The sequence below is a fragment of the Escherichia sp. MOD1-EC6162 genome, from assembly GCF_002965125.1.
GTDB classification, from domain to species: domain Bacteria; phylum Pseudomonadota; class Gammaproteobacteria; order Enterobacterales; family Enterobacteriaceae; genus Escherichia; species Escherichia marmotae.
Map to the genome: position 1 here is coordinate 1 of NZ_PTSB01000006.1, position 57671 is coordinate 57671.

Here is a 57671-nt window from a genome sequence, read left to right on the forward strand (position 1 = left end):
CCCCAGAGAAGTCAGTGGGTTACGCAGAGAATCGTAACGGGATACCAGATCAAGGGCCTGTCCAATGTGCATAAAAAAATCCGGAAACGAGTGAGCGTTTCCGGATTCTTACACAGCCACTGGATCGGTCAACTGATCCTTAACTGATCGGCATTACACCTTTCTGGTGGCGTTTTTTATCGCCCACGCACTACCAGTGCCTGATCCAACTCCCGATATGCCTCAACCAGTTTCTCCAGAGAAACTCGACTTAAACCGCTGGGATTCGGCAATACCCAAATCTGCGTCGAACCAATGGTCAGCGTTTGTTTCCCCCACTGCACGCCTCGCTGACTGAATCCCTGTTCATACGCCTGCTTACCCAGAATCGCCAACGCCTGCGGCTGATAATTCTCAATTTTTTCAATTAGCTTGCGCCCACCTGCGTGCAATTCCTGCTTTGACACTTCATTAGCCTGCACCGTTGGCCTGTCAACCAGTTTGGTGACGCCACAACGATAATCCAGCAGATGCTGCGCTTCCTGCGGCTTCAACTGACGGTCGGTAAACCCGGCCTGATAAATCACCTTCCAGAAGCGATTCGCCGGATGGGCAAACGGAAAACCAGACTCCGCGGAAGAAAGACCCGGATTGATGCCACAAAACACCACACGCAATCCTGGCGCAAGAATATCGTCAACCATATTAACTCCTGAACAACACAACCCGCAGGAAGTATAACGAATTGAAAACACATTGTTTATAAAAACAGCAGCCGCGCGGTAATGGCTGGATTGCGACACGGAGTTACTTTATAATCCGCTACCATGGCCCCTTAGCTCAGTGGTTAGAGCAGGCGACTCATAATCGCTTGGTCGTTGGTTCAAACCCAACAGGGGCCACCATATCTATCAAGGGGTTACGTTAACAGCGTGACCCCTTCGTTTTTTCTAGGATACCTATAGGATACCGTGACAGAGTATAAGCAGGTATAAAAACAACAAGTTACGCAACATCATACCTGTCATGAAACTTTAACTATCCGACATGATAGCTGGTCGATAATCACGGATAATCCGTTATGTGGATCCCCATATCGGCATCAGGCCCACCAGCGTGAAGCGTTTTTCATTTTTCGCGGGTATAAAAAATCGATGGGGCTGGCAGTCCGGAAGACGTCAGGGTACAGAGATTTGACCCGCCCCTCCCTGTGCATGGGCACAATAAGTAACCGAAGGCGGAATTCCGCCCTCGGTACTCACATATGAGAAACGATATTTCTTCCTCTGATAACCAAAATATGGGTATCACAAGTAACCCCCAAAATCTGGGTGTTGCTCTTACTACCCAAACTACGGGTAGTTTCCGTAATTTCATGGTCGAGTTGCAGATCTGCAACTCACCCACCAGCCAACGCAATTTTGCGTTATCGGGAATATCAGCAAGTTACCGCCGCAGCCGTTCCGGCTTCTTCCACTGGTAAGTATTTTTCGCGCTCTCCCTCCGTTGTTGAGAACGGCGACGGTATGCCAGCAACTCAAGAACTCTGGTTCGTATGTTGCGCATATCCACGCCGTTAAGCTCAATACCGTCACGGCGCATCACCTCAGCCACCACACGCGCGTAATTTTCAGCGGTGACTGTATCCGGCTGCGCGGCCTGTTCGTCAGCCAACTGGCTGATTCCACCAGCACAGCGGATTAATCGCAGTATTTCAGATTCGGTCATTATCATGCCTGTTTTGCGACCTCATTCACTACGTCATTTTTTACCATCCGGCTGATAATCTGATTACACAAATCGTCAATAATTGACTGCACTCTGTTTACTGCCATCGGTTTAAGCCCGGCATCACGTGCCAGAATATTGGGGAGTTTTGCCAGTTCCTCGCTTACGATTTCCCCCCATATAGCCATCTCTTTTCGCACATCATCGGCGGGTATGAGTTGCGCCGTTTCCTGTTCGAACCTGAGGCGCTCACGTTCGGACTGATACCAGGCCTTACGGTCATGTGGCTCCATTTCTTCCAGTGATGCCGGAACGGGAAGATCAAGAAAACAGGTCAGAATGTCAGTCACCCGATAGAGTTTCAGCTTGTCATGCCCTCCGGCTGGCTGGATGTTTTTCAACCTTGCCGCCGCAGTCTGACGACATATTCCCGCTATCGCCGCCAGTTGATTAATGTTCAGCATCAGATTTTTCAGTTCTCGATCCATACCCGCTCCAGAATGTTTTAAACATGCATCTTGCGAACAACTTTCAGAAGAGGTCAAAAAATGCGCTATATGTTGAGCATAAAACAAGCAAAATTAACATACTAAAAATAAAAATACTTAAAATTCAATATCATATAAAGATGATGATGACGAATGAAAATGCAAAAACTAGCCTTTTTCCGCGCCGCTCCCGCCCCGTGGCAGGCCACCTCACCGGGAGGACCCACCCAAAAAAGGCGACTGTCACTATTGTTTATGCTCCATGAGCGACAAAACCGCCCGCAGGCGGTTTTACATAAAACGTTTTGTATCAGCGACCAATCACCACAATCTGGCCGCCATCCCCTTCGTCTGCCGTGCTGATCTCCTGAGAGACCACCCGCGACCCCACGCGCATTTCACCGTACAGAACGGGCAGAACATTGCCCTGGGCAACCATGTTATCCAGTGAGGAGAAATAGGTGTTCTGTTTGCCGTTATCTGTACTTGCTGCCGTGGGCGTCCTGGCTTTCGGTGCCAGCATCTGCGCCACACCACCAAGTACCATACTGGCACCGAGAGAAAACAGGATACCGGTCATACCACCGGCCCCAATGGCTGCCCCCCATGCTGTAAGGGTGGCTCCGGCGGTAAAGAATGATCCGGCAATGGCGGCTGCTCCCAGGACAATCTGGAATACACCACCTGACTTGGCCCCGGCGACTCTGGGAACAATATGAATCACAGCGCCATCAGGCAGAGTCTCATGTAACTGCGCCGTTAATCCGGACGTGCTGACATCCTGCCCGGCAATCCGTACCTGATACCAGCCGTCGCTCAGTTTCTGACGAAACGCCGGGAGCTGTGTGGCCAGCGCCCGGATGGCTTCGGCCCCCGTTTTCACACGCAGATCGATGCGGCGGCCAAATCGTTGTAAATCCCCGTAAAGGCAGATGCGTGCCATGCCTGGTGACGCCAGAGGGAGTGTGTGCGTCGCTGCCATTTGTCGGTATACCTCTCTCGTTTGCTCAGTTGTTCAGGAATATGGTGCGGCAGCTCGCCGCCCCACGTGTTCAAAGTACCGCCTTGTTGTCATGCTCCATTCGATTTCAGCAATCCACGATAATCGAGGGCCGCGACACCTGCATCTATGCGCACCTTCCAGGCGACACCATCAACAGTAAAGCCCACCTGCTCCTCAAGATATGGCGTATCCATACCATCAAGATAAGCGACTTCTATTGTGTCCATCCCCTTAGCTGCGGCTACATACCATTCCTTGCTATTGGCCTTATCAAGACGTGGCTCAACAATTACTTCTGCCATATCTTTCACCACGTTAATGATGCCGGGGTTCTGATTGATAGTGCCCTCATCACCAACCGGAAAGACTGATGACGATGACAGAATGGCGCGACGCGCGGCAGATTCCAGCGCGGCAGGGACCAGAACAAAAGCAGGGGTAATATTCAGTGAGTCGCCGTTAGCATCCTCCTGGAGGCGCATCAGCTTACGGGCTTCATCAAGCCCCACCATGTCCATATCCTTCGCAATAAGATTTTTATGATCGGCATGGAATAACGCTTTACCATCCGTAAACTTGCCGTTGCTGGTTAACAGGAGATAAACCAGATTGCCAACTGTTCTGGCGGCTGCGCGTCCCATCGCCATGGGGATTGTAGTTAACTGGGTCAGGTCATCGTTGATAATGGCCTGACGGGTAACGGAAAAAATATTCCCGTACGTGGCCAGCGCAATAGGTACACCTTTATCGCTGGTGGTGATGTATTTATATTCCGCACCTTCCGGTACTTTATCCAGCTTTGAAAAACCATTCAGACCAACGCGCTTTGCTTCATGAAAGTTTGAAAGCGAACCGGTACGCGTCCATTTCTGGAACGTTTCGCCGCTGTCCTGCCAGCCTTTCAGTACAGATTTTTCAGCCCCACCAGCCAGAATATGAGAAAAATCACTGCTGCTGTGTGTAAAAGCCGCATTAACAACCTGCGAGCGATTAATAAAACCACTCACAGTGATACCACGATCAACCAGTGATGCCTGGGCCATTTCAAAAAGGCTCATCATCGCGTAAGGGTTGCCTCGTTCAGGGCGTTCATACCCAAGACGGGAATAAAGCCCCTGACGAATTGCATCACCTGTTATGTTTCCGTTTCCGGCATAGATATGAGGCGGGGTATTTTTATTGGATGGCGTGGACTCGCGCCCCAGCTCGTTCAACAGCTTTTCACGGGCCATTTCCGGTGTACATGATGCATCTTCCAGACACGCCATTTTGATCCCGTCGTAACGACTGCCGAACAGGCTAAACACTTCACTTATTCCATTGATGCGTTTCTGTTCATTACCAGCAATATTTGCCGCTCCCTGTGGCGGTGTAATCATTCCTTTAATGGTTTCCGGCATATGTAAAAAATCTCCTGTACGTTTCGATTCAATTCGCGCCATTGCTCTGACGGATGGCAACAATTCATCAGCAAAACCGTGCTTAAGGCATTCTTTCCCATCCATCCAGGTTTCATCCTCCAGCATGGCGGTAATTTCCTGTGCTGATTTGCCCGTTTTTCTGGCATAAGCAGGGATTAACACGGTTTCCACCTTATCCAGCAAATCAGCATAATCACGCATATCGCCAGCATTTCCGCCAGAGATCCCCCACGGTTTATGGATCATCATCATGGCGTTCTCCGGCATCACTACACGATCGCCAGCCATTGCGACCACCGAAGCCATTGAAGCCGCAACACCATCGATATAAACCGTAATGTCTGCCGGATGATTCCGTAGCAGGTTATAGATGGCGATGCCTTCAAACACATCACCACCTGGTGAATGGATCCTCAGATTGATATGTGAAACATCGCCAAGGGCTTTCAGGTCTTCCGCGAACTGCTTTGCAGTAACACCGAAGCCGCCAATCTCCTCATAGATAGATATATCCGCCGCTCCGCGAACATCCGCCGCCTTAATGGTGTACCAGCGATTCATTATTCCCCCACCGATGCAAAACCATTCTGATTAAGCCAGGTGTTTACGGCATGTCTGACAATCTGCGCCACACCTGGTAATGGTTTGTCAGGATGATGATTTATATGGTCGATCCTGTACTGCTTAAGGCGCATAACGGTCTGCGCATCCAGATGAACGGAACCACCCCTGATATCGCCCGTGTTCAGGTCATTAATACAACTCACAGTAACTTCCTCTTACTGACTAAACTGTGCACATTATTGATCGATAAAAGTGGTAGATAAACATATTTCTATCATAAAAACAGATTAATGAGATTCAGACACAAAAAAGCCGGAGAAAATCCGGCATAAATATCCCGCCATCTGAACACGTTTTGACACAGGCAACTCCACCTGGCAGGTGAAAAACAGATTTATTTATATATTTCAATTAATTGCAAACTGGTCTAATGACAGGGAGAAAAAAATATTGTACAGGTGAAAACAGAAATAACTTTTAATTATCAATAAATTATCACACATGCTGCCGCCGCCATGAAAATGCAAAAACCAGCCTTTTTCCGCGCCGCTCCCGCCCCGTGGCAGGTCACTACACCGGGAGGACCCATAAAAAAGCCGGATTGCTCCGGCTTCTGTCACTCGTTGCTTAAAACGGTATGTTATCCCCGTACGGATCATCATTCCCCGCCTGTTGTTTTGGTGTGCTTCGCTGTCATAGGCTTTATCTCACAGCAGTAAATTAAAATTTTTGCGTTTTAACCCTTCACCTGTTCACCTTTTGATATTTTCTCTTTTAATTCATAATGTTAAGGGGTGAACAGTTTCACAAAAACTATTCACCAACTGTTCACCACTGTTCACCCTTGAAGCTCAATAAACAATCAAAAAGGTGAACAGTGAATAGTTTGGTGAACAGTTCATAAATAACTGTTCACCCTATAATATACTGATATAAAAGATATTTATGACAGGGTGAACAGTGGTGAACAGTTATTCCATAAGTTTAATTTTAGCTATCGTCATTAGTGACCGATACACATGATGGCATCCAGTCTTCTGATTCCTCCGTCAGTGTCACGTTTGAACGCAAACCGTGCTTCGTTTTCCGTTTCATATACTCCCTGCCATATTCCGCCATTGCCCCCGGCATATCTTTACCGAAGCGCGTCAGTGTTACAGGTTTACCAAACCCATGTGCCCTCATATAAGCCAGATAGGCATGATAGAGATACCTGCGTGGGCTGAATGGCACAATTTCAGCATTACCCACTAACAGGCCATCACACATTACCGACGCCATGAGATAGCCGCAGAAGTCCACCAGCGAATCCCCCTCTCGCTTTATCGCCAGTGCTTCTTCAGATTTCTGCTGCTCATATAACAGGCGTCTGGCTTCGTCCTGGTCAGCAAACCGTGTAAGCAGATGGCGAATCACTACCGCCAGCTCACCTTCTATTTTTTCCGCCAGCATTGGATCGCGTTCGTTCTCCGGTACAACTTCCGAAAAATTGAATATCACCCGACGACGTGAGATCCCCCCGCTGCGGTCACTGAATGACATGGCGTTATTGTTAACCGCCAGCACTACTGCCGGAATACGCGTTGAGTAGGGGGCTTTGTGTTTCGGGTCAATTGCCACCTTGTCACCGCCTGTAATAGCCTTAATCCCTGCCCCATCACCAGCGTAGCGGGTCATATCCGGCATGATAATCAGCGAAAAGCCAACCACTAACGCGCGTTCCCTTGCATCTTCCAGCGCCTTCATGCTTGCCGATACTGTGTTGGCCTTACCCGCCAGCATGGTGCAAATCTCCGCCATCACGCTTTTACCACTTCCCCCTGGACCTGTTACCTCAATGAATAACTGCCAGTCGTACCGGTTCGCCAGCACCATGAATAATGCAGCCAGTACGCGATCCGCCTTGCGGTCATTCTCAGCCACCGAACGGCGTAACCACTTCCAGAAATTCGGCGCATGTGTTGCCAGCGTTTCCCCCTCTGCTGGTGGGCTGAAAGGTAATTCACTGGCAATTAACAACCAGTCGTTTTTGTTATGCTCCCGAAAATTACCTGTTCTGGTATCAAATACCCCGTTACTGAATCCAATCAGGTTACGGGCTGTATTCCCCATAACAGGCAAACTTAACTTCATGGTATCGACCGCCGATTTAATGGCGTTCTGCGAATAGCTGATCTCCGCATCAATGAAAATCTGTGCCATAGCTCGCTGTAATTCTTTATCCTGTACTGGCTCCCATACAACGCCGTTGTAATGGTGAACAGTATCAGAGTCGGCATGAATCGCCAGTTCACCGCCATAATGTGCCAGGAGAACTTCGCCGCGTTGACTTGCTCCCATCTGGTTAAGCGCCAGTGATGAAGCGTTATCGTCTTTTACCCGCTCTTTTTTCTTTACAGGCAGTTCAACTACCTTTTTCTTTTCCGCCTGCTCTGCCCGTTCACGTTCCAGATATTCGCGCCAGTTCTCCCGTTTCTGGCTGTGCATTCCTTCAGGATAATAATCAGCATCCCTGACACCGGCCGCTGCCAGTTTCTGCCCGATGGTATTAACAAGCCCCGGACGCAATAACCCCGCCTGATAGAGACGCACACGATAGCGTCCGTCCGGTACGATTTGCAGGTTGTCCAGTTCGGCAAGTTGTTGCTCTCCAAGCCAGACAGGAGGCACGTTATCGCCAGCCAGTCGCCCGTCCTGTTCCTGCCACTGCTTCGCATGTGCCCACGCATCACTACCCGCAAAAATGATGACTTCCGTCATTTTGTCACGTGGCTGGTGTTTTAAATTTGGCGCTTTTTTCATTTCTGCTCTCTCCACGCGGCAATCATGTTTTTCAGTTCCTGTAGTTTTTTATCCACATTCACACGTGACACATGGTTATTTCTGGAAAGCGGGATTTCCCGCCTGAATCTGCTAATAAAGATCTCCACGTTCAGCGAACTATGAAATGAATAGCCATCACGAATAAAATACACACGGTCAAACATTATCGATTTTACTGTTACTCTGTTGCCGTTCTTATCCCGATAAATAGCGCCGGGGATAATTTTGGGATGTGCATAACCGCTGGCAGTCAAGCCAGATAAATACGTTCTCATGATTATTTATCCCCGATTTGAATCAGTATTCGCTTTCTTTATGGCATTTAATGCATCTGTGGCATTTTCAATGGTGCACCGTAACGAAATATCAAAATGTCCAAGCATTGCCAGTAACAAACCGATATTACCCATATCAATGCGCATGGCCTTTTCGTCATAGTCCTCATTTTCTGACGCATGCCACATCAGGCTACCAATTGACGCAACGGCCATTGATATATTGTCAGTCGCCACATCCGCAGCGGAATAAACCTTTTTAGCAATATCATGCTCACAGTTAAAATGCGGATTAATCAGGTACTGGTAATTTGACATATCAGGCATGGCACACCCCCTGACGAATACGGGCGGCGAATACCATCACGCAGCCAGCCGGGGATTGCTGGCGTGCTTCCTGTTCGCTGGTGGCCACGATGGTAATCACACGCGGTTTTGCGGCGCTCAGGGCGATAAAACGCCAGGCGAATTTATTCAGGTTGTGCGAATCCCGCCCTTGCGGGTGTATGGTATGATTTCTCATAGCTACCTCGATACTCTCGTTATCGTTGGTGGTTAGAAGCCCTGCGAGTGGTAACGACACTTGCGGGGCTTTGTTTTTTGTTGCACTTACTGTTAATGTACGTACGTAATATTGATGATAATAGGAGTTACGTACGTACATGTCAACATTAAAGCGGGATAAATCACCACGCGGCGAGGGATGGTCGCCGACATTCCAGATACGAATTAGCAAAGAACTACGCCAGCAAGTAAACGAGGCAGCAACCGCCGATGGCCTAACCCTCGGCAATTGGTTTAAAGAATTAGCTCGTGCCGAACTAAAGCGACGCGGCATTGAACCTAAAGGCTGATGTATGACTGAAAAGCAGACCGATAACAAACTTTCTCTACCAGAGAATAAACCAGCAGGCTTCTTACCAAGAAAAATCCTTGATGAGATCAAACGCCGCCAGCGGCGCAAGGCCAAAGAGCAGGAGTAACCATCACCAGCGCCGTGGTGCGGTGAACTGTGGCGCACAGGGTTACAGGTATCTACGATGACTGACAAATCATTAAAGAAATTATCCTCATCCAAGAAAAAACAACGCAAAAATGCGGTAAACGAACATGAACCGGAGAGATTCGCACCATGTGCGTTTATCCTTGAGAAGTACCTTAAAGAGTATTCTAGGAAAATACGCTCATTGCAGGCATGGCAGCGAATCGAGCCAGACTGATAGCATTGCCCACCAGCCAACAACCTGGTATTCTGGATATGCTCAAGTTTAGTGTTATGCCACTGGCGGCCCTCTGCGGTCGCCTTTGTTTTATGTGCCATCACTCCCCCTTACACCGTCTGCGTTCTGCGAGTGGATGCAAGATAAGCATCGAGATCAGTGCGCATATACAGCACTTTGCGCCCCAGCTTATGGAAAGGGATTTTTACCTTGCCAGTACAGGCCCAGTTCGCCAGCGTTTGATTGTTAACGCCAAGGTAGGCAGCAGCTTCAGCACGTGTAAGGCGGTCAGTTGATAAATCAGATTTCTTTAAATTCATATCTATCACCGTGTACTTCTAAGTAACAACGGTGATAAATATCAATCAATGGGTATTTTGTTTTTAGCCCAATAGCCAGTTGCTGTGGGGAGGTTACCAGTTATTTAGCCTTAATAGCCAGCTATTAAGATACACTAGCCAGCTATTGGGGGTGAACAAGTTCAAACGAAGAATATTTATCAGGTCTTGGTGGTTGTGCTCCTGATTCTTTAATCCATTTATCCAGAGTGTTTTTACTTACTTTCCCATGATAGTAAACAGAAAGCTCGTTCAATAAACCTGTTTTACTGGCTTTAGGGTACTTTTCCCATGTTAGTTTAATTACGTGCATAACTTCATTGTAATAATGATTTCTTGGTTTGCGCGCTTTTTCTTTCTGTGATAAGGATAAAGCATCTTTTATTTTTTTATCTTTTTCATGGTTCGATATAATTTCTTCAAAAAAGTCATTAAGCAATAACTCAACACCAACCCTAGTAAGTTTGTCTGCGTGATTACGCATTCCGACATGGTACAATGCAACTGCTGAATTTAAAGTATCGACAACCTGACAAGATAGTTTACTATCAAATATTAAAAAACCACATGAATCCATTCTTATAGCTAATTCAATAGGATATTGCTCGATTTCTCTTAATTCTAAACCATAACACAAAAGAAATTCTCTTGTTGGATACTTTGATTTATAAAAATAATCTCTTATATCATCAATCAAGCGTTTTATAGCCTCTATGGTGGAGTTTTTCGGGGATAAAGATACAGGAACGTTTAAAACTGAAGAGTCTCGCCCACCAGTAATTAAATCATTCATAACCGAATAAATAATATATTGTTTGACCGATATATTGTTATCACCCATATATGTCATTCTTTTCTTGTACTATAGCAAATAGTAAACGACGTTTTTCATCATCACTCATGCCCTCCAGTGCGGAAAGTAATTGCGCATCGATAGATTTTTTACTCTCCACCAGCCCGGCATGTTCCAGAATTGCCCGTTCTATCCGTGATGCTGGCTCCAGCAGTTCATCAGCACCGAAATGTAAATACCCCTGCGTTACGTCGGCACTTCGCATAGTGCGGTGATTCATCAGGCGCTTGAGGATGTAATTACCCACGCCCACCAGCTCAGCAACCGTTCCGAACGTCCGGCGTGCGTCGTGCCACTTAAACGGGACAGGGAAGAGCATTTCATCGTTCGCCTCAGGAATGGTAGCCGCGCTTATCCGGTCTATGATGTGCCGTGTCTCCTGAATCACTCCCTTCACGCCAGGAAACACCAGCACATCATCAGCAGCTTTGTTTTTTAGCCTGCGAAGAAACATTTTCCGCAACGTATCAGTGATCGGCAGTTCAAGCGGATCCCCGTTTTTCGTGGTGTCTATCCAGAAAAAGCGACCGCCCATATTCACGCGATCCCACGTAAGGCCAAAAACTTCTGATTTCCTCAGTCCGGTAAACAGTGCCATTTCCACGGCATCACATACCGTAACAGCTATATCATCCCTTTCCTGTTCGCCCTGGTCGCGCACAGCAGCTACAGCAGCAAACCAGCGGGGAAAATCATGCAGGCGGATACGTTCCGTTTTTCTTACCGTTCCGTGCCACTGGCGCTTGGTGCTCAGTACCAGAGTCGGCGGATCCGGTAAAAGAGTATTACCCGCATCATCACGGTAATGATCATGCGCAAACCGACACACAGCACGTAGCGCACGCGCCCATAAATCGGCCTGTGCCTTGCTTCCTGTACCAACCCCAGCCCGTAACGTGGTTTTATCAGCACCGAACCATACAGCCCCATCAGTGATGGCCTTATGCCGTTGTTCCACCCGTTCGCGGGAAATACTGGCGAGGGTATGGGCCATCCAGTCACCGGAATAATTCTGTAATATGCTGCGGTACTGTTTTTCTGTGGAGGGTTTCAGGCGGTGGCCACGATTTTTTACGTAGGCGTCAATCGCCTCACTCAGCGTTATCATGGCCTTGTTGTTAGTGCGCTTTGCTATGTTCGGATTTATCCCCGTTGTGGCGACTTCGCCAAGGAGTTCCATAGCTTTAGCCCTGGCATTATCCACGCTCAGATCAGGAAAACGCCCCAGCGTTGCACGAATAAATTTTCCGTTACGCTTACGGGAAATGCAGAAACTTTTCACACCAGACGAACCTACACGGACACGCAGCCCGTTAACCTCCGTATCACCATATTCGACCTGTCCATGTTCCGGCGTTGGCAGTTCTGCAATTTTTACTTTAGAGAATCTGAATAATTTCACTCATACACCCCACCAAGCGATCTGGTATCCTGGAAAATCGCTTGTTCTGCTCCAGGATACCTATAGGATACCGTAAAGAAGTATTTTGGGGTATATACAGGTATTTATACAGTAGTTTTAAAAAATGCTAAGGTATTGAAAAGTATCGCTAAGTATCTGTAAGTAAAGGGTTATCAACCAACTCATAATCGCTTGGTCGCTGGTTCAAGTCCAGCAGGGGCCACCAGACACAGCAAAAGGCTGACGAGAAATCGTCAGCCTTTTGTTTTTTTCTTTCTGTTCAATCACTTCGCGTGCCAATAAGCCGCTGCGCGTACCCGCTGTGGATCATACTGTTCCGCTTCAAAGCGACGGCTTAAATTCTTAACCACTTTTCCTTCACCGGTTATCCAGATGAAGTAATCATCGGCAGGAATTGCCAACTGCGCCAGACGCGCGTCCACCGCCTGCTCATCATGCGTCAGCCATTCGATGTTAAAACCGTCAAGGTGCGCGAGATAATCCTGACAGGCGTTATCCCGCACGCTGACCAGCGCAGTAACTTGCGGTTTAACGGCAAGTTTGCTCAACGTTTCCAGGCGGCGGCGCAGTGCAGGCATTCCGGACTCATCGCAGACATACACCTGATACGCGTAATCCTCCGGCACCACCAGCGAACCTCGCGGTCCGGCCACCGTGAGTTTATCGCCTGGTTGCGCCTGCATCGCCCAGCCGCTGGCGACGCCGCCGTCGTGTATAAAGAAATCGATCGCCAGTTCATGGCGTTGTTCATCGTACAGCGGCGTATAGTCACGCGACGGCGGGCGCGGTCCTTCCGGCCAGACGATACCTTCTTCCGTTACTGTTGGCGGCACAAAATGAGCGTCAGTTTGAGGAAAGAAGAGTTTGCTGTGATCGTCAAAGCCGCGCGACGTAAAACCGTCCAGCGCCTCGCCGCCAAGGACAATACGCTGAAAACCGGCGCTGATACGCTCAACACGTAACACAGTCAGTTCACGGAAGCGCAGATCATTTCGAACGCGCTGTGGGTAGCGGGGAGAGTTAGTCATTGTTATCGCCTTCGTGATGGTAATCAGATATATCTAAATAAAATTCACAAATGATAATGATTGCTAATCATGATAAATGCAAGCAATTTGTAGAATTGATATATCTGAAGTATGTGAAGGCATTCAGCACCATAGCAAGGCTGCCGGATGCGGCGTGAACGCCTTATCCGGCCTACATGTTGAGCACATCTGCGTTTAAAAATCATTTTTGCACTTGCAGTAATGTTCACATTAGATATAAATTAGATATATCTAATTAAGCAACAGGAGGCTGATTATGAGCCATCATCACGAAGGGTGTTGTAAACATGAAGGCCAGCCACGCCATGAAGGCTGCTGCAAAGGTGAGAAGTCAGAACACGAGCACTGCGGGCACGGTCATCAGCATGAGCACGAGCATGGTCAATGCTGCGGTGGTCGTCACGGTCGCGGCGGTGGTCGTCGGCAGCGTTTCTTTGGTCACGGTGAATTGCGTCTGGTGATTCTGGATATTCTTTCACGCGATGACAGCCACGGTTACGAGTTGATTAAAGCGATTGAGAATCTGACCCAGGGAAATTACACCCCAAGTCCGGGCGTCATCTATCCGACGCTGGATTTTCTCCAGGAGCAGTCGCTGATTACCATCCGCGAAGAAGAAGGCGGCAAGAAGCAGATTGCGCTGACCGAACAGGGCGCGCAGTGGCTGGAAGAAAATCGCGAACAAGTGGAAATGATTGAAGAACGGATCAAAGCCCGCTGCGTTGGCGCTGCGCTACGCCAGAACCCGCAAATGAAGCGGGCGCTGGATAATTTTAAAGCGGTGCTGGACTTACGTGTCAACCAGAGTGACATCAGCGACGCGCAGATAAAAAAGATCATTGCGGTAATTGACCGCGCCGCTTTTGATATTACGCAACTGGATTAATCACCGATTGCCGGATGCGGCGTGAACGCCTTATCAGCCTACGCGCCCGTAGGCCTGATAAGATGCGCCAGCATCGCATCAGGCATTGTGTACCAACCATGATATCCGGCATACCGATTAATGCAGCACCGTCACCGCGTCTTCCAGTCGGCTGGCGCGGTGTTTAACCATCGCTGACACCTGCGCGCTCTCTTCCACCAGCTCGGCGTTTTTCTGGGTAATCAGGTTAAGTTCATCTACCGCACGGGTCAGACTGGAAAGCCCATCAGCTTGTTCCAGCGTTGAATGGCTAATCTGGGCGATCAATTGGGTGACGTTTTTCACCTGTGCCACAATATCGTCCATCGTCCGTCCGGCAGCGTGCACTTGTTGTGAACCGGATTGCACCTTATCAGCACTGGCATCGATCAGCTTGCGAATATCGTTGGCAGCATTGGCGCTGCGGCTGGCTAAATGACGTACTTCGCCCGCAACCACCGCAAAACCTTTACCCTGCTCTCCGGCACGCGCCGCTTCCACCGCCGCATTCAGCGCGAGGATATTGGTCTGAAAAGCAATATCGTTAATCAGCGAAGTAATAGTGCCAATGCGCTGAGTACTGTCTGCAATATCATCCATCGTTTTGATCACCATGGTCATCGCTTCCCCGCCCTGCACTGCCGCATTACTGGCGGTAATAGAAAGTTTATCGGCAGCCGAAGCCGTGGCAGAGTTCTGTTTTACCGACGCTGCCATCTGATTCATGGTCGCTACCGTTTGCTGAACATTATCTACCGTCTGCTGAGTATGTTCGTTAAGTTCATCGGTGCCTTTTGCCAGCGTTTCACTGCCGCTTCTGACGCTGGAAACCTGGCTTGATACGTCATTAATCAACCAGCGGCACATCAAACCAAGCTGCCCTACTGCCCGCAACGTCAACCCCAGTTCATCACTGCGATTCAGATGATCAACACTGTTACACTCACCGGTCGCCACCTTCAGCGCCTGGCTGGCGACATTTTCTATCGGACGAATAATCTGCCATTCAAAACAGGCAATTCCTGACAGCATCACTAACGCACAGAGGAAATAATTCACCACTGGTGCGGCGGCAAACCAGAGCATGGTCGCCAGCGCGATAAACATCAGCGCCATCACTCCACGCGCCCGCCAGCGAAGCGGCAATGAAGGGAGTTTTCCCAACCAGCCTTTACGCACCACTAAACCTTTATGGATACGCTTATTTGTGCGCCCGACATTCAACGCCTTGTACAGCGGCTCTACCGCTGCGATCTCTTTATCCGTCGCCCGCGTGCGAATCGACATATAGCCACTGATTTTGCCATCGCGCACCATCGGCACCGCGTTCGCCCGCACCCAATAATGATCGCCATTTTTATGCCGATTTTTCACGATTCCACTCCAGGGTTCCCCCTGTTTCAGGGTGTACCACATATCAGCAAAGGCCGCTTTCGGCATATCCGGATGGCGCACCATGTTATGCGGCTGCCCCTGTAACTCCCGCAATGTATAGCCGCTAATCTGCACAAAAGTGTCATTAGCATGTGTGATATAGCTTTGTAGATTGGTAGTAGACATCAGAGTGGTATCGTCAGCCAGCGGGATATTTTGCTGGGTGACATACGGATGAGAAGACATAATCGCGTCCTGTGCAGGTTATATTGTTGTTAACTTCTTGTCGGAAGTTATGTCGGCCCCGGCGCGGTTATCTTTAGCGGTTTAATTTGATTTAGATCGCAATTTGCGATTAAAGCACAAAATGTAATTCATTGATTTAAAATACTTTCACCATGTTACTATGCGATAACATTAATTACATTGCCCAAAAAACAGGCATTTGCTGCCCTGAAAGAGTGCATTTACATAACAAGCGCAAAATCCATACTCGATAGAAATCGTACCAAATAACAACAAATGTTAACAATCAGTATTAAATGTTGCACAGATGATTGCCGCATTTGTGTTTATCCCGATTTTCGCAATCGCAGCCGGAGTGGCGCAATCCCTGCAATACTTAAATCGGTATCATGTGATACGCGAGCCTCCGGAGCATATTTTGAACAGGTTACCTTCGAGCGCATCGGCTTTAGCGTGCAGCGCCCACGCCCTGAATCTCATTGAAAAGCGAACGCTGGATCATGAGGAGATGAAAGCACTTAACCGGGAGGTGATTGAATACTTCAAAGAACATGTCAATCCGGGATTTTTAGAGTATCGCAAATCTGTTACCGCTGGCGGGGATTACGGAGCCGTAGAGTGGCAAGCGGGAGGTTTAAATACGCTTGTCGACACCCAGGGACAGGAGTTTATTGACTGCCTAGGAGGTTTTGGAATTTTCAACGTGGGGCACCGTAATCCAGTTGTAGTTTCCGCCGTACAGAATCAACTTGCGAAACAGCCACTGCATAGCCAGGAGTTGCTCGACCCGTTACGGGCGATGCTGGCGAAAACCCTTGCCGCGCTGACGCCCGGCAAACTGAAATACAGCTTCTTCTGTAATAGCGGCACCGAGTCCGTTGAAGCGGCGCTAAAACTGGCGAAGGCTTATCAGTCACCGCGCGGCAAATTTACTTTTATTGCTACCAGCGGCGCGTTCCACGGCAAATCGCTTGGCGCACTGTCGGCCACGGCGAAATCGACCTTCCGCAAACCGTTTATGCCGCTGCTGCCGGGTTTCCGTCATGTACCGTTTGGCAATATTGAAGCCATGCGCACAGCCCTTAGCGAGTGCAAAAAAACCGGTGATGATGTTGCCGCAGTGATCCTTGAGCCAATTCAGGGCGAAGGTGGTGTAATTCTGCCGCCGCCGGGTTATCTCACCGCCGTACGTAAGCTGTGCGATGAGTTCGGCGCACTGATGATCCTCGATGAAGTGCAAACGGGCATGGGGCGCACAGGCAAGATGTTCGCCTGCGAACATGAGAACGTTCAGCCGGACATCCTGTGCCTGGCGAAAGCCCTCGGCGGCGGCGTGATGCCGATTGGCGCGACCATCGCCACCGAAGAGGTATTCTCAGTGCTGTTCGACAATCCGTTTCTGCATACCACCACTTTTGGCGGCAACCCGCTGGCCTGTGCGGCAGCGCTGGCAACCATCAACGTGTTGCTGGAACAGAATTTACCGGCCCAGGCTGAGCAAAAAGGCGATATGTTGCTGGACGGTTTCCGTCAACTGGCGCGGGAATATCCCGATCTGGTGCAGGACGCGCGCGGCAAAGGAATGTTGATGGCGATTGAGTTTGTTGATAACGAAATCGGCTACAACTTTGCCAGCGAGATGTTCCGCCAGCGCGTGCTGGTTGCCGGAACGCTCAACAATGCCAAAACGATCCGCATTGAACCGCCACTGACACTGAGCATTGAACAGTGTGAACAGGTGATCAAAGCGGCGCGTAAGGCGCTGGCCGCCATGCGAGTAAGTGTCGAAGAGGCGTAATACCGATGGCGGATAGCGAGGCAAATTCGCCATCCGCCATTTTTTATACGATACGCACACCCGCAGGCATCATCCGCTCCGGCGCTAATAACACGCTTTCACTGCCGTCATCAGTTTCTGCACACAACAGCATGCATTCCGAGGTTTCACCGCGCATTTTTGCTTTTTGCAGATTGCACAGTACCACCACCGTTTTACCCATCAGCTCTTCTTCGCGGTAGTACGGCACCAGGCTGGTCACGGTTTGCAGCGTTCTTTCACCGACATCAACCTGTACGATGTACAGCTTGTCGGCGTTTTCATGGCGTTTAACTTCCACAATCTTCCCGACACGCATTTCCAGACGCGCAAAATCAGCGTAAGCCACGGTTTCCATTGTTTCTCCCCTTCAAGTAAAATTTTACTAAACTATAGCAAAAGTTTTTCTGAATCCTGTAGGCTAAAAATAGAGAATGCAGGCGTGATCACATTCGTAAGCCACTGTGTTACCGTTACAGCGTCAAAGAAACGCGCTTTATTTACTGAAAACAGGTGACCCAATAAGCACTTCCTCTACAATGAAGGCGCACATCAGGGAAAGTAAAAAAGGTAAACATGGCAACACTAAAAGACATCGCAATCGAAGCTGGCGTATCCCTGGCGACAGTATCCAGGGTCTTAAATGACGATCCGACATTGAATGTAAAGGAAGAGACGAAACATCGCATTCTGGAGATCGCAGAAAAGCTGGAGTACAAGACCAGCAGCGCCCGTAAATTACAGACTGGTGCAGTCAACCAGCACCATATTCTGGCCATCTACAGCTACCAGCAGGAGCTGGAGATCAACGACCCTTACTATCTGGCGATCCGTCACGGCATTGAAACCCAGTGCGAAAAGCTGGCGATCGAACTGACCAACTGTTATGAGCACAACGGCTTGCCGGACATTAAAAACGTCACCGGCATTTTAATTGTCGGCAAGCCCACGCCTGCCCTACGCGCCGCCGCCAGTGCGTTAACCGATAATATCTGTTTTATCGACTTTCACGAGCCAGGCAGCAATTACGATGCGGTAGATATCGATCTGGCACGCATCAGTAAAGAAATCATCGATTTCTATATTGCTCAGGGTGTAAATCGCATCGGTTTTATTGGCGGCGAAGACGAGCCAGGCAAAGCAGATATTCGCGAAGCGGCATTTGTCGAGTATGGTCATCTCAAGCACGTTGTGCGCGAAGAGGATATCTGGCGCGGCGGTTTTTCCAGCTCGTCAGGCTATGAACTGGCAAAACAAATGCTGGCGCGGGAAAACTACCCGAAGGCATTGTTTGTCGCTTCCGATTCCATTGCTATCGGCGTACTACGGGCAATTCATGAACGTGGCCTGAACATCCCGCAGGATATTTCGCTTATCAGCGTTAACGACATTCCTACCGCGCGATTTACCTTTCCGCCGCTCTCAACCGTGCGAATCCATTCCGAGATGATGGGAAGCCAGGGCGTTAATCTGGTGTATGAAAAGGCTCGCGATGGTCGCGCGCTGCCGCTGCTAGTCTTCGTTCCCAGCAAATTAAAACTGCGCGGTACAACCCGCTAAATCCCCTCACACACTGTCTGGCAATCGTTTTTGCCGGACAGTGCTGCCGTTTATTTTCGTGATCCAGTTAAAGTAAATGCATTTACCTGCTACTTTTTAGTAAAAATTTTACTAAACTCCCCATCAATTACACAAACTACCATCGCCATAAATGGTTCCGATTTCTCTCTACCGGGAGGCCCTATGAATCGCTGGGAAAACATTCAGCTCACCCACGAAAACCGACTTACGCCGCGTGCGTACTTTTTTTCATATGATTCTGTTGCGCAGGCACGTACCTTTGCCCGCGAAACCAGCAGCCTGTTTCAGCCTTTAAGCGGTCAGTGGAATTTCCATTTTTTTGATCATCCGCTGCAAGTGCCAGAAGCCTTCACCTCTGAGCTAATGGCTGACTGGGGGCACATCACCGTCCCCGCCATGTGGCAAATGGAAGGTCACGGCAAACTGCAATATACCGACGAAGGTTTTCCATTCCCCATCGATGTGCCGTTTGTTCCCAGCGATAACCCAACCGGTGCCTATCAACGTATTTTCACCCTCAGCGACGGCTGGCAGGGTAAACAGACGCTGATTAAATTTGACGGCGTCGAAACCTATTTTGAAGTCTACGTTAACGGTCAGTATGTTGGCTTCAGCAAGGGCAGTCGCCTGACCGCAGAGTTTGACATCAGTACGATGGTTAAAACCGGCGACAACCTGTTGTGTGTGCGCGTGATGCAGTGGGCTGACTCCACCTACGTGGAAGACCAGGATATGTGGTGGTCGGCGGGGATCTTCCGCGATGTTTATCTGATCGGTAAACAACTGACGCACATTAACGATTTCACCGTGCGTACCGACTTTGACGAAGCCTATTGCGACGCCACACTTTCCTGCGAAGTGGTGCTGGAAAATCTCGCTGCCTCCCCTGCCGTAACGACGCTGGAATATACCCTGTTCGACGGCAAACGCGTGGTGCACCGCAGCGCCATTAATCACCTGGCAATTGAAAAACTGACCAGCGCCAGTTTTGCTTTTACTGTCGAACAGCCGCAGCAATGGTCGGCAGAATCCCCTTATCTTTACCATCTGGTCATGACGCTGAAAGATGCCAACGGCAATGTTCTGGAAGTGGTGCCGCAACGCGTTGGCTTCCGTGATATCAAAGTGCGCGACGGTCTGTTCTGGATCAATAACCGTTATGTGATGCTGCACGGCGTCAATCGCCACGACAACGATCATCGCAAAGGCCGCGCCGTTGGGATAGATCGCGTTGAGAAAGATATCCAGTTGATGAAACAACACAACATCAACTCTGTGCGTACTGCTCACTACCCAAACGATCCGCGTTTTTACGAACTGTGTGATATCTACGGCCTGTTTGTAATGGCGGAAACCGACGTCGAATCGCACGGCTTTGCTAACGTTGGTGATATCAGCCGCATTACCGACGATCCGCAGTGGGAAAAAGTCTACGTCGAGCGCATCGTTCGTCATATTCACGCGCAGAAAAACCATCCGTCGATCATCATCTGGTCGCTGGGCAACGAGTCCGGCTATGGCTGTAACATCCGCGCGATGTACCACGCGGCGAAGGCGCTGGATGACACGCGTCTGGTTCACTACGAAGAAGATCGCGATGCTGAAGTGGTCGATATTATTTCCACCATGTACACCCGCGTGCCGCTGATGAATGAGTTTGGTGAATACCCGCATCCAAAACCGCGCATCATCTGTGAATACGCCCATGCGATGGGTAACGGACCTGGCGGGCTGACGGAATACCAGAACGTCTTCTATAAGCACGATTGCATTCAGGGGCATTATGTCTGGGAGTGGTGTGATCACGGGATCCAGGCGCAGGATGACAACGGCAACGTCTGGTATAAATTCGGCGGCGATTACGGCGACTATCCCAACAACTATAACTTCTGTCTTGATGGTTTGATCTATTCCGATCAGACACCGGGGCCGGGTCTGAAAGAGTACAAACAGGTTATCGCGCCGGTAAAAATTCACGCGTTGGATCTGAATCGCGGCGAACTGAAAGTCGAAAATAAACTGTGGTTTACCACGCTTGATGACTACACCCTGCACGTAGACGTGCGCGCCGAAGGTGAAACGCTCGCGACGCAGCAAATTAAGCTGCGCGACGTTGCGCCGAACAGCGAAGCCCCCTTGCACATCACGCTGCCGCAACTGGACACCCGCGAAGCGTTTCTCAACATTACGGTGACCAAAGATTCCCGCACTCGCTACAGCGACGCCGGGCACCCTATCGCCACTTATCAGTTCCCGCTGAAGGAAAACACTGCGCAGCCTGTGCCTTTCGCGCCGAATAACGCCCATCCGCTGAAGCTGGAAGATGAACGTTTGAGCTGCACCGTTCGCGGCTACAACTTCGCAATCACCTTCTCAAAATTGACTGGCAAACCGACGTCATGGCAGGTGAATGGCGAATCACTGCTGACTCGCGAGCCAAAGATCAACTTCTTCAAGCCAATGATCGACAACCACAAGCAGGAGTACGAAGGACTGTGGCAACCGAATCATTTGCAGATCATGCAGGAGCATCTGCGCGACTTTGCCGTTGAGCAAAGTGATGGCGAGGTGTTGATCATCAGCCGCACGGTTATTGCCCCGCCGGTGTTTGACTTCGGGATGCGCTGCACCTACATCTGGCGCATCGCTGCCGATGGTCAGGTTAACGTGGCACTTTCCGGCGAACGTTACGGCGACTATCCGCACATCATTCCGTGCATCGGTTTCACCATGGGAATTAACGGCGAATACGATCAGGTGGCGTATTACGGACGTGGACCGGGCGAAAACTACGCCGACAGCCAGCAGGCTAACATCATCGATATCTGGCGCAGCAACGTCGATGCCATGTTCGAGAACTATCCCTTCCCGCAGAACAACGGCAACCGCCAGCATGTCCGCTGGGCGGCACTGACTAACCGCCACGGCAGCGGTCTGCTGGTGGTTCCGCAGCGCCCGATTAACTTCAGCGCCTGGCACTATACCCAGGAGAACATCCACGCAGCCCAGCACTGCAACGAGCTGCGGCGCAGCGATGACATCACTCTGAACCTCGACCACCAGTTGCTTGGCCTCGGCTCCAACTCCTGGGGTAGCGAGGTGCTGGACTCCTGGCGCGTCTGGTTCCGTGACTTCAGCTACGGCTTTACGTTGCTGCCAGTTTCTGGCGGAGAAGCCACCGCGCAAAGCCTGGCGTCGCATGAGTTCGGCGCAGGGTTCTTTTCCACGAATTTGCACAGCGAGAATAAGCAATGAGGATCATCGATAACTTAGAACAGTTCCGCCAGATTTACGCCTCTGGCAAGAAGTGGCAACGCTGCGTTGAAGCGATTGAAAATATCGACAATATTCAGCCTGGCGTTGCCCACTCCATCGGTGACTCATTGACCTATCGAGTGGAAAACGACTCCGCGACTGATGCGTTATTTACCGGACATCGCCGCTATTTTGAAGTGCATTACTACCTGCAAGGGCAGCAAAAAATTGAATATGCACCGAAAGAGATGTTACAGGTCGTGGAATATTATCGCGATGAAACTGACCGTGAATATTTAAAGGGCTGCGGAGAAACCGTTGAAGTTCATGAAGGGCAAATCATTATTTGCGATAACCATGAAGCGTATCGGTTTATCTGTAATAACGCAGTCAAAAAGGTCGTTCTCAAAGTCACCATCGAAGATGGTTATTTCCATAACAAATAACAACTACGGCGGCAAAAGGAGTTTGCCGCCACCGCTACCCTACTCATTTTCGGAGATGTGTTATGTCTGATACCAAACGTAATACAATCGGCAAATTCGGCTTGCTCTCGCTGACTTTTGCCGCCGTTTATAGCTTTAATAACGTCATCAATAATAATATTGAGCTTGGACTGGCCTCGGCACCGATGTTTTTCCTCGCGACGATTTTTTATTTTATTCCCTTCTGTCTGATCATCGCAGAATTTGTTTCGTTAAATAAAAACTCGGAAGCTGGTGTCTACGCATGGGTAAAAAGTTCGCTGGGCGGACGTTGGGCATTTATTACTGCCTATACCTACTGGTTCGTGAACCTGTTCTTTTTCACCTCATTATTGCCGCGCGTTATTGCTTACGCCTCGTATGCCTTCCTCGGCTACGAATATATTATGACGCCAGTTGCCACCACCATTATCAGCATGGTGCTGTTCGCCTTCTCCACATGGGTTTCCACCAACGGGGCGAAAATGCTGGGACCAATCACCTCCGTTACTTCAACGCTGATGCTGCTGTTAACGCTCTCCTACATTTTACTGGCAGGTACGGCGCTGGTTGGCGGCGTACAACCTGCAGACCCCATCACCGTTGACGCGATGATCCCGAACTTTAACTGGGCGTTCCTCGGCGTTACCACCTGGATCTTTATGGCCGCAGGCGGCGCAGAGTCCGTTGCTGTGTACGTTAACGACGTTAAAGGCGGATCGAAATCGTTCGTTAAAGTGATCATCCTCGCCGGGATTTTTATCGGTGTACTGTACTCCGTCTCCTCGGTGCTGATTAACGTCTTCGTCAGCAGCAAAGAGTTGAAATTTACTGGCGGATCGGTGCAGGTATTCCACGGCATGGCCGCATACTTTGGTCTGCCGGAAGCGTTAATGAACCGCTTTGTTGGCCTTGTGTCCTTTACCGCGATGTTCGGTTCCCTGCTGATGTGGACCGCAACGCCGGTGAAAATTTTCTTCTCCGAAATCCCGGAAGGGATCTTTGGTAAGAAAACCGTCGAACTGAACGAAAACGGCGTTCCGGCGCGCGCGGCGTGGATCCAGTTCCTGATCGTGATCCCACTGATGATTATCCCGATGCTCGGCTCCAATACCGTGCAGGATCTAATGAATACTATTATTAATATGACCGCGGCAGCGTCCATGCTTCCGCCGTTATTCATCATGCTGGCCTATCTGAATTTACGCGCCAAATTAGATCACCTGCCACGTGATTTCCGTATGGGTTCCCGTCGCACCGGTATTATCGTTGTTTCAATGCTGATTGCGATATTTGCCGTAGGATTTGTCGCCTCGACCTTCCCGACCGGTGCAAATATTCTGACCATCATTTTTTATAACGTCGGCGGTATTGTTATTTTCCTCGGCTTTGCGTGGTGGAAATACAGCAAATATATAAAAGGATTAACGGCTGAAGAACGCCATATTGAAGCGACGCCAGCCAACAACGTGGATTAAGCAGACTAATAAAAAATGAGCAGGCATTTTCCCTCTTCCTGGATGGGGAGAGGGAAAATAGTTTCTGCCTGAGTATTTTTAACATTATTAATTATGTCGATAAAAGGCTGTACTTTTTCTTTAGCTCATGGATTAACATTATGAAATTTAATAGTACGCCTTGCAGAGCATTAGTTGCTCTGCCGTTTTGCTACGCGTTTTTTGCGGCCGCTGATGAAGCACGTCCGGCAGAACATGACGACACAAAAACACCCGCGATTACTTCGACGTCTTCTCCTTCATTTCGTTTTTACGGCGAATTAGGGGTTGGTGGATATATGGATTTAGAGGGTGAGAATAAACATAAATACAGTGACGGCACCTATATTGAAGGTGGCCTGGAGATGAAGTATGGCTCCTGGTTCGGCCTGATTTACGGTGAAGGCTGGACCGTGCAGGCCGACCACGACGGCAATGCATGGGTGCCTGACCATAGCTGGGGCGGTTTTGAAGGTGGGATTAACCGTTTCTATGGCGGTTATCGTACCAATGATGGCACCGAAATCATGCTGAGTCTGCGTCAGGATTCCTCACTGGATGACCTGCAATGGTGGGGCGATTTCACGCCCGATCTGGGCTACGTCATTCCCAATACCCGTGACATTATGACCGCGCTGAAGGTACAAAACCTAACCGGTAATTTTCGTTATAGCGTCACCGCCACACCTGCCGGACATCATGACGAAAGCAAAGCCTGGCTGCATTTTGGCAAATACGATCGCTACGACGATAAATACACCTATCCGGCAATGATGAACGGTTACATCCAGTATGACCTTGCCGAAGGCATCACCTGGATGAACGGTCTGGAAATTACCGACGGCACAGGACAGCTTTATCTCACTGGCCTGCTTACCCCTAACTTCGCCGCACGCGCCTGGCACCATACCGGACGCGCCGACGGGCTGGACGTACCGGGAAGTGAAAGCGGGATGATGGTGAGCGCCATGTATGAAGCGTTAAAAGGCATTTATCTCTCCACCGCTTACACCTACGCCAGACATCGCCCTGACCACGCAGACGATGAAACCACCTCTTTCATGCAGTTTGGTATCTGGTACGAATACGGTGGCGGACGTTTCGCTACGGCTTTTGACAGCCGCTTCTACATGAAAAATGCCTCTCACGATCCCAGCGACCAACTCTTCCTGATGCAATATTTTTACTGGTAATAAGGACAGTAATCTCATGAAAATCAAAACCATTTTAACGCCAGTAGCCTGCACCCTGCTGATGAGCTTTTCCGCCCATGCCGCTAACGCCGACAATTATAAAAACGTGATTAACCGTACCGGCGCGCCGCAGTACATGAAGGATTACGATTACGACGACCACCAGCGTTTTAACCCATTTTTCGATCTCGGTGCCTGGCATGGCCACCTGTTGCCTGACGGCCCGAACACCATGGGTGGCTTTCCGGGCGTTGCACTGCTAACGGAAGAGTACATCAACTTTATGGCCACCAATTTCGACCGCCTGACTGTCTGGCAGGACGGCCAAAAAGTCGACTTCACACTGGAGGCATACAGTATTCCCGGTGCGCTGGTGCAAAAGCTGACAGCAAAAGATGTGCAGATAGAAATGACTCTGCGCTTCGCCACGCCGCGCACGTCACTACTGGAAACCAAAATCACCAGCGATAAACCGCTGGATCTGGTGTGGGACGGCGAGCTGCTGGAAAAACTGGAAGCGAAAGAAGGGAAACCGCTTTCTGATAAAACCATTACTGGCGAGTACCCTGATTATCAACGCAAGATCAGCGCCACCCGTGATGGCCTGAAAGTTACCTTTGGCAAAGTGCGCGCCACCTGGGATCTGCTGACCTCCGGCGAATCGGAATATCAGGTGCATAAATCATTACCGATGCAGACTGAAATCAACGGTAATCGCTTTACCAGTAAGGCGCATATCAACGGTTCGACGACACTCTATACCACCTATTCCCATCTGCTGACCGCCCAGGAAGTCAGCAAAGAACAGATGCAAATCCGCGATATTCTGGCGCGTCCGGCGTTTTATCTCACCGCCTCGCAGCGACGCTGGGAAGAGTACCTGAAGAAAGGGTTAACCAATCCGGATGCGACGCTGGAGCAGACGCGCGTCGCGGTGAAAGCGATCGAAACCCTCAACGGCAACTGGCGTTCGCCGGGCGGTGCGGTGAAATATAACACCGTCACGCCGTCGGTAACCGGGCGTTGGTTCTCCGGCAATCAGACCTGGCCGTGGGATACCTGGAAGCAGGCGTTTGCGATGGCGCATTTCAATCCGGACATCGCCAAAGAGAATATCCGCGCGGTCTTCTCCTGGCAGATCCAACCTGGCGACGCCGTGCGTCCGCAGGATGTGGGATTTGTGCCGGACCTGATTGCGTGGAACCTTAGCCCCGAGCGTGGCGGCGATGGCGGCAACTGGAATGAACGTAATACCAAACCCAGTCTTGCCGCCTGGTCGGTGATGGAAGTGTACAACGTCACCCAGGATAAAGGCTGGTTGGCAGAGATGTACCCGAAACTGGTGGCCTATCACGATTGGTGGTTACGTAACCGCGATCATAACGGCAACGGCGTACCGGAATATGGCGCAACCCGCGATAAAGCCCACAATACTGAGAATGGCGAGATGCTGTTTACAGTGAAAAAAGGCGACAAAGAAGAGACGCAGTCCGGGCTGAACAATTACGCCCGGGTAGTTGAGAAAGGCCAGTACGACAGCCTGGAAATTCCGGCGCAGGTTGCCGCGTCGTGGGAATCGGGTCGTGATGATGCAGCCGTCTTTGGTTTTATCGACAAAGAACAATTGGATAAATATGTCGCTAACGGCGGCAAACGTAGTGACTGGACGGTGAAATTCGCTGAAAACCGCAGTCAGGACGGGACGTTGCTGGGCTACTCGTTGTTACAGGAATCGGTGGATCAGGCCAGCTATATGTACAGCGATAATCATTATCTGGCCGAGATGGCGAAAATCCTCGGCAAACCCGAAGAAGCCAAACGTTATCGCCAGTTGGCAGTACAGCTCGCAGATTACATCAATACTTGTATGTTCGACCCGGCCACACAGTTCTACTATGACATACGCATTGAAGATAAACCGTTAGCGAACGGCTGCGCGGGCAAGCCGATTGTCGAGCGCGGTAAAGGGCCGGAAGGCTGGTCGCCGCTGTTTAATGGTGCAGCAACGCAGGCCAATGCCGACGCGGTGGTGAAGGTGATGCTGGACACCAAAGAGTTCAACACCTTTGTCCCACTGGGAACGGCAGCGTTAACCAATCCGGCCTTTGGCGCGGATATCTACTGGCGCGGGCGCGTATGGGTGGATCAGTTCTGGTTTGCTCTGAAAGGTATGGAGCGTTACGGTTATCGCGATGATGCCCTGAAACTGGCGGATACGTTCTTCCGGCACGCCAAAGGGTTAACCGCCGACGGCCCGATTCAGGAAAATTACAACCCGCTGACCGGCGCACAGCAAGGTGCCCCAAATTTCTCCTGGAGCGCAGCGCATTTGTATATGTTGTATAACGATTTTTTCCGTAAGCAGTAATTTACAACGGCTGGCGGATGCGGCGTGAACGCCTTATCCGCCCTACATGTACGTCCCCGTAGGCCGGATAAGACGCGGCAAGCGTCGCATCCGGCATTACCACCGGGCGTATTCTTTTTGAATCCCATCACAAACCACGCATTCCCCTTTTCCCTTTTCTCCGGCGACGGCTAAATTAGAACTCATCCGACCACACAACAATTATTTTACATACTGGACAATCTTATGAGCTACCCGTCGCTGTTCGCCCCGCTTGATTTAGGCTTCACCACGTTAAAAAACCGCGTACTGATGGGGTCAATGCACACCGGGCTGGAGGAATACCCGGATGGCGCTGAGCGGCTGGCGGCGTTTTATGCCGAACGCGCCCGCCACGGCGTGGCGCTGATTGTCAGCGGCGGTATCGCACCAGATTTAACGGGCGTTGGCATGGAAGGCGGCGCAATGCTCAACGACGCCAGTCAGATCCCACACCATCGCATTATTACCGAAGCGGTACATCAGGAAGGCGGCAAAATCGCCCTGCAAATTTTGCATACCGGGCGCTACAGTTACCAGCCGCATCTGGTCGCCCCGTCCGCATTGCAGGCTCCCATCAACCGTTTCGTTCCTCATGAGTTAAGCCATGAAGAGATCCTGCAACTGATCAACGATTTCGCCCGCTGTGCGCAACTGGCGCGGGAGGCCGGATACGATGGCGTAGAAGTTATGGGTTCCGAAGGGTATTTGATCAACGAATTTCTGACTCTGCGCACCAACCAGCGTAGCGATCAGTGGGGTGGTGATTACCCTAACCGGATGCGGTTTGCCGTTGAAGTGGTACGTGCAGTGCGCGAACGCGTCGGCAACGATTTCATTATTATCTACCGTCTGTCGATGCTCGATCTGGTAGAAGGCGGCAGCACTTTTACCGAAACGGTACAACTGGCGCAGGCCATTGAAACGGCTGGCGCAACCATTATCAATACCGGCATTGGCTGGCATGAAGCGCGGATTCCGACCATCGCCACCCCCGTGCCGCGCGGCGCATTCAGTTGGGTCACGCGCAAACTGAAAGGCCATGTATCACTGCCGCTGGTGACAACCAACCGAATTAACGATCCGCAGGTTGCCGACGATATCCTCTCGCGTGGCGATGCGGACATGGTGTCGATGGCGCGACCGTTTCTGGCTGATGCCGAGCTGCTGTCAAAAGCGCAATCGGGGAGAGCTGATGAGATCAACACCTGTATTGGCTGTAACCAGGCCTGTCTGGATCAGATCTTCGTCGGCAAAGTGACTTCGTGTCTGGTCAATCCTCGCGCCTGCCATGAAACCAAAATGCCAATCCTTCCTGCTATGCAGAAAAAAAATCTGGCGGTGGTCGGTACAGGTCCGGCGGGGCTGGCGTTTGCCATTAACGCAGCAGCACGTGGACATCAGGTAACGCTGTTTGATACTCACGGCGAGATCGGTGGGCAGTTCAACATTGCCAAACAGATCCCCGGTAAAGAGGAGTTCTACGAAACACTGCGTTACTACCGCCGGATGATCGAAGTGACGGGCGTGACGCTGAAACTCAATCACACCGTGACGGCGGATCAATTACAGGCGTTCGATGAAACGATCCTTGCCAGCGGGATCGTGCCGCGTATTCCGCCCATCGACGGGATCGATCATCCGAAAGTACTGAGTTACCTCGATGTACTGCGCGACAAAGCGCCAGTGGGCAACAAAGTCGCCATCATCGGTTGTGGCGGTATTGGTTTTGATACGGCAATGTATTTGAGTCAGCCAGGCGAATCCACCAGCCAGAATATCGCTGAATTCTGCACAGAATGGGGGATCGACAGCAGCCTGCAACAAGCTGGTGGCTTAAGTTCGCAAGGTATACAGATCCCCCGTAGCCCACGACAAATCGTAATGCTCCAACGTAAAGCCAGCAAACCAGGTCAGGGATTGGGTAAAACCACCGGTTGGATCCATCGCACCACCCTGCTCTCGCGCGGCGTGAAAATGATCCCAGGCGTAAGTTATCAGAAGATCGATGATGACGGACTGCATGTGGTGATCAACGGTGAAACGCAGGTATTCGCAGTAGATCATGTGGTGATCTGTGCAGGGCAAGAGCCAAACCGCGCACTGGCACAACCGCTCATTGATAGCGGGAAAACCGTGCATTTAATTGGCGGCTGCGATGTGGCAATGGAACTGGACGCGCGGCGAGCGATAGCTCAGGGGACGCGGCTTGCGCTGGAGATTTAAATCGTTCTTTGAAGTGCCGGATGCGACGCTTGACGCGTCTTATCCGGCCTCGGGGTAACGTGCTGAATGTAAGCCGGATAAGCGTTTACGCCGCATCCGGCAGGTAGCTCCCAACCTTATCGACGACGCCCCAGTTTCACTGCCTTCAGCACCACAAATTTATTATTCGTCGCGATAGTGGTGCAATTGCCAAAAATCTTCTTCAGTTTGTGAAAGTAATCCAGATGGCGGTTGGCAACGATATACAGCTCACCGTTGATTTTCAGGCAGCGGCGGGCGTGGTGGAACATCTCCCAGGCAACGTTATCGGTCAGCGCATGTTGCTGGTGAAACGGCGGGTTGCAGAGCACAGCATTAAAGCGAAAAGGCTCTACGCCAGAAAGTGCGTTGTTGATCATAAACTCGCAGCGATCCAGCGCTTCAGGCATGTTGGTTTCTACGTTCAATCGGCTGGAAGCAACTGCCATCGGTGATTCATCGACAAACACCACTTTCGCCTGCGGGTTTTTATCAAGCAGCGTCAGACCAATGACGCCATTACCACAGCCGAGATCGACAATCTCCCCTTCAAGATTTTCCGGCAGATGCTGCATAAAAAAACGCGCGCCAATATCCAGCCCGGTGCGGGAGAAGACATTCGCATGGTTGTGGATAGTCCAGTCGGTGCCTTCCAGTTTCCAGCTAACGGTCTGCGGTGCATCAGCCAGCGGCGGTTCATTGAAGGTACAGTTAATCAGTCGCGCTTTTTTCCATGCCAGCGTGGTGGTGGTTGGGCCGAGCACTTTTTCGAACAGTTCCAGCGTGGAAGTGTGAATGTCGCGGGCTTTAGCGCCAGCAATAATACGTGTATCCGGCGTGACCACTTTGCGCAGCGCACGCAGTTGTTGTTCCAGCAACGCCAGCGTTTTCGGCACTTTGATCAACACCACGCCCGGCTGTTGCGGGTAGTCGGCAGTGCTGTCGAGAAACTTCACGCTCGACTCATCAATCCCGTTGAGACGCAAATTCTCGCGCGTTGCCAGCTCGCTGATATACGAATCACCAATACTGTACGGTTTATGTTCCGCCAGCGCGCAGCTTAACGCACCAAAAGCATCATTCAGGATTAACACCGGGCCGCGGATTTCTGTGTCGTCCAACTGTTGCAGCAAATATTCATCCGCCGCTTCCCACGCCTGTAGCGGGTTAACGTCATCCGTCGCCGGAAAACGTTGTAGTGTCAGTGAACGGAAACCGTTGTCTAAGTGGCTCATCGGCCCTCCTGAATGATAAAATTTCGACGTTGCCCCTGAAAAGGGTGCGTGAGTATACCCTTTTTCTCTTTTTCATGGGCAGTTATGAGCAATCTTACTTATCTTCAGGGCTATCCCGAGCAGCTACTTTCCCAGGTGCGCACGCTAATTAATGAACAGCGTCTGGGTGATGTGCTGGCAAAACGCTATCCGGGAACGCACGACTACTCCACCGATAAAGCCCTCTGGCAATACACTCAGGATCTGAAAAATCAGTTTCTGCGTAATGCCCCGCCGATCAATAAAGTGATGTATGACAATAAGATCCACGTGCTGAAAAACGCGCTGGGATTACATACTGCTGTTTCCCGCGTGCAGGGCGGCAAGCTGAAAGCGAAGGCTGAAATTCGCGTTGCTACCGTGTTTCGCAACGCGCCGGAACCGTTTTTGCGCATGATCGTGGTGCATGAACTGGCGCATCTGAAAGAGAAGGAGCACAACAAAGCGTTCTACCAGTTGTGCTGTCATATGGAACCACAGTACCACCAGCTTGAGTTCGACACTCGCCTGTGGTTGACGCAACTGTCGCTTGGCCGGGGCAAAATCTGAAAATGGATTCAGGCGTTATATTTTCTCCCATTAACGCCTAAAATCGACGTCCCTCTTTCGTTAAGGATAACGACCATGCTGCGCGCATTTTTCCGCCTTCTTCGTCGCGTTTGTTTTTCCCGCCGGATTCTTAAGATTGCCTGTTTACTGTTGCTTGTAGCAGGCGCGACGGTTTTTATCAGCGATCGGGCGATGGTCAACGCCAGCCAGCAACTAACATGGAGCGATGTCAACGCAGTTCCGGTACGTAACGTGGGGTTATTGCTGGGAGCAAAGCCGGGTAATCGCTACTTTACCCGACGTATTGATAGCGCCGCAGAGTTGTACCACGCCGGAAAAGTGAAGTGGCTGTTGGTCAGTGGCGATAACGGACGAAAAAATTACGATGAAGCGTCAGGAATGCAGCGGGCGCTCATCGCTAAAGGCGTACCGGCGAAAGTCATCTTCTGCGATTATGCCGGATTCTCAACGCTTGATTCGGTGGTGCGCGCCAATAAAGTGTTTGGTGAGAACCATATCACCATTATTTCGCAAAAATTTCATAACCAACGCGCCATCTGGCTGGCAAAACAGTACGGCATCGATGCTATCGGTTTTAATGCCCCTGACCTGAATATGAAACAGGGTTTTTATACTCAACTGCGGGAAAAACTCGCTCGCGTCAGCGCGGTGATTGACGCCAAAATCCTCCATCGCCAGCCGAAATATCTCGGGCCGTCGGTCATGATTGGGCCATTTAGCGAACATGGCTGTCCGGCGCAGAAATAATGCGTATCCACGCACGCCGAAGATGAAAAAGGCGTGCTACATTGACGACAGAATCCCTTTATGGAGTAACCACGCGTTATGATACGTTTCGCCGTGATTGGCACGAACTGGATCACCCGCCAGTTCGTCGAGGCCGCCCATGAGAGCGGCAAATACAAGTTAACCGCCGTCTATTCCCGCAGCCTTGAACAGGCCCAGCACTTCGCCAATGATTTTTCTGTCGAGCATCTGTTCACTTCGCTGGAAGCGATGGCGGAAAGCGATGCCATTGACGCGGTGTATATTGCCAGCCCGAATGCCCTGCATTTTTCCCAGACGCAGCTTTTCCTCAGTCACAAAATGCATGTAATTTGCGAGAAACCGCTGGCGTCGAATCTGGCGGAAGTGGATGCCGCTATTGCCTGCGCGCGGGAAAATCAGGTGGTGCTGTTTGAAGCATTTAAAACGGCCAGCCTGCCTAACTTTCATTTGTTACGCCAGGCGCTGCCGAAAGTCGGCAAATTGCGTAAAGTCTTTTTTAACTACTGCCAGTACTCTTCGCGTTATCAACGTTATCTCGACGGCGAGAATCCCAATACCTTTAATCCGGCGTTCTCTAACGGCTCGATCATGGATATCGGCTTTTACTGCCTGGCGTCAGCAGTGGCGTTATTTGGTGAGCCGAAAAGCGTGCAGGCAACCGCCAGTTTGCTGGCAAGCGGCGTGGATGCCCACGGCGTGGTGGTGATGGATTACGGTGATTTCAGCGTTACGTTGCAGCACTCCAAAGTCAGCGATTCTGTACTGGCAAGCGAGATTCAGGGCGAAGCGGGATCACTGGTAATTGAAAAACTTTCCGAGTGCCAGAAAGTCTGTTTTGTACCGCGTGGCAGCCAGATGCAGGATCTCACCTTGCCGCAGCATATTAATACCATGCTCTACGAAGCAGAGCTGTTCGCCACTCTGGTGGATGAGCATCTGGTAGATCATCCGGGTCTGGCAGTCAGTCGTATCACCGCCAAACTGCTGACCGAGATCCGCCGCCAGACCGGGGTGATTTTTCCGGCAGATAGCGTAAAGCAATAATTGTTACCGTAAAGCAGTGTAAAAGGCATGTAACAGACCATTGACTGGATGAATGGTCTGTCATACTTTGTTACCTGCAAAGGGGAGTAACTTCATTGCCGGTCGATCGTCATTACGATGTGTGAAAAACCACATCCGGTCACCGGGCAACCCGAAAGGAATACGCAGACGTATTCCTTTTTTGTTGTAAGTGAGACCTTGCCGGAAGGCGAGGTCTATGCATAAAAAGCAGCGGCTGACGTCTTCCGACGTTGGCCGTTTTTTTATGTGTAAGGAACTTCTATGAATACTGTCGGCACGCCGTTGTTATGGGGCGGATTCGCTGTCGTTGTCGCTGTTATGCTGGCTATCGACCTGTTGTTGCAGGGGCGTCGGGGTGCGCACGCTATGACCATGAAACAGGCTGCAGCCTGGTCACTGGTTTGGGTGACGCTGTCGTTACTGTTTAACGCCGCTTTCTGGTGGTATCTGGCGCAGACACAGGGACGCGAAGTCGCGGACCCGCAGGCGCTGGCCTTCCTCACTGGTTATCTGATTGAGAAATCTCTGGCGGTTGATAACGTCTTTGTCTGGCTGATGTTGTTCAGCTATTTCTCTGTTCCGGCGGCATTACAACGCCGCGTGCTGGTGTATGGCGTGCTCGGGGCGATTGTCCTGCGTACTATCATGATCTTCACCGGTAGCTGGCTGATTTCGCAGTTCGACTGGATCCTGTATATCTTTGGCGCATTCCTGCTGTTTACTGGCGTGAAGATGGCATTGGCCCATGAAGACGAATCAGGGATTGGCGACAAGCCGCTGGTACGCTGGCTGCGGGGTCATTTGCGCATGACCGACACCATCGACAACGAGCACTTCTTTGTGCGTAAGAATGGCTTGCTGTATGCCACGCCGCTGATGCTGGTGTTGATTCTGGTGGAGTTAAGCGACGTGATTTTCGCCGTGGATAGCATTCCGGCAATCTTCGCCGTCACCACCGATCCGTTCATTGTGCTGACCTCAAACCTGTTTGCGATACTCGGCCTGCGTGCGATGTATTTCCTGCTGGCGGGCGTGGCGGAGCGTTTCTCGATGCTCAAATATGGCCTGGCGGTGATTCTGGTGTTTATTGGTATCAAGATGCTGATTGTCGATTTCTACCATATTCCGATCGCCGTCTCGCTGGGCGTGGTGTTTGGCATTCTGGTGACGACGTTTATTATCAACGCGTGGGTGAATTATCAGCATGATAAGCAGCGGGTAGAGTAATTCGCTGTATATTAAGCCATTACTGGAGATAACTCATTCCAGACAAAGATGAGCTATTAATTATGTAATCGACTTATAGCTCGTTACAAAAAGACCGCAGGGATGCGCGGCGAGGGCGCGTTTTACAGGGATGTTACCTCGCGCCCGTACCCGATAGCCGCAAGGGATAAGCTGAGGGAACCGCGCGGCGGCGATTTTGTTCGCCAGAGCCCGGGGTGCAGGGGGCAGCGGCGATTGGCCGCCCCCTGCGCGCTCCCTGCGCCAGTGACTTTATATGGCATTGCACATTAAAGGAGCGCAACCGTTCTCATACTCCAAATAGTTTTGCCCATATGTTATCTAATCAGCCTTAGTAGTCAGTCCTTCCCTCTGTTTATGTCAAATAAATGTAACAATTAAGTTGCAAAACATGACCTCTCTTTAAAATCCAGTATTTTTAGCTTCCCGAACCCACAACTTTCCTTATACTCAACCTTGCAAATACTTTGTTACATCCTGAAAGATGCGTCGACAGAACGCACCAGGGATGTGCGACAACACAACGAAAGGATCGAAAAATGACTACGCAACGTTCACCGGGGATATTCCGGCGTCTGGCTCATGGCAGCCTGGTAAAACAAATCCTGGTCGGCCTTGTTCTGGGGATTCTCCTGGCATGGATCTCAAAACCGGCGGCTGAAGCTGTCGGCCTGTTAGGCACCCTGTTCGTCGGCGCGCTGAAAGCTGTAGCGCCAATCCTGGTGCTGATGCTGGTAATGGCTTCCATCGCTAACCACCAGCACGGACAAAAAACCAATATCCGCCCTATTCTGTTTCTCTATTTGCTGGGTACTTTCTCCGCTGCACTGGCCGCAGTTGTCTTCAGCTTCGCCTTCCCTTCTACTCTGCATTTATCCAGCAGTGCGGGGGATATTACCCCCCCGTCAGGCATTATTGAGGTCATGCGCGGGTTGCTGATGAGTATGGTTTCCAACCCTATCGACGCCCTGCTAAAAGGTAATTACATCGGGATTCTGGTGTGGGCGATTGGCCTCGGTTTTGCCCTGCGTCATGGTAACGAGACCACCAAAAACCTGGTCAACGATATGTCGAATGCCGTCACCTTTATGGTGAAGCTGGTGATTCGCTTCGCGCCGATCGGTATTTTTGGCCTGGTTTCTTCTACGCTGGCAACCACAGGGTTCGACACGTTGTGGGGTTATGCGCAACTGCTCGCGGTGCTGGTTGGCTGTATGCTGTTGGTGGCGCTGGTGGTTAATCCACTGCTGGTATGGTGGAAAATTCGTCGTAATCCGTTCCCGCTGGTACTGCTGTGCCTACGTGAAAGCGGCGTGTACGCCTTCTTCACCCGTAGCTCTGCGGCGAATATTCCGGTGAATATGGCGCTGTGCGAAAAGCTGAATCTGGATCGTGATACCTATTCCGTTTCTATTCCGCTGGGAGCAACCATCAATATGGCGGGCGCGGCGATCACCATTACGGTATTGACGCTGGCAGCGGTCAATACGCTGGGTATTCCGGTGGATCTGCCCACGGCGCTGCTGTTGAGCGTGGTTGCTTCTTTGTGTGCCTGTGGCGCATCAGGCGTAGCAGGTGGTTCTCTGCTGCTGATCCCGCTGGCCTGTAATATGTTCGGTATCCCAAACGACATCGCCATGCAGGTGGTCGCCGTCGGCTTTATTATCGGCGTATTGCAGGACTCCTGCGAAACCGCGCTGAACTCGTCAACTGACGTGCTGTTCACCGCGGCAGCATGCCAGGCGGAAGATGAGCGTCTGGCAAATAGCGCCCTGCGTAATTAATGCTTAACCCCTTTCGTCTACGGCGGAAGGGGTTTTCTCTACTTTAAACGGATCAATTCCCCTTTTCTGCATCCGCCAGAAACGAATGATATTCAGGCCATTCATCAACAGAAAACTGCCTTCAATCATCGTGCCACCAATCGACCCGGCCCAAAAGTTGTGAATCACCCAGCAACACGTTGAAAACCACATCACGCAGCGCATAGTCAGCCCTTTACAGCGAAACAGCGCCCAGGTACTGACGATCGTGCCAATAACCGGCAGCAATTCAACAGGATGATGGAACTTCGCCAGGCCAATTCCGCCAGTGAGCACAATGAAGATTGTCATCACCCATAAGCTGCGCGTGCGTAGGGTAATCAGTGTACGGATGGCGTTAAGGATGGCACTGGCACCGGCAGGATAGGTGCCCAGGAGAAAGAAATGCACGCCGATAACGGCGCTATAGACCGAAAGCTGCTTTTTGAAGCGACGTTCGTCACGGTTGAAAAATGTTGTGATACCAATCAGAAAGGCGATGACACCCACGCCCTGGGCCAGCCAATACGCGGTCATGATAAATCCTTAGCAGGTATGGAAAAGCAAACGGCGCTTCACATTATGAAACGCCGTTTTTTATTAACAACTCATTTCGATCTTATAACGTTACGCCGCTTTTAAAGATCGCCAGTTCGCGGAAGTCGTTACGCTCGTTGCAAGTTTGCTTACCGTTGGCAAACTCAACGATGGTGTCGATAAACTCTTCCAGCAACTGCGGCATCGCTTTACCGTGGATCAACTGACCCGCGTCAAAGTCGATCCAGTGTTTTTTCTTCGCCGCCAGTTCGCTGTTGGTGGCGATTTTCACTGTTGGAACAAAACCACCATACGGCGTACCGCGACCAGTACTGAACAACACCATATGGCAGCCTGCGCCCGCCAGTGCGCTGGTTGCCACGGCATCGTTACCCGGCGCGCTTAACAGGTTCAGTCCCGGCGTTTTCAGACGTTCGCCGTAACGCAACACATCAACCACTTCACTGGAACCCGCTTTCTGAGTACAACCAAGTGATTTGTCTTCCAGCGTGGTAATACCGCCTGCTTTGTTCCCCGGTGATGGGTTTTCGTAGATCGGCTGGTCATGGGCAATAAAGTACTGTTTGAAGTCGTTAACCATAGTGACCAGTTTTTCAAACGTCGCTTCATCGCGGCAATGACTCATCAGCAACTGCTCTGCACCGAACATCTCCGGCACTTCTGTCAGTACGGTAGTACCGCCATTAGCAATCACGTAGTCAGAAAAACGCCCCAGCATCGGGTTAGCGGTAATACCAGAAAGACCGTCGGAACCGCCGCACTCCAGACCAAACTTCAGTTCACTGAGTTTGCCCGGCTCGCGCTTGTCGTTGCGCATCACGTTATACAACTGATGCAGATGTTCGATCCCGGCTTCGATTTCATCGTCCTGCTGCTGGCAGATCATGAAATGAACGCGTTCAGGATCAATATCCCCCAGCGTTTCGCGGAAAGCATCAACCTGGTTGTTTTCACAACCCAGACCAATCACCAGTACTGCGCCCGCATTCGGATGGCGCACCATGTTTTGCAGCATAGTACGAGTATTGATGTGATCGTCGCCCAACTGCGAGCAGCCGTAGGTGTGGCTGAAGAGGAACACACCATCAGTCCCTTCGGCGTTGTTAGTTTCTTTCAGGAAACGATTCTGGATCTGCCGCGCGATGCCATTGACACAGCCAACGGTCGGCAAGATCCACAACTCATTACGCACCCCGACATCGCCGTTAGCGCGACGATAGATCTGTACTTCACGATCTGCCGCTTGTGCTGGCAGATCGTGAAAATCAGGTTGATAGCGATACTGATCCAGATCGCTCAGATTCGTGCGCGTATTGTGGGCGTGAACGTGTTCCCCCGCCGCAATATCCGCCAATGCATAACCAATCGGCAGACCATATTTAATGACGTTGGCTCCTTTTGCGATATCCGTTAACGCAAATTTATGTCCACGAGCGACGTCCTGACGCAGTGTAACAGTCTGGCTATCGACACTGACTTCTGTGCCTTCAGCCAGATCCGCTAAAGCGACCGCGACGTTATCCAGCGCATGGATCTTGATGTATTGCATATCAACCCCAGACCTTAGTTCAGTTCAATGGCGAAGTAGTCACGCGCATTGTTAAAGCAAATATTTTTCACCATCTCGCCCAGCAGGTTGATATCCGCCGGTGCTTCGCCTGCTTCCACCCAGCGACCGATCATCTGGCACAGAATGCGGCGGAAGTATTCGTGACGGGTGTATGACAGGAAACTACGGCTGTCAGTCAGCATACCGACAAAGCGGCTCAGCAGACCGAGCTGCGCCAGTTGGGTCATCTGACGTTCCATACCGTCTTTCTGGTCGTTAAACCACCAGCCGGAACCGAACTGCATTTTGCCCGGCATACCTTCGCCCTGGAAGTTACCGATCATGGTGCCCAGCACTTCGTTATCGCGCGGGTTCAGGCAGTAAAGAATGGTTTTTGGCAGCAGGTTTTCTTCGTTCTGTTTGCTCAGCAGCTTAGACAGTTCTTCCGCCATCGGACGGTCGTTGATGGAGTCGAAGCCTACATCCGGCCCCAGCAGTTTGAACTGACGCAGGTTGTTATTACGCAGTGCGCCAATGTGGTACTGCTGCACCCAACCGCGACGTGCGTATTCGGCACCAAGGAACACCAGTACCGCAGTTTTAAACTGTGCCACTTCGTGCTCACTCAGAGTTTCACCAGCCAGACGGCGTGCCAGGATGCTATCCAGTTCCGCTTCGTTCGCTTCGGCAAACATCACCACATCCAGCGCGTGGTCAGACACTTTACAACCGTGAGCGGCGAAGTGATCCAGACGTTTGGTCAGGGCGGTTTGCAGATCAGCAAAGCGGCGAATGTCGGTGTCGGAAACTTCGCCCAGCTTCGCCATATAGTCGTTAAAAGTCGCCTGTTCGATGTTGAAGGCTTTATCCGGACGCCAGCTCGGCAGCACTTTAATGGTGAAAGAACCGTCTTTGGCGATCTCTGCGTGATGTTCCAGAGAATCAATCGGATCGTCGGTGGTGCCAACCATTTTCACGTTCATCTGCTGCATGATGCCGCGCGCGGAGAAGTTATCCTGCGCCAGCAATTCGTTACATTCGTTCCAGATCTCATCGGCAGTCGACGGAGACAGCAGTTTACCGGTGATACCAAACGGACGGCGCAGTTCCAGATGCGTCCAGTGGTATAACGGGTTGCCGATAGTGTGTGGAACGGTCGCCGCCCACGCATCAAACTTCTCACGGTCAGAGGCATCACCTGTACACAAGCGTTCAGCCACGCCATTGGTACGCATTGCACGCCATTTGTAGTGATCACCTTTCAACCAGATGTCATACAAATTCTTAAAGCGATAATCTTCTGCGATCTGCTGCGGCGGCAAATGACAGTGGTAATCGAAAATCGGCTGGTCTTTTGCGTAGTCGTGATACAGGCGGCGGGCAAATTCAGTATCTAACAGGAAATCTTCAGTCATAAACGGAGTCATTTTCGTCTTCCTCTCAACGAGTGAGCTAGCTTGCTTATGGTGCGATGCTGACAAAGTTATCACACCAATTTCCAGAGCCAGAAGATATTTTCGTGAGTTAGATCAATAAACGTAGTTAAAAAAATTACTCTCAAAGTGGTAAACACCGCCGCAAGCCGCGCCATTTCTGGCCTCGTCATTATCCAGTAATGTCCCTACAAATATTCGCACATTTGTGATGGCTCTCACCTTTTAAAGTTGTATGACAAGTTATCTTTCTGCCGTCGCAAATCATAAGTCGACGGAATGCAAATTGCTGATTCATTCATTTGTTAGATGAATCGGGTTGACCGGTACGGAAGCCGAATTAGCACGAAACTTTCATGGCAACGTTCGGGGCGTGCCGGTTTTTTTTCGGTTACCCGGTCGTAACTAACATCTTCAGCCTCTGGCGGGATGATGGCCGCGATTCCTGCGGATATAACAAAACGATGAGGTTTTACATGCGTAAAATTAAAGGGTTACGTTGGTACATGATCGCACTGGTGACGCTCGGCACCGTGCTTGGCTACCTGACGCGTAACACTGTAGCGGCGGCTGCGCCAACTCTGATGGAAGAGTTAAACATCTCCACCCAACAGTATTCCTACATCATCGCAGCCTATTCTGCTGCTTATACGATCATGCAACCGGTAGCGGGTTATGTACTGGATGTTCTGGGTACAAAAATCGGTTACGCGATGTTTGCCGTGTTGTGGGCAGTGTTCTGTGGCGCTACCGCGCTGGCGGGTAGCTGGGGCGGCCTGGCGATTGCTCGTGGTGCAGTAGGTGCTGCTGAAGCGGCAATGATCCCGGCGGGTCTGAAAGCCAGCTCCGAATGGTTCCCGGCGAAAGAGCGTTCCATCGCAGTAGGTTACTTTAACGTTGGTTCTTCAATTGGCGCGATGATTGCACCGCCGCTGGTAGTATGGGCAATCGTAATGCATAGCTGGCAGATGGCATTTATCATCTCTGGTGCATTGAGCTTTATCTGGGCGATGGCATGGCTGATTTTCTATAAGCATCCACGCGACCAGAAGCATCTGACCGATGAAGAACGCGACTACATTATTAATGGTCAGGAAGCCCAGCACCAGGTTGGCACGGCGAAAAAACTGTCCGTTGGTCAGATCCTGCGTAACCGTCAGTTCTGGGGTATCGCACTGCCGCGCTTCCTGGCGGAACCCGCCTGGGGTACTTTCAACGCGTGGATCCCGCTGTTCATGTTTAAAGTTTACGGCTTTAACCTGAAAGAGATCGCTATGTTTGCCTGGATGCCGATGCTGTTTGCTGACCTCGGTTGCATCCTCGGTGGTTACCTGCCGCCGCTGTTCCAGCGCTGGTTTGGTGTGAACCTGATCGTGTCCCGTAAGATGGTTGTAACGCTGGGTGCGGTACTGATGATTGGCCCGGGTATGATCGGTCTGTTCACCAACCCGTATGTAGCGATTATGCTGCTGTGTATCGGTGGTTTTGCTCACCAGGCACTGTCTGGCGCGCTGATTACGCTCTCTTCTGACGTGTTCGGTCGTAACGAAGTGGCAACGGCAAACGGTCTGACCGGGATGTCCGCATGGCTGGCAAGTACGCTGTTTGCGCTGGTTGTGGGTGCACTGGCTGACACCATCGGCTTCAGCCCGCTGTTCGCGGTACTGGCAGTGTTCGACCTGTTAGGCGCGCTGGTTATCTGGACGGTATTGCAGAACAAACCAGCGATTGAGGTGGCGCAGGAAACACATAACGATCCCGCACCGCAACATTAACGCAAAGTATAAGTTTTAGTTTCCCTTCGAAGCCGCCTTTTCAGGCGGCTTTTTCATCACTGCGAGTAGAGCAAATCTCGCAAAAGTGGTATAACAAATATAGTCTGCTGTATCATGCCTGGAGCGCATATGGAAATCTCTGAACCACGCCGTTTGTACCAACAACTTGCTGCTGACCTGAAAGAGCGCATCGAGCAGGGCGTCTATCTGGTGGGTGATAAATTACCCGCCGAACGTTTTATTGCCGATGAAAAAAACGTCAGCCGCACCGTGGTTCGTGAAGCCATCATCATGCTGGAAGTAGAAGGCTATGTAGAGGTGCGTAAAGGCTCAGGTATTCATGTGGTTTCCAACCAGCCTCGCCATCAGCAAGCGGCTGACGATAATATGGAATTTGCTAATTACGGTCCGTTTGAGTTGCTCCAGGCACGCCAGCTCATCGAAAGCAATATTGCTGAGTTTGCCGCTACCCAGGTCACTAAACAGGACATCATGAAACTGATGGCCATCCAGGAGCAGGCACGCGGCGAACAATGCTTCCGCGATTCCGAGTGGGACTTGCAGTTTCATATTCAGGTAGCCCTGGCAACGCAGAACTCGGCGCTGGCAGCCATCGTTGAGAAAATGTGGACCCAGCGTAGCCATAACCCGTACTGGAAAAAACTCCACGAACACATTGATTCTCGTACCGTCGATAACTGGTGCGATGACCACGATCAAATCCTTAAAGCGCTGATTCGCAAAGATCCCCATGCCGCTAAACTGGCAATGTGGCAGCATCTGGAAAACACTAAAATTATGTTATTTAACGAAACCAGTGATGATTTCGAATTCAATGCTGACCGTTACCTGTTTGCTGAAAACCCGGTTGTACATCTGGATACGGCTGCCAATAGCAATAAATAGCCCTCTCTTCTGACAGGCGCTGCCAGGTGCCTGTGCGCTTTATCAGTAAGCGAAAAGTATAAAGTGTCAGCCTGTGTAAATCCTCTCGCCACCCTCCCCTGCAATCAGCAAAATCAGACCCCACGGACATGTAATTTTGATAACGAACAACGTTGACCTTTGTTACAATTAGATTCAATTTGAATTTATGCTATTAAATGTTTTCTTATCTCACGTTTTAACAGGGAATAGTTCAGGCCGTGTTGGTGTCCCGACCCGCAATCCATACAAAAACAGTAATAACCTGGCGGGAGTGCATCATTTAAAACCGGCGTGGCGTTAACCGATTCACCAGGAATAATGAATGGAACTTTTGACCCAATTACTGCAAGCCCTGTGGGCGCAGGATTTTGAAACGCTGGCCAATCCATCGATGATTGGCATGTTGTATTTTGTCTTGTTTGTAATTTTGTTCCTTGAAAACGGCTTGCTTCCGGCAGCCTTTTTACCGGGCGACAGCTTACTGGTGTTGGTCGGTGTATTGATTGCTAAAGGCGCGATGGGGTATCCGCAAACGATTCTGTTACTGACCGTTGCCGCCAGCCTTGGCTGCTGGGTCAGTTACATACAGGGGCGATGGCTGGGCAATACCCGCACCGTGCAAAACTGGCTTTCCCATTTACCCGCGCACTATCACCAACGCGCACATCATCTTTTTCACAAACACGGTTTATCCGCGTTGCTGATTGGCCGCTTTATTGCGTTTGTCAGAACATTACTGCCGACTATTGCCGGGTTGTCAGGGCTGAATAATGCCCGTTTTCAGTTCTTCAACTGGATGAGCGGTCTGCTGTGGGTGTTGATCCTGACAACCTTAGGATACATGCTCGGCAAAACGCCGGTATTTTTGAAGTATGAGGATCAGCTCATGTCATGCCTGATGCTGCTCCCGGTGGTACTGCTGGTGTTTGGTCTGGCAGGTTCTTTGGTTGTGTTATGGAAAAAGAAATATGGAAATCGGGGGTAAGGGATGCAAATACCTCGCATGTCGCTTCGTCAGCTAGTCTGGTCCGGCGCTGCTTTACTGCTGGTCGGCACGCTGCTGCTGGCCTGGTCCGCGGTTCGTCAGCAAGATTCAACGCTGGCGATCCGTGCCGTTCATCAAGGCACGACGATGCCAGACGGTTTTTCCATCTGGCATCACCTTGACGCTCACGGCATTCCTTTCAAAAGCATCACTCCCAAGAATGACACTCTACTGATTACATTTGATTCCAGCGACCAGAGTGCCGCCGCAAAAGCTGTTCTCGACAGAACATTGCCTCATGGCTACATCATTGCACAGCAGGACAATAATAGTCAGGCTATGCAGTGGCTGACCCGGCTGCGAGATAACTCTCATCGCTTCGGATAACTTCCTGTTATCCGAAACATATCACTCACTTTGGTGATTTCACTGTTACTGTCTATGATTAATGAGGCGGTGGTTAACACTACCGCTTCGTTGTCTGGACAATCGTTCCTCTGTAATGGGTCCGAGTCACAATGGAAGGTTCAAGAATGAAATACCGCATCGCTTTAGCTGTTTCTCTTTTTGCTCTTAGTGTCAGTAGTTATGCCACTACTCTTTGTCAGGAAAAGGAGCAAAATATCCTTAAGGAGATCAGCTATGCTGAAAAACACCAAAACCAGAATCGTATCAACGGCCTGAACAAAGCCCTTAGAGAAGTACGGGCCAATTGTTCAGATAGCCAACTGCGAGCCGATCATCAGAAGAAAATCGCAAAGCAGAGAGATGAGGTAGCGGAACGCAAACATGATTTAGCCGAGGCCAAACAAAAAGGCGATGCGGATAAGATTGCCAAACGCGAACGGAAACTGGCAGAAGCGCAGGAAGAGCTGAAAAAGCTGGAAGCGCGCGCCTACTAATCCACAATAGTCACTACTTACTCACCTGGAGAAAACTATGTCGAAAGAACACACTACGGAACATCTGCGTGCTGAGTTGAAATCCCTGTCTGATACGCTGGAAGAAGTACTAAGCGCTTCAGGAGAGAAGTCGAAAGAAGAGTTGAGTAAGATTCGCAGCAAAGCGGAGCAGGCACTGAAACAGAGCCGTTACCGTCTGGGTGAAACCGGTGATGCAATTGCCAAACAGACCCGTGAAGCGGCGGCACGTGCCGATGAATACGTGCGTGAAAATCCGTGGACAGGCGTAGGCATTGGCGCTGCCGTCGGTGTAGTGTTGGGCGTTCTACTGTCTCGTCGTTAATTATGGCGGACACTCAGCACGCGCAAGGGCCCGGTAAAAGCGTTCTGGGCATCGGGCAGCGAATTGTCACTATCATGGTTGAAATGGTGGAGACACGTCTGCGGCTGGCGGTGGTTGAACTGGAAGAAGAAAAAGCCAATATCTTTCAGTTATTACTGATGCTGGGTCTGACGATGCTTTTTGCTGCATTTGGTCTTATGAGCCTGATGGTGCTGATTATCTGGGCGATTGATCCGCAATATCGCCTGAATGCAATGATTGCCACCACCGTGGTGTTGTTCCTTTTAGCGCTGATTGGCGGTATCTGGACATTACGCAAGTCGCGGAAATCGACCCTGTTGCGCCATACGCGCCATGAACTGGCGAACGATCGGCAACTGCTCGAGGAGGAGTCCCGTGAGCGGTAAAGTCGAACGTGAACGCCGCAAGGCACAGCTACTTAGCCAGATCCAGCAACAACGGCTGGATCTTTCCGCCAGTCGTCGTGACTGGCTGGAGGCAACAGGCGCTTACGATCGTCGCTGGAATATGCTGTTGAGTTTGCGCTCCTGGGCGCTGGTTGGCAGCAGCGTGATGGCTATCTGGACAATTCGCCATCCGAATATGCTGGTTCGCTGGGCCAGACGCGGTTTTGGCGTCTGGAGTGCCTGGCGTCTGGTTAAAAGTACGATTAATCAGCAGCAGCTTCGCGGTTAATTACCTCTCTGGCCGGAGTCATTCCGGCCTTATCCCTCAAATTTTTTGAAAATTTTTGACAGTTTTCCTTGCTAACAATCACCATTCACTACGTTTATGCTTCTCTCCATCGACAGCAACGACGCTAATACCGCGCTCTTGCAGAAAAAAACAATCAGCGGCCTGAGTGGCGCAGTGGAGAGTAAGATGAAAAAATTAGAAGATGTTGGTGTACTGGTAGCGCGTATTTTAATGCCAATTCTGTTTATTAGCGCAGGTTGGGGGAAAATTACCGGTTATGCAGGCACGCAACAATACATGGAAGCGATGGGTGTCCCGGGCTTTATGCTGCCGCTGGTGATCCTGCTTGAGTTCGGTGGCGGTCTGGCAATCCTGTTCGGTTTCCTGACGCGTACCACCGCACTGTTTACCGCTGGCTTTACACTGTTGACGGCATTTTTATTTCACAGCAACTTTGCCGAAGGCATGAACTCGCTAATGTTTATGAAAAATATGACTATTTCTGGTGGATACCTGCTTCTGGCGATTACCGGTCCGGGCGCATATAGCATCGACCGCCTGCTGAATAAAAAGTGGTAAGCACAGGCTATACTTAACGATAAAAAACGAGGAGGAAGCTCCTCGTTTTTGCTATTGGAGGAGAGAAAAATGGGTCAACTGATTGACGGTGTCTGGCATGACACCTGGTACGACACAAAATCCACCGGCGGTAAATTTCAACGTTCAGCTTCCGCATTTCGTAACTGGCTCACTGCCGATGGCGCGCCTGGGCCGACTGGCAAAGGTGGTTTTGTCGCAGAAAAAAACCGCTACCATCTCTATGTTTCACTCGCCTGCCCGTGGGCACACCGCACGCTGATTATGCGTAAACTCAAAGGTCTGGAACCGTTCATCTCTGTTTCCGTGGTGAACCCACTGATGCTGGAAAATGGCTGGACCTTTGATGACAGTTTTCCAGGTGCAACCGGCGACACGCTCTATCAACACGAGTTTCTGTATCAGCTTTACCTTCATGCCGATCCGCACTATAGCGGTCGTGTCACCGTTCCCGTGCTGTGGGACAAAAAGAATCACACCATCGTCAGCAACGAATCAGCGGAAATCATCCGCATGTTCAATACCGCTTTTGATGCGCTGGGTGCGAAAGCTGGTGATTACTACCCGCCTGCACTGCAAACGAAAATTGACGAACTCAATGACTGGATTTACGACACCGTTAACAATGGCGTCTATAAGGCCGGTTTCGCCACCAGCCAACAGGCCTATGACGAAGCAGTAGTAAAAGTATTTGAATCACTGGCGCGCCTGGAACAGATCTTAGGGCAGCATCGCTTCCTGACAGGTAACCAGCTCACCGAAGCCGATATTCGCCTGTGGACCACATTGATCCGTTTTGATCCGGTGTATGTCACCCACTTCAAGTGCGATAAGCACCGCATCAGCGATTACCTGAACCTGTACGGCTTCCTGCGCGATATCTACCAGATGCCGGGGATTGCCGAAACTGTCAATTTCGATCATATCCGTAATCACTACTTCCGCAGCCATAAGACCATCAATCCCACCGGGATTATTTCGATTGGTCCGTGGCAGGATCTCGATGAACCACACGGGCGGGATGTTCGCTTCAGCTAAACAAAGGTACCCTTCACGATGCCTTATTAATTCATCAAGTTAATATTTACTGTAATTTCATTCATGTCTATTCTTAATTTGCTGCTTTAAAAACAAGTGATTGAGCAAAATTGAGGCAAAAATGGACTGGTATCTGAAAGTACTGAAAAATTATGTCGGTTTCCGGGGACGTGCGCGGCGCAAAGAGTACTGGATGTTTATTCTGGTCAACATCATCTTTACGTTCGTGCTGGGGCTGCTGGACAAAATGTTAGGCTGGCAACGCGCCGGTGGCGAGGGCATTCTGACGACCATCTATGGCATTCTGGTGTTTTTACCGTGGTGGGCGGTTCAGTTCCGTCGCCTGCACGACACCGACCGCTCGGCATGGTGGGTGCTACTGTTCTTAATCCCGGTTATCGGCTGGCTGATTATCATCGTGTTTAACTGCCAGGCGGGTACACCAGGTGAAAACCGGTTTGGGCCAGACCCAAAACTGGAACAAGAATAATAATTAAGCACCTTGCAAAAGGTGCTTAATGGATTATTTTGCCGTAAACAATTTAGGGATTTCTCGCAAACACCAGGATTTTGCCTCCCCCATACTGTCGCGACGCCAGGCCATAATAATATCGATTTCGCTGGTCGATTCCGGGCTGACTACACGCAACCGCCCTTCAGCAATATCTTTTTCGACCATCGGGTACGGCATGGTTGCCACGCCAAGCCCCGCCAGTAACGCCTGCCGTTTATCTTCAATGGTGCTGACCGTTAAGCGCGGCTGTTTGTCCAGCAACTGCACCGTCAATACCGGACGCTCACGGGCGGTATCTGCCACCGCGATCCCACGATATTTCACACGCGTAACCTCCGAAAGCGGCTCCGGCTCCTGATGAATCGGGTGATTCGGCGCGGCGACGTAGACATTCATTAAGGTATAGAGCTTGCGCGAGTTGATCTCCGACGAAGAACGAAAATGCATATCCGGCGCGATAACAATATCTGCCCGGCCCTGCTCCAGTCGCTCCCACGCCCCCGCCAGCACCTCGGTGATGATTGCCAGTTGGGTATTGGCTTTCGCCGCCAGTTTGTCGATTAGCGGGAAAAAGGCCGATGTCGGCACCAGCGCCTCGGTCACAATAGTGAGATGTGTTTCCCAACCGCGCGCGAGGGCTTCGGCATCAGTAGTCAGTTTATCTGCTGCCTCCAGCAGAACACGTCCCCGCTCCAGCAACATACGCCCGACATTGGTGAATTTTGTCCGATGCCCCGAGCGGTCAAACAGCACCACATCCAGCTCTTCTTCCAGTTTTTGCATGGTGTAGCTAAGCGCAGAAGGCACGCGTCCCAGCTCATCTGCTGCTGCCGCAAAACTGCCACGGCGATCAATAGCATCCATAACACGCAGTGCTTCCAGCGTTAATGCCCTTTCTTTGGCCATGTCGTTCTCATTCAGGAAATTTGAACATACCGGGCAGAATATCTGGCTAACAATGTAGCGTCCAGCCCCTTACCATAAAAGGAAGTAAAGAGAGGTCAAGAATTATGATTACTACCCGAACTGCCAGACAGTGTGGACAAGCAGACTACGGATGGTTGCAGGCCCGGTATACTTTTTCCTTTGGACACTACTTCGACCCTACATTGTTAGGCTATGCCTCCCTGCGTGTACTTAACCAGGAAGTGCTGACCCCAGGTGCCGCCTTCCAGCCGCGAACCTACCCAAAAGTCGATATTTTGAATGTGATTCTGGATGGAGAAGCAGAATACCGCGACAGTGAAGGCAATCATGTTCAAGCCAGCGCTGGTGAAGCCTTATTGCTTTCTACTCAGCCGGGCGTGAGTTATAGCGAACATAACATCAGCAAGGACAAATCGTTAACGCGGATGCAGCTTTGGTTGGACGCTTGTCCACAGCGGGAGAATCCGCTGATTCAAAAACTGGCGCTTAATATGGATAAGCAGCAATTAATCGCCTCGCCCGATGGCGCGAAGGGTAGCCTGCAACTGCGCCAGCAGGTGTGGCTGCATCATATCGTGCTCGATAAGAACGAAAGTGCGAGCTTTCAACTACACGGCCCGCGTGCCTATTTGCAATCGATTCACGGTCAGTTTCATGCGATTACGCACAACGAAGAGAAAGCGGCGCTGAGCTGCGGCGACGGGGCGTTTATTCGTGACGAGACTAACATTACGCTGGTTGCCGATTCCCCACTGCGCGCTTTGCTGATAGATTTACCCGTCTAGTTGTTTTTACAGGGAGAAGATGGTGAGTAAAAAATCGACGAAGAAACGTCAACAAGTGAAGTCCGTAGTGGCGAAAGAAGCCACCCGCGCTACTAAAAACTTTGGCTATGAAGAGATGTTGAGTGAGCTGGAAGCGATAGTCGCTGATGCTGAAACGCGGTTAGCCGAGGATGAAGCTACCTCGTAAAGACAGGTTGCCGGATGCGGCGTAAACGCCTTATCCGGCCTACAAAACCAACAAATTGCACAATCCGTAGGCCGGATAAGATGCGCCAGCATCGCATCCAGCACCGGGTACAAAACCCAACAAAACCAACAAATTGCACAATCCGCAGGCCGGATAAGATGCGCCAGCATCGCATCCAGCACCGGGTACAAAACCCAACAAAACCAACAAATTGCACAACCCGTAGGCCGGATAAGATGCACCTGCATCGCATCCGGCACCGGGTACAAAACCCAACAAAACCAACAAATTGCACAACCCGCAGGCCGGATAAGATGCGCCAGCATCGCATCCGGCATCAGGTACAAAACCCAACAAAACCAACAAATTGCACAATCCGTAGGCCGGATAAGATGCACCAGCATCGCATCCGGCACCGGGTACAAAACCCAACAAAACCAACAAATTGCACAACCCGTAGGCCGGATAAGATGCGCCAGCATCGCATCCGGCACCGGGTACAAAACCCAACAAAACCAACAAATTGCACAACCCGTAGGCCGGATAAGATGCGCCAGCATCGCATCCGGCACCGGGTACAAAACCCAACAAAACCAACAAATTGCACAATCCGCAGGCCGGATAAGATGCGCCAGCATCGCATCCGGCACCGGGTACAAAACCCAACAAAACCAACCAATTGCACAATCCGCAGGCCGGATAAGATGCACCAGCATCGCATCCAGCATCAGGTATGACATCCGAAATCCGGCGCTTATCTGGCCTTGCTCGCCATAATCTCGATAATCTGCCGATCCGTTTGCTGCATCGAATGGCTTGCCAGCGCACACAGATTGGCAATCGACTGCTCAACATCATGCGCCACAATGCCTTCATTGCCGGTCACGGCAGTATCATCCAGCGCCATTAACACCGCTTTCCATGCTGCCGAAGCACTGGTCGAAACCTTCATAGCACAACTGTTCGATGCGCCATCGCAAATCATACCGCTAACATCACCGATCATACTGCTGATCGCCATTGAGATCGTTTCATAACGCCCATCCACCAGCCATGCCATCCCGGCGGCGGCCCCCATTGCAGCCGTCGTTGCAGCACACAGCGCAGACAATCGCGGCAACTGGTTATGGATGTAAATCGCGCTCAAATGCGAAAGCATCAACGCGCGCGCCAGACGCTCATCATCAGCACCGAAGTGTTCCGCTACCACTACCACAGGCATTGTCGCGGTGATCCCCTGATTACCAGAACCCGAGTTACTCATCGCCGGAAGCGTTGCGCCGCCCATACGCGCATCAGATGCCGCGCTGGTACGAATCACAATTGACGAAGAGAGATCTTTCGCCAGCAAACCGCGTGCACACTGTTTTTCCAGCGTCGCGCCAATATGCAACCCCCAGTTACCGCTTAAACCTTCCTGCGATAATGCGCAATTTAACTTCGCAGAATCGAGAATAAAGCGAATCGCCTCAAACGGCACTTCATTGACGAACTTCAGGATCTCTGCCAGCGTCGTATTAGACAGCACCGCCAGCGGCGACTCTTGCTCGCCCCCGGCCACACACGCCTGCTGAGTAAACACCACGCCATTGTGCGTCTCAATATGCACAATGTTGGTATGTCCGCCGACGATGGTGACACAAGCCCACTTCTCACCACTCCAGACTTTGGCGCGAGAGAAGAGGATTTCATCGCAAGGCTCCTGGATCTTAACCGACACTTTTCCCGCCGCCAGCAACGCTTTGGCATCGGCAATCGCCTGTGCTGTCGCATCTTTCAGCACTTCCAGCCCAGCTTTGGCATTTCCGCCTAACGCTCCCAGCGCCGCTGCAATCGGCAGCCCCACCATTCCCGTACCGGGAACGGTGACCCCCAGACCGTTCTTCATCAGATTTGGCGAAACCCAGGCTTCTACACGTTCAACCGGACCTTCCAGTTCTGCCGCAGCAACCGCCGCTGCCAGCGCCAGTGAAATAGGTTCAGTACATCCCAGCGCCGGTTTTACCTCCTCCTGTACTGCGAGGATGTAACGCTGCCATAACGGATTTAAAGTCGAATTAAACATAATAAAAACCTTAAAATTTCAGGTAAATCAAGAAAATGCCAGGAACGGTGAAACACAGAGCAACAAACCGGTGACGATAATCAGGTACAGAGAGGCACCTTTGTATTTGTGCAATGCCGGTACTTTGTAAACCAGCCACGCCGGGATCAGGCACCCCACCATGCCGAAAATCGGGCTACAGATAGAGGTGAAGCTCAACACCGGCGCGTTCAGTACGATGGCGCTCCAGGCCAGTAAAATAGCGAAAATCATGATGCCGCGCTGGACGAGATTTTCGTTAATCTTCTCGGCTGGTATCTTGCGGCGCAGGATGTTCATTACTATCCCTTGCGTGGCTTCGCGAAAGCCTAAATAGACGCCAAAGAACGCGGTCATTACGGCAAAGATATTGAGAATGACGCTGACCACTTTTACCCATGCTGCGCCATCACCGCTAATAAACTGCGCGGCAATCGCCAGGGCAGAAATATTCTGCTCATAGGCTTTTACCGCTTCGTCATGTCCCATCGCCAGGGTGAACGACACGGCATAGAAAAAGACAGTGACGAACAAAATGCCAAATGCAATGTTCATTGCCCGTAGCGCTTTATGTCGCGCCACTTCAATCGATTTTTCCCGCGAGCGATAGGAAATCACCATCGGGCTTAAAGTCTGAATAAACAGGATTGAGGTCAGAGTAAACGGCAGCGTAATAATCGCGTTTTTCACCAGCAGCCCCAGCGGCGGCAGCGAACCCACGTTATACAGATGCCACATTCCGACCATCGACACGCCTAATGCCGCGACTACCAACAGTTTGGTCAGCACCATGCCGGTTGAAATTTTGAATAACAGTTTCTCGCCGCGTGAGGAGATCGCCACCAGAATACAAATCAGTACCAGTCCATAAAACGGATTGTCTGACAGCACGCTTTCGGTCACGCCAAAAGTATGCAGATAGGAGGCACTATCGTTGGTGATGGCGGTGGAATAGACGAACATCCAGATCACCAGCATCACGAAATAAAGTGCACCTAACAGGATGCCCCAGTTTTTGCCTAAATAGCCACTGATGACGCTCGGATAATCTTTACACTCCGGCGATTCGGCCAGCGTATTAATAAACAACCGCTGAAACAGATACATTGCCGGGTAACCAATCACTGATGAGAGCAAAAATACCCACAATCCCATCAAACCGACCTGCACCGGGAGAAAAACAATCCCCGCGCCAATCGCCATCCCAATACTCATAATCACCCAACCGGTGTCGGTACTGTCGAATTTGATTGCTTCACGCCACTCACTTTCGCTCATTCCAGCACGACCCGCCGGGGTCGAAGCGTCTGCAATAACGCCTTTATTCGATGCAATTTCCATAATTTCTCGCTCAATATTTTGTAGGGCTTATTATTTTTTTCCGAGCCGCATCAAGGCGATATGCGGTCTACGTTTTTGCAGGCGAGTTATTAGAATAAAGAAATGATACGCGTGAGGTCAGAGAAAATCTTCACAATCAAGACTTTGAAATAACGGTGATGGATAATAATTTTCTACCAAATCGATAAATAGGAAATGGTTATTCTCTATTTGCGGCAGATCACAATAAAAAAGGGTGCACATTTTGTGCACCCAAGGATGAAAGCTGACAACAATGTCAGCCGCAGACCACTTTAATAGCCAGTCCTCCGCGTGAAGTTTCGCGGTATTTATCGTTCATATCTTTGCCAGTCTCATACATCGTCTCGATCACTTTATCGAGCGAAACACGTGGTGCAGAGGTACGCTGCATCGCCATCCGCGCTGCGTTCACCGCTTTCACGGCATTAATCGCATTCCGCTCAATACACGGAATTTGCACCTGCCCGGCTACCGGATCGCAGGTCAGCCCAAGGTTATGCTCCATGGCGATTTCCGCCGCATTACACACCTGAGCCGGGCTACCGCCCAGCAGTTCGGTTAGCCCTGCCGCTGCCATCGAACAGGCCACGCCAATTTCCCCCTGACACCCCACTTCCGCACCGGAAATGGAGGCATTCATTTTATATAGCGCGCCGATAGCACCAGCCGCCAGTAGAAAACGAGCGATAGAGCGCTCATTGAGCGGACGGCGGAATTTATCGTAATAGGCCAGCACCGCCGGAATAATACCGCAAGCGCCGTTAGTGGGTGCCGTCACTACACGTCCACCAGCGGCGTTTTCTTCACTGACCGCCAGAGCAAACATATTGATCCAGTCGATCACATTCATTGGATCGTTAGAGATATTGTCACTAGAAAGCAGCAAGCGGCGCAGCGCCACCGACCGGCGTGGGACATTGAGCGGGCCAGGCAATACGCCTTCGGTGTTCATGCCGCGTTCAATACCGTCAGACATCACCTGCCAGATACGCGCAAAACCAGCGTCAATTTCCGCTTTGCTGCGCAACGCCAGTTCGTTTTGCATCATCAGACCAGAAATAGACAGCCCATTGTAATCACACATTTTCAGCAGTTCGCCTGCCGAATGGAAGTCATAAGGTACTGGCATTTCGACATCATGCGTCAGGCCGAAGTGTTCGTCTTCAACAATAAAACCGCCGCCGACAGAATAATAGGTTTTGCTTAAGAGTTCTTTCTGCCCTTTCCAGGCAGTAATCCGCATTCCGTTCTCATGACGCGGCAACATTTCCGGATGAAAAATAATGTTTTTTGCTACAGGAAAATCAACCACATGTGCGCCTGCCGCCACCGGGAGTCGACTACTGCGCGTCACAAGTTCAATAAATGCAGGGATCTCATCAATAACAACATCCTGCGGACTGTTCCCTGCCAGTCCCATGATGATAGCGATATCCGTGGCATGGCCTTTGCCCGTCAGTGACAACGACCCGTAAAGATCGACCACAATGTGGCTCGTTGCGGTTAATAAACCACTACTTACCAGCCGATCGATAAAACTTTTTCCAGCATTCATTGGCCCCACGGTATGCGAACTGGAGGGACCAATACCAATTTTGAAAATATCGAATGCACTAATCATAACCACACTCTCGGATTGCCACTCTGTGAAGAGGAGTGGGACGACTCTGCGGCCGCCCCACTCCGGGCTTTACACGCTACGTACTGCGATAGCTTCGATTTCCAGCTTCACATCTTTCGGCAAACGCGCGACCTGCACGCAGCTACGGGTCGGGTAGGTCGCCTGATGCTCATCAAAGAACTGCTTATAGACTTCATTGATGGTGGCGAAGTCGTTCAGATCGGTGATAAATACCGTCATCTTGACGATATCGCCCACGGACAAACCGGCAGCGACAACAATCTCTTTGACGTTTTGCAGGCTTAAACGTGCCTGATCTTTCACATCAGCCGGGATCTCGCCGCTCTGCGGGCAAACCGGAATTTGCCCGGAAGTGAAGACCATGCTGCCTAAATCCACACCCTGAACATAAGGGCCGATTGCACCCGGGGCACGTTGCGTTTCGATAATTTTTTTCATACATCCTCCGGCGTCAGAGCGCCTGGGTAAAGGTACGTGAAATCACATCCTGTTGCTGTTCACGGGTCAGCGCGTTGAAGCGCACAGCGTAGCCAGAGACACGGATTGTCAGGTTAGGGTATTTTTCCGGGTGCTCGATGGCATCCAACAACATTTCCCGGTTCATAACGTTGACGTTGAGATGTTGACCGCCTTCGATATCCGCTTCGTGGTGGAAATAGCCATCCAGCAGACCGACAAGGTTGGTTTTGCGTACCGGATCTTCTTTGCCCAACGCCGCAGGGACAATTGAGAAGGTGTACGAAATACCGTCTTTGGCGTAGGTGAACGGCAGTTTCGCCACAGAGGTCAGCGAAGCCACGGCCCCTTTGCGGTCACGACCGTGCATCGGGTTAGCGCCAGGGGCAAACGGAGTACCCGCACGACGACCGTCCGGCGTGTTACCGGTCTTCTGTCCATACACGACGTTTGAGGTGATCGTCAGAATCGACTGGGTCGGCACGGCGTTACGATAGGTTGGTAGCGCTTTAATTTTCTTCATAAAGCGTTCAACCAGGTCGCAGGCAATACTGTCTACGCGCCCGTCGTTGTTGCCGTACTGCGGATATTCACCGTCAATTTCGAAGTCCACCGCCAGACCGTTTTCGTCACGAATCGGTTTCACGCGAGCATATTTAATTGCGGACAAGGAGTCCGTCGCCACCGACAAGCCAGCAATCCCGCATGCCATCGTGCGATAAACATCACGATCGTGCAGTGCCATCAGCGAGGCTTCGTAGCTGTACTTGTCATGCATGTAGTGGATGAGGTTCAGCGCGCTGATGTACTGCACCGCCAGCCAGTCCATGAAGTGGTCGAGGTTATCCATCACTTTGTCGTAGTCCAGCACGTCGTCCATCAGCGGAGCCATTTTCGGGCCCACCTGAATCTTCAGCTTCTCGTCCATCCCGCCGTTGATTGCATACAGCAATGTTTTCGCCAGGTTAGCGCGTGCGCCGAAGAACTGCATCTGCTTACCAATCACCATTGGGCTGACGCAGCAGGCAATCGCGTAATCATCGCTGTTGAAGTCAGTGCGCATCAGATCGTCGTTTTCATACTGCAAGGAAGAGGTGACGATAGACACTTGCGCCGCATATTTTTTGAAGGCAATCGGCAGCGCCTCCGACCACAGAATAGTCAGGTTAGGTTCCGGTGCTGGCCCCATAGTGTGCAGGGTATGCAGATAACGGAAGGAGTTTTTGGTCACCAGTGTGCGGCCATCCAGCCCCATCCCGCCGATCACTTCCGTAGCCCAGATTGGATCGCCGGAGAACAGCGAATCAAATTCTGGTGTACGCAAGAAGCGCACCATGCGGATCTTCATAATGAAGTGGTCGATCAGTTCCTGCGCCTGCTGCTCATTGAGCACACCGGCTTTAAAGTCGCGTTCAATGTAGATATCGAGGAACGACGCGGTACGACCAAGAGACATCGCACCACCGTTTTGCGATTTCACCGCCGCCAGGTAGGCGAAATAGAGCCATTGCACCGCTTCCTGCGCATTTTGCGCCGGACGGGAAATGTCAAAGCCATATTTCGCTGCCATTTCCTGAATCTGTAACAGCGCACGACGATGTTCTGCCAGTTCTTCACGCAGACGGATAGTGGCTTCCAGATCTTCGCCTTTTTCCAGACGAGACTGAAGATCGGCAAATTGCAGTTCGCGTTCACGCACCAGATAGCTGATGCCGTACAACGCCACGCGGCGATAGTCTCCGATAATACGTCCGCGACCATAACCGTCCGGCAAACCGGTCAGTACCCCAGATTTACGGCAGCGCAGCATATCCGGTGAATAAACATCAAATACACCCTGGTTATGGGTTTTACGCAGATCGGTAAAGATGTACTCAAATTCGCTGTCCATTTCACGGCCATACGCGTGGAATGAACTTTTAATCATATTAATGCCACCGAACGGATGCAGCGCGCGTTTTAACGGCGCATCCGTTTGCAGACCCACTATTTTTTCCAGCGGCTGATCAATATATCCCGCATCATGAGCGGTAATGGTGGTGGCAATATTGGTATCGAAATCTAA

At 50.9% G+C, this 57671-nt stretch carries 56 protein-coding genes, 1 tRNA gene and 1 pseudogene (1 of these 58 running past the window's edge); 29 read left to right on the forward strand and 29 right to left on the reverse strand.

What is annotated here, in order from left to right:
• Together A9587_RS24980 and mug are read right to left on the reverse strand one after the other, a co-directional pair.
• Positions 1 to 72 (reverse strand): hypothetical protein (locus tag A9587_RS24980; protein ID WP_001675268.1); only part of this gene is annotated, 72 nt, incomplete at its 3' end.
• 104 nt (positions 73 to 176) lie between these two features.
• The gene (gene mug / locus A9587_RS06695; protein WP_000227305.1) at positions 177 to 683 is read right to left on the reverse strand and encodes a G/U mismatch-specific DNA glycosylase; all 507 of its coding nucleotides are present in this window, start codon (positions 681 to 683) and stop codon (positions 177 to 179) included.
• A gap of 125 nt (positions 684 to 808) precedes the next feature.
• On the opposite strand from mug, the gene A9587_RS06700 reads away from it, so the two are divergent.
• Positions 809 to 884, forward strand: a tRNA-Ile gene (locus tag A9587_RS06700).
• Between the two features lie 541 nt (positions 885 to 1425).
• Here A9587_RS06700 and A9587_RS06705 read toward each other — a convergent pair.
• The 14 genes and pseudogenes from A9587_RS06705 to nfeF form a co-directional block, all read right to left on the reverse strand.
• Positions 1426 to 1707, reverse strand: a complete 282-nt coding sequence (locus A9587_RS06705) for a hypothetical protein (protein WP_001596797.1) — start codon at positions 1705 to 1707, stop codon at positions 1426 to 1428.
• A 2-nt stretch (positions 1708 to 1709) separates the two neighbouring features.
• On the reverse strand, positions 1710 to 2195 hold the full coding sequence (locus A9587_RS06710; protein ID WP_066019346.1) for a DUF1441 family protein: 486 nt from the start codon (positions 2193 to 2195) through the stop codon (positions 1710 to 1712).
• 310 nt (positions 2196 to 2505) lie between these two features.
• On the reverse strand, positions 2506 to 3078 hold the full coding sequence (locus tag A9587_RS24420) for a tail assembly protein (RefSeq protein WP_077126181.1): 573 nt from the start codon (positions 3076 to 3078) through the stop codon (positions 2506 to 2508).
• A pseudogene (locus tag A9587_RS24985) lies at positions 3075 to 3236 on the reverse strand (phage tail protein); the annotation flags it as partial. The pseudogene A9587_RS24985 and the gene A9587_RS24420, both read right to left, overlap by 4 nt.
• A gap of 30 nt (positions 3237 to 3266) precedes the next feature.
• On the reverse strand, positions 3267 to 5180 hold the full coding sequence (locus tag A9587_RS06730) for a ClpP-like prohead protease/major capsid protein fusion protein (protein WP_077126183.1): 1914 nt from the start codon (positions 5178 to 5180) through the stop codon (positions 3267 to 3269).
• The gene (locus A9587_RS24635) at positions 5180 to 5386 is read right to left on the reverse strand and encodes a hypothetical protein (protein WP_001277644.1); all 207 of its coding nucleotides are present in this window, start codon (positions 5384 to 5386) and stop codon (positions 5180 to 5182) included. The genes A9587_RS06730 and A9587_RS24635 overlap by 1 nt, the downstream gene beginning before the upstream one ends.
• A 787-nt stretch (positions 5387 to 6173) precedes the next feature.
• Positions 6174 to 7985, reverse strand: a complete 1812-nt coding sequence (locus A9587_RS06735; protein WP_105263786.1) for a DNA primase family protein — start codon at positions 7983 to 7985, stop codon at positions 6174 to 6176.
• Positions 7982 to 8281: a DUF4222 domain-containing protein gene (locus tag A9587_RS06740; protein ID WP_001261497.1), complete on the reverse strand. Its 300-nt coding sequence runs from the start codon at positions 8279 to 8281 to the stop codon at positions 7982 to 7984. Before A9587_RS06740 ends, A9587_RS06735 begins: the two co-directional genes overlap by 4 nt.
• A gap of 6 nt (positions 8282 to 8287) precedes the next feature.
• Positions 8288 to 8608 carry a hypothetical protein gene (locus tag A9587_RS06745; protein ID WP_105263785.1) on the reverse strand — a complete coding sequence of 107 codons (321 nt, stop codon included), beginning with the start codon at positions 8606 to 8608 and terminating at the stop codon, positions 8288 to 8290.
• Positions 8601 to 9602: a host cell division inhibitor Icd-like protein gene (locus tag A9587_RS24425; RefSeq protein WP_109043814.1), complete on the reverse strand. Its 1002-nt coding sequence runs from the start codon at positions 9600 to 9602 to the stop codon at positions 8601 to 8603. Before A9587_RS24425 ends, A9587_RS06745 begins: the two co-directional genes overlap by 8 nt.
• A gap of 9 nt (positions 9603 to 9611) precedes the next feature.
• Positions 9612 to 9821: a helix-turn-helix domain-containing protein gene (locus A9587_RS06765; protein WP_001049623.1), complete on the reverse strand. Its 210-nt coding sequence runs from the start codon at positions 9819 to 9821 to the stop codon at positions 9612 to 9614.
• Between the two features lie 142 nt (positions 9822 to 9963).
• Positions 9964 to 10680 carry a hypothetical protein gene (locus tag A9587_RS06770; protein WP_021536612.1) on the reverse strand — a complete coding sequence of 239 codons (717 nt, stop codon included), beginning with the start codon at positions 10678 to 10680 and terminating at the stop codon, positions 9964 to 9966.
• Positions 10673 to 12094 carry a tyrosine-type recombinase/integrase gene (locus A9587_RS06775; protein ID WP_021536613.1) on the reverse strand — a complete coding sequence of 474 codons (1422 nt, stop codon included), beginning with the start codon at positions 12092 to 12094 and terminating at the stop codon, positions 10673 to 10675. Before A9587_RS06775 ends, A9587_RS06770 begins: the two co-directional genes overlap by 8 nt.
• A 284-nt stretch (positions 12095 to 12378) precedes the next feature.
• Positions 12379 to 13143: an NADPH-dependent ferric chelate reductase NfeF gene (nfeF, locus tag A9587_RS06780; protein ID WP_000185302.1), complete on the reverse strand. Its 765-nt coding sequence runs from the start codon at positions 13141 to 13143 to the stop codon at positions 12379 to 12381.
• Between the two features lie 277 nt (positions 13144 to 13420).
• On the opposite strand from nfeF, the gene nfeR reads away from it, so the two are divergent.
• Complete coding sequence (gene nfeR, locus A9587_RS06785) at positions 13421 to 14050, forward strand: DNA-binding transcriptional regulator NfeR (RefSeq protein WP_000017992.1); 630 nt, start codon at positions 13421 to 13423, stop codon at positions 14048 to 14050.
• A 117-nt stretch (positions 14051 to 14167) separates the two neighbouring features.
• Here nfeR and aer read toward each other — a convergent pair whose 3' ends face one another.
• A complete protein-coding gene (gene aer / locus A9587_RS06790; protein ID WP_105263784.1) occupies positions 14168 to 15688 on the reverse strand; it encodes an aerotaxis sensor receptor Aer in 1521 nt (506 codons plus the stop codon).
• Between the two features lie 418 nt (positions 15689 to 16106).
• Between aer and ygjG the strand changes: the two genes are divergently transcribed.
• A complete protein-coding gene (ygjG, locus tag A9587_RS06800) occupies positions 16107 to 17486 on the forward strand; it encodes a putrescine aminotransferase (protein WP_032141512.1) in 1380 nt (459 codons plus the stop codon).
• Between the two features lie 43 nt (positions 17487 to 17529).
• Here the strand turns inward: ygjG and A9587_RS06805 are convergent, their stop codons facing one another.
• The gene (locus A9587_RS06805; protein WP_000450593.1) at positions 17530 to 17862 is read right to left on the reverse strand and encodes a tRNA-binding protein; all 333 of its coding nucleotides are present in this window, start codon (positions 17860 to 17862) and stop codon (positions 17530 to 17532) included.
• Between the two features lie 218 nt (positions 17863 to 18080).
• Here A9587_RS06805 and ebgR point away from each other — a divergent pair, with 218 nt between their 5' ends.
• The 7 genes from ebgR to fadH all read left to right on the forward strand — a co-directional run bounded on the left by ebgR (position 18081) and on the right by fadH (position 30105).
• On the forward strand, positions 18081 to 19064 hold the full coding sequence (ebgR, locus tag A9587_RS06815) for a transcriptional regulator EbgR (RefSeq protein WP_000212448.1): 984 nt from the start codon (positions 18081 to 18083) through the stop codon (positions 19062 to 19064).
• A 183-nt stretch (positions 19065 to 19247) separates the two neighbouring features.
• Positions 19248 to 22340, forward strand: coding sequence for a beta-galactosidase subunit alpha (gene ebgA / locus A9587_RS06820; RefSeq protein WP_105263783.1), 3093 nt, complete (start codon positions 19248 to 19250; stop codon positions 22338 to 22340).
• Positions 22337 to 22786 carry a beta-galactosidase subunit beta gene (locus tag A9587_RS06825; protein WP_001517130.1) on the forward strand — a complete coding sequence of 150 codons (450 nt, stop codon included), beginning with the start codon at positions 22337 to 22339 and terminating at the stop codon, positions 22784 to 22786. Before ebgA ends, A9587_RS06825 begins: the two co-directional genes overlap by 4 nt.
• Positions 22787 to 22848: 62 nt before the next feature.
• A complete protein-coding gene (locus A9587_RS06830; protein ID WP_001285444.1) occupies positions 22849 to 24282 on the forward strand; it encodes an amino acid permease in 1434 nt (477 codons plus the stop codon).
• A 140-nt stretch (positions 24283 to 24422) separates the two neighbouring features.
• Positions 24423 to 25493, forward strand: coding sequence for a protein YgjJ (gene ygjJ / locus A9587_RS06835; protein WP_000671503.1), 1071 nt, complete (start codon positions 24423 to 24425; stop codon positions 25491 to 25493).
• 16 nt (positions 25494 to 25509) lie between these two features.
• On the forward strand, positions 25510 to 27861 hold the full coding sequence (gene ygjK / locus A9587_RS06840) for an alpha-glucosidase (RefSeq protein WP_105263782.1): 2352 nt from the start codon (positions 25510 to 25512) through the stop codon (positions 27859 to 27861).
• Positions 27862 to 28086: 225 nt separating this feature from the next.
• The gene (gene fadH / locus A9587_RS06845; protein WP_105263781.1) at positions 28087 to 30105 is read left to right on the forward strand and encodes an NADPH-dependent 2,4-dienoyl-CoA reductase; all 2019 of its coding nucleotides are present in this window, start codon (positions 28087 to 28089) and stop codon (positions 30103 to 30105) included.
• A gap of 116 nt (positions 30106 to 30221) precedes the next feature.
• On the opposite strand, the gene rlmG is transcribed toward fadH, so the two are convergent.
• On the reverse strand, positions 30222 to 31358 hold the full coding sequence (gene rlmG / locus A9587_RS06850) for a 23S rRNA (guanine(1835)-N(2))-methyltransferase RlmG (protein ID WP_000018671.1): 1137 nt from the start codon (positions 31356 to 31358) through the stop codon (positions 30222 to 30224).
• 84 nt (positions 31359 to 31442) lie between these two features.
• Here rlmG and A9587_RS06855 point away from each other — a divergent pair, with 84 nt between their 5' ends.
• The 5 genes from A9587_RS06855 to sstT all read left to right on the forward strand — a co-directional run bounded on the left by A9587_RS06855 (position 31443) and on the right by sstT (position 36829).
• Positions 31443 to 31946, forward strand: coding sequence for a M48 metallopeptidase family protein (locus A9587_RS06855; protein WP_001517132.1), 504 nt, complete (start codon positions 31443 to 31445; stop codon positions 31944 to 31946).
• A gap of 75 nt (positions 31947 to 32021) precedes the next feature.
• Positions 32022 to 32714 (forward strand): SanA/YdcF family protein, encoded by a 693-nt coding sequence (locus A9587_RS06860; protein ID WP_000942580.1) that lies wholly within the window; start codon positions 32022 to 32024, stop codon positions 32712 to 32714.
• 78 nt (positions 32715 to 32792) lie between these two features.
• Positions 32793 to 33779 carry a Gfo/Idh/MocA family protein gene (locus A9587_RS06865; RefSeq protein ID WP_001517133.1) on the forward strand — a complete coding sequence of 329 codons (987 nt, stop codon included), beginning with the start codon at positions 32793 to 32795 and terminating at the stop codon, positions 33777 to 33779.
• Between the two features lie 282 nt (positions 33780 to 34061).
• The gene (gene alx / locus A9587_RS06870; RefSeq protein ID WP_001098824.1) at positions 34062 to 35027 is read left to right on the forward strand and encodes a TerC family membrane protein Alx; all 966 of its coding nucleotides are present in this window, start codon (positions 34062 to 34064) and stop codon (positions 35025 to 35027) included.
• A gap of 557 nt (positions 35028 to 35584) precedes the next feature.
• Entirely contained in the window at positions 35585 to 36829 is a 1245-nt protein-coding gene (gene sstT / locus A9587_RS06875) for a serine/threonine transporter SstT (RefSeq protein ID WP_000211634.1), read from the forward strand.
• A gap of 3 nt (positions 36830 to 36832) precedes the next feature.
• On the opposite strand, the gene A9587_RS06880 is transcribed toward sstT, so the two are convergent.
• The 3 genes from A9587_RS06880 to uxaC form a co-directional block, all read right to left on the reverse strand.
• Positions 36833 to 37384 (reverse strand): YgjV family protein, encoded by a 552-nt coding sequence (locus A9587_RS06880; protein WP_001517134.1) that lies wholly within the window; start codon positions 37382 to 37384, stop codon positions 36833 to 36835.
• A gap of 82 nt (positions 37385 to 37466) precedes the next feature.
• Complete coding sequence (uxaA, locus tag A9587_RS06885) at positions 37467 to 38954, reverse strand: altronate dehydratase (RefSeq protein WP_001199399.1); 1488 nt, start codon at positions 38952 to 38954, stop codon at positions 37467 to 37469.
• Between the two features lie 14 nt (positions 38955 to 38968).
• Positions 38969 to 40381 carry a glucuronate isomerase gene (gene uxaC, locus A9587_RS06890; RefSeq protein WP_000187442.1) on the reverse strand — a complete coding sequence of 471 codons (1413 nt, stop codon included), beginning with the start codon at positions 40379 to 40381 and terminating at the stop codon, positions 38969 to 38971.
• Between the two features lie 482 nt (positions 40382 to 40863).
• Between uxaC and exuT the strand changes: the two genes are divergently transcribed.
• From exuT to A9587_RS06945, 12 genes are all read left to right on the forward strand, one after another.
• A complete protein-coding gene (gene exuT / locus A9587_RS06895; RefSeq protein ID WP_001517135.1) occupies positions 40864 to 42162 on the forward strand; it encodes a hexuronate transporter ExuT in 1299 nt (432 codons plus the stop codon).
• 129 nt (positions 42163 to 42291) lie between these two features.
• Positions 42292 to 43068, forward strand: coding sequence for a transcriptional regulator ExuR (exuR, locus tag A9587_RS06900; protein ID WP_000406032.1), 777 nt, complete (start codon positions 42292 to 42294; stop codon positions 43066 to 43068).
• Positions 43069 to 43255: 187 nt separating this feature from the next.
• A complete protein-coding gene (locus A9587_RS25635; protein ID WP_420842026.1) occupies positions 43256 to 43390 on the forward strand; it encodes a hypothetical protein in 135 nt (44 codons plus the stop codon).
• A gap of 21 nt (positions 43391 to 43411) precedes the next feature.
• Complete coding sequence (gene yqjA, locus A9587_RS06905; RefSeq protein WP_000422149.1) at positions 43412 to 44074, forward strand: DedA family general envelope maintenance protein YqjA; 663 nt, start codon at positions 43412 to 43414, stop codon at positions 44072 to 44074.
• Positions 44075 to 44077: 3 nt separating this feature from the next.
• Entirely contained in the window at positions 44078 to 44461 is a 384-nt protein-coding gene (gene mzrA / locus A9587_RS06910) for an EnvZ/OmpR regulon moderator MzrA (protein WP_001166776.1), read from the forward strand.
• Between the two features lie 146 nt (positions 44462 to 44607).
• A complete protein-coding gene (yqjC, locus tag A9587_RS06915) occupies positions 44608 to 44976 on the forward strand; it encodes a DUF1090 family protein YqjC (protein WP_010379140.1) in 369 nt (122 codons plus the stop codon).
• A 37-nt stretch (positions 44977 to 45013) separates the two neighbouring features.
• Positions 45014 to 45319 carry a DUF883 family protein gene (locus tag A9587_RS06920; RefSeq protein WP_000031410.1) on the forward strand — a complete coding sequence of 102 codons (306 nt, stop codon included), beginning with the start codon at positions 45014 to 45016 and terminating at the stop codon, positions 45317 to 45319.
• A gap of 2 nt (positions 45320 to 45321) precedes the next feature.
• A complete protein-coding gene (locus tag A9587_RS06925; protein WP_001517136.1) occupies positions 45322 to 45726 on the forward strand; it encodes a phage holin family protein in 405 nt (134 codons plus the stop codon).
• Positions 45716 to 46015: a YqjK-like family protein gene (locus tag A9587_RS06930; protein ID WP_000015590.1), complete on the forward strand. Its 300-nt coding sequence runs from the start codon at positions 45716 to 45718 to the stop codon at positions 46013 to 46015. Before A9587_RS06925 ends, A9587_RS06930 begins: the two co-directional genes overlap by 11 nt.
• Before the next feature lie 186 nt (positions 46016 to 46201).
• Complete coding sequence (locus A9587_RS06935; protein ID WP_000732229.1) at positions 46202 to 46594, forward strand: DoxX family protein; 393 nt, start codon at positions 46202 to 46204, stop codon at positions 46592 to 46594.
• Between the two features lie 69 nt (positions 46595 to 46663).
• Positions 46664 to 47650 (forward strand): glutathionyl-hydroquinone reductase YqjG, encoded by a 987-nt coding sequence (gene yqjG / locus A9587_RS06940; RefSeq protein ID WP_001517138.1) that lies wholly within the window; start codon positions 46664 to 46666, stop codon positions 47648 to 47650.
• A 121-nt stretch (positions 47651 to 47771) separates the two neighbouring features.
• Positions 47772 to 48140, forward strand: a complete 369-nt coding sequence (locus A9587_RS06945) for a DUF805 domain-containing protein (RefSeq protein ID WP_000384147.1) — start codon at positions 47772 to 47774, stop codon at positions 48138 to 48140.
• A gap of 33 nt (positions 48141 to 48173) precedes the next feature.
• On the opposite strand, the gene yhaJ is transcribed toward A9587_RS06945, so the two are convergent.
• A complete protein-coding gene (gene yhaJ, locus A9587_RS06950; protein ID WP_001041020.1) occupies positions 48174 to 49070 on the reverse strand; it encodes a DNA-binding transcriptional regulator YhaJ in 897 nt (298 codons plus the stop codon).
• 104 nt (positions 49071 to 49174) lie between these two features.
• Here yhaJ and A9587_RS06955 point away from each other — a divergent pair, with 104 nt between their 5' ends.
• Both A9587_RS06955 and yhaL read left to right on the forward strand, forming a co-directional pair.
• Positions 49175 to 49876, forward strand: a complete 702-nt coding sequence (locus A9587_RS06955; RefSeq protein WP_000633605.1) for a pirin family protein — start codon at positions 49175 to 49177, stop codon at positions 49874 to 49876.
• Between the two features lie 22 nt (positions 49877 to 49898).
• The gene (yhaL, locus tag A9587_RS06960; protein ID WP_105263787.1) at positions 49899 to 50063 is read left to right on the forward strand and encodes a protein YhaL; all 165 of its coding nucleotides are present in this window, start codon (positions 49899 to 49901) and stop codon (positions 50061 to 50063) included.
• 39 nt (positions 50064 to 50102) lie between these two features.
• Here the strand turns inward: yhaL and A9587_RS06965 are convergent, their stop codons facing one another.
• The 6 genes from A9587_RS06965 to tdcE all read right to left on the reverse strand — a co-directional run.
• Positions 50103 to 50663 carry a hypothetical protein gene (locus A9587_RS06965; RefSeq protein WP_157943635.1) on the reverse strand — a complete coding sequence of 187 codons (561 nt, stop codon included), beginning with the start codon at positions 50661 to 50663 and terminating at the stop codon, positions 50103 to 50105.
• A gap of 154 nt (positions 50664 to 50817) precedes the next feature.
• Positions 50818 to 52128, reverse strand: a complete 1311-nt coding sequence (cyuA, locus tag A9587_RS06970) for a cysteine desulfidase (protein WP_105263757.1) — start codon at positions 52126 to 52128, stop codon at positions 50818 to 50820.
• Between the two features lie 27 nt (positions 52129 to 52155).
• Positions 52156 to 53487 carry an amino acid permease gene (locus A9587_RS06975; RefSeq protein WP_000401606.1) on the reverse strand — a complete coding sequence of 444 codons (1332 nt, stop codon included), beginning with the start codon at positions 53485 to 53487 and terminating at the stop codon, positions 52156 to 52158.
• 277 nt (positions 53488 to 53764) lie between these two features.
• Positions 53765 to 55129: an L-serine ammonia-lyase gene (tdcG, locus tag A9587_RS06985; protein WP_000622150.1), complete on the reverse strand. Its 1365-nt coding sequence runs from the start codon at positions 55127 to 55129 to the stop codon at positions 53765 to 53767.
• Between the two features lie 69 nt (positions 55130 to 55198).
• Complete coding sequence (locus tag A9587_RS06990; protein ID WP_000719985.1) at positions 55199 to 55588, reverse strand: enamine/imine deaminase; 390 nt, start codon at positions 55586 to 55588, stop codon at positions 55199 to 55201.
• 13 nt (positions 55589 to 55601) lie between these two features.
• Positions 55602 to 57671: the 3' portion of a 2-ketobutyrate formate-lyase/pyruvate formate-lyase gene (gene tdcE, locus A9587_RS06995; RefSeq protein WP_105263756.1), read on the reverse strand. Its footprint extends 225 nt past the window's final position; only the last 2070 of its 2295 coding nucleotides appear in the window; the start codon falls outside the window, past its right edge; the stop codon is at positions 55602 to 55604.

What these genes read in the sequence shown, in the direction of transcription:
- mug (WP_000227305.1), bottom strand. Translation starts at nt 683, where the DNA reads ATGGTTGACGATATTCTTGCGCCAGGATTGCGTGTGGTGTTTTGTGGC.
- A9587_RS06705 (WP_001596797.1), bottom strand. Translation starts at nt 1,707, where the DNA reads ATGACCGAATCTGAAATACTGCGATTAATCCGCTGTGCTGGTGGAATC.
- A9587_RS06710 (WP_066019346.1), bottom strand. Translation starts at nt 2,195, where the DNA reads ATGGATCGAGAACTGAAAAATCTGATGCTGAACATTAATCAACTGGCG.
- A9587_RS06730 (WP_077126183.1), bottom strand. Translation starts at nt 5,180, where the DNA reads ATGAATCGCTGGTACACCATTAAGGCGGCGGATGTTCGCGGAGCGGCG.
- A9587_RS06735 (WP_105263786.1), bottom strand. Translation starts at nt 7,985, where the DNA reads ATGAAAAAAGCGCCAAATTTAAAACACCAGCCACGTGACAAAATGACG.
- A9587_RS06740 (WP_001261497.1), bottom strand. Translation starts at nt 8,281, where the DNA reads ATGAGAACGTATTTATCTGGCTTGACTGCCAGCGGTTATGCACATCCC.
- A9587_RS06745 (WP_105263785.1), bottom strand. Translation starts at nt 8,608, where the DNA reads ATGCCTGATATGTCAAATTACCAGTACCTGATTAATCCGCATTTTAAC.
- A9587_RS24425 (WP_109043814.1), bottom strand. Translation starts at nt 9,602, where the DNA reads ATGGCACATAAAACAAAGGCGACCGCAGAGGGCCGCCAGTGGCATAAC.
- A9587_RS06765 (WP_001049623.1), bottom strand. Translation starts at nt 9,821, where the DNA reads ATGAATTTAAAGAAATCTGATTTATCAACTGACCGCCTTACACGTGCT.
- A9587_RS06770 (WP_021536612.1), bottom strand. Translation starts at nt 10,680, where the DNA reads ATGGGTGATAACAATATATCGGTCAAACAATATATTATTTATTCGGTT.
- nfeF (WP_000185302.1), bottom strand. Translation starts at nt 13,143, where the DNA reads ATGACTAACTCTCCCCGCTACCCACAGCGCGTTCGAAATGATCTGCGC.
- nfeR (WP_000017992.1), top strand. Translation starts at nt 13,421, where the DNA reads ATGAGCCATCATCACGAAGGGTGTTGTAAACATGAAGGCCAGCCACGC.
- aer (WP_105263784.1), bottom strand. Translation starts at nt 15,688, where the DNA reads ATGTCTTCTCATCCGTATGTCACCCAGCAAAATATCCCGCTGGCTGAC.
- A9587_RS06805 (WP_000450593.1), bottom strand. Translation starts at nt 17,862, where the DNA reads ATGGAAACCGTGGCTTACGCTGATTTTGCGCGTCTGGAAATGCGTGTC.
- ebgR (WP_000212448.1), top strand. Translation starts at nt 18,081, where the DNA reads ATGGCAACACTAAAAGACATCGCAATCGAAGCTGGCGTATCCCTGGCG.
- ebgA (WP_105263783.1), top strand. Translation starts at nt 19,248, where the DNA reads ATGAATCGCTGGGAAAACATTCAGCTCACCCACGAAAACCGACTTACG.
- A9587_RS06825 (WP_001517130.1), top strand. Translation starts at nt 22,337, where the DNA reads ATGAGGATCATCGATAACTTAGAACAGTTCCGCCAGATTTACGCCTCT.
- A9587_RS06830 (WP_001285444.1), top strand. Translation starts at nt 22,849, where the DNA reads ATGTCTGATACCAAACGTAATACAATCGGCAAATTCGGCTTGCTCTCG.
- ygjJ (WP_000671503.1), top strand. Translation starts at nt 24,423, where the DNA reads ATGAAATTTAATAGTACGCCTTGCAGAGCATTAGTTGCTCTGCCGTTT.
- ygjK (WP_105263782.1), top strand. Translation starts at nt 25,510, where the DNA reads ATGAAAATCAAAACCATTTTAACGCCAGTAGCCTGCACCCTGCTGATG.
- fadH (WP_105263781.1), top strand. Translation starts at nt 28,087, where the DNA reads ATGAGCTACCCGTCGCTGTTCGCCCCGCTTGATTTAGGCTTCACCACG.
- rlmG (WP_000018671.1), bottom strand. Translation starts at nt 31,358, where the DNA reads ATGAGCCACTTAGACAACGGTTTCCGTTCACTGACACTACAACGTTTT.
- A9587_RS06855 (WP_001517132.1), top strand. Translation starts at nt 31,443, where the DNA reads ATGAGCAATCTTACTTATCTTCAGGGCTATCCCGAGCAGCTACTTTCC.
- A9587_RS06860 (WP_000942580.1), top strand. Translation starts at nt 32,022, where the DNA reads ATGCTGCGCGCATTTTTCCGCCTTCTTCGTCGCGTTTGTTTTTCCCGC.
- A9587_RS06865 (WP_001517133.1), top strand. Translation starts at nt 32,793, where the DNA reads ATGATACGTTTCGCCGTGATTGGCACGAACTGGATCACCCGCCAGTTC.
- alx (WP_001098824.1), top strand. Translation starts at nt 34,062, where the DNA reads ATGAATACTGTCGGCACGCCGTTGTTATGGGGCGGATTCGCTGTCGTT.
- sstT (WP_000211634.1), top strand. Translation starts at nt 35,585, where the DNA reads ATGACTACGCAACGTTCACCGGGGATATTCCGGCGTCTGGCTCATGGC.
- A9587_RS06880 (WP_001517134.1), bottom strand. Translation starts at nt 37,384, where the DNA reads ATGACCGCGTATTGGCTGGCCCAGGGCGTGGGTGTCATCGCCTTTCTG.
- uxaA (WP_001199399.1), bottom strand. Translation starts at nt 38,954, where the DNA reads ATGCAATACATCAAGATCCATGCGCTGGATAACGTCGCGGTCGCTTTA.
- uxaC (WP_000187442.1), bottom strand. Translation starts at nt 40,381, where the DNA reads ATGACTCCGTTTATGACTGAAGATTTCCTGTTAGATACTGAATTTGCC.
- exuT (WP_001517135.1), top strand. Translation starts at nt 40,864, where the DNA reads ATGCGTAAAATTAAAGGGTTACGTTGGTACATGATCGCACTGGTGACG.
- exuR (WP_000406032.1), top strand. Translation starts at nt 42,292, where the DNA reads ATGGAAATCTCTGAACCACGCCGTTTGTACCAACAACTTGCTGCTGAC.
- A9587_RS25635 (WP_420842026.1), top strand. Translation starts at nt 43,256, where the DNA reads ATGCTATTAAATGTTTTCTTATCTCACGTTTTAACAGGGAATAGTTCA.
- yqjA (WP_000422149.1), top strand. Translation starts at nt 43,412, where the DNA reads ATGGAACTTTTGACCCAATTACTGCAAGCCCTGTGGGCGCAGGATTTT.
- mzrA (WP_001166776.1), top strand. Translation starts at nt 44,078, where the DNA reads ATGCAAATACCTCGCATGTCGCTTCGTCAGCTAGTCTGGTCCGGCGCT.
- yqjC (WP_010379140.1), top strand. Translation starts at nt 44,608, where the DNA reads ATGAAATACCGCATCGCTTTAGCTGTTTCTCTTTTTGCTCTTAGTGTC.
- A9587_RS06920 (WP_000031410.1), top strand. Translation starts at nt 45,014, where the DNA reads ATGTCGAAAGAACACACTACGGAACATCTGCGTGCTGAGTTGAAATCC.
- A9587_RS06925 (WP_001517136.1), top strand. Translation starts at nt 45,322, where the DNA reads ATGGCGGACACTCAGCACGCGCAAGGGCCCGGTAAAAGCGTTCTGGGC.
- A9587_RS06935 (WP_000732229.1), top strand. Translation starts at nt 46,202, where the DNA reads ATGAAAAAATTAGAAGATGTTGGTGTACTGGTAGCGCGTATTTTAATG.
- yqjG (WP_001517138.1), top strand. Translation starts at nt 46,664, where the DNA reads ATGGGTCAACTGATTGACGGTGTCTGGCATGACACCTGGTACGACACA.
- A9587_RS06945 (WP_000384147.1), top strand. Translation starts at nt 47,772, where the DNA reads ATGGACTGGTATCTGAAAGTACTGAAAAATTATGTCGGTTTCCGGGGA.
- yhaJ (WP_001041020.1), bottom strand. Translation starts at nt 49,070, where the DNA reads ATGGCCAAAGAAAGGGCATTAACGCTGGAAGCACTGCGTGTTATGGAT.
- A9587_RS06955 (WP_000633605.1), top strand. Translation starts at nt 49,175, where the DNA reads ATGATTACTACCCGAACTGCCAGACAGTGTGGACAAGCAGACTACGGA.
- cyuA (WP_105263757.1), bottom strand. Translation starts at nt 52,128, where the DNA reads ATGTTTAATTCGACTTTAAATCCGTTATGGCAGCGTTACATCCTCGCA.
- A9587_RS06975 (WP_000401606.1), bottom strand. Translation starts at nt 53,487, where the DNA reads ATGGAAATTGCATCGAATAAAGGCGTTATTGCAGACGCTTCGACCCCG.
- tdcG (WP_000622150.1), bottom strand. Translation starts at nt 55,129, where the DNA reads ATGATTAGTGCATTCGATATTTTCAAAATTGGTATTGGTCCCTCCAGT.
- A9587_RS06990 (WP_000719985.1), bottom strand. Translation starts at nt 55,588, where the DNA reads ATGAAAAAAATTATCGAAACGCAACGTGCCCCGGGTGCAATCGGCCCT.